Source organism: Nonomuraea sp. NPDC050783 (assembly GCF_040802095.1).
GTDB lineage: Bacteria > Actinomycetota > Actinomycetes > Streptosporangiales > Streptosporangiaceae > Nonomuraea.
Genome location: NZ_JBFAHK010000008.1, coordinates 111,091 through 166,025, shown reverse-complemented (window position 1 = coordinate 166,025; position 54,935 = coordinate 111,091). Strand labels below are relative to the sequence as shown.

Below are 54,935 nucleotides of genomic sequence, written 5' to 3'. Positions count from 1 at the left end.
CGACCGCGACCAGCGCGACGGCGCCCTGCGCGAGCAGCGAGGTGAGGGCGGCGCCGCGCAGTTTCAGCTCCTGCTGCCGCAGCCACTCGACGGCCGTGTCGCCGGTGAGCCGGACGTCGTCCTGGATGATGATCATCTGCTTGTGCCGCCCGGGCGGCGCCGTCACGATCCGGTTCTCGAACGACCGCGCCACCTGCTGGTCGAACAGCAGGTACGTGACGCCGAGCAGGGCCAGCCCCGCCACCAGGAAGAGCGCGCCGTAGACGAGGGTGAGCCGCAGCCGCAGGGTTCGCGGCGCCCGGAAGAGCCTCATGCGATGCGGTACCCCACTCCCGGCACGGTCTCGACGACCGGCGGGTCGGCGAGCTTGCGGCGCAGCTTGAGCACGGTGAGCCGGACCGCCCCGGTGAACGGGTCGGCGTGCTCGTCCCACGCCTTCTCCAGCAGCTGCTCGGCCGAGACCACGGCGCCCTGCGCCCGCATCAGCTCCGCCAGCACCGCGAACTCCTTCTTCGACAGCGGCACGAACCGCCCGTCCCTGAACACCTCCCGGCGCGACGGGTCCAGCGTGATCCCGGCCCGCCGCAGCACGGGCGGCACGGCGGGCCGCGAGCGCCGCCCCAGCGCCAGCACCCGCGCCGCCAGCTCCGGGAACGCGAACGGCTTGGTCAGGTAGTCGTCGGCCCCGAGGGACAGCCCCGTCACCCGGTCGTCGAGCTGCGCCGCGGCGGTCAGCATGAGCACCCGCGCCTCGGACTCGGAGGCCACCAGCTCCTTGCACACGTCGTCACCGTGCACGCGCGGCAGGTCGCGATCCAGCACGACGACGTCGTAGTCGTTCACCGCGATGCGTTCGAGCGCCGCGGCGCCGTCGTGCGCCAGGTCGACCGCGTGGGTCTCCTCCCGCAGCCATTCCGCGATCGCATCGGCGAGCATGCGCTCGTCCTCCACCACCAGCACCCGCATGGCGTATCTCAGACCCCTTTCGTCGGCTCGCGAAGCCGAGTGTGACGCAGACGGCGTTCGGCCAGAGTAAACGGAGGAACGCCTGACCCGTGGAAACGCCGGGGAAACACCGTCGCCTGTTGCATCTCACTCCGAAGACCCGAACGAAGACCCGAACGTTTCAAAGGGGGATCACCCATGCGAGGACGAGTCCTCAGCGCGGCGGCCGCGCTCGCGCTGCTCCTGTCCGGCTGCGGCGCAGGTGACGGCGGCGGCGCCGGCGTGGCGTCGGTCGCCGGCACCGGCAACGGCACCGGTGGCCAGTCCGCGAGCGCCGGCCCGGCGCAGAGCGAGGATCCGCAGGCCATGGCGCTCAAGTACGCCCAGTGCATGCGCGAGAACGGCATCGACATGCCCGACCCCGAGCCGGGCGGCAAGGTCACGCTCAAGATCGGCCCCGGCACGCAGAAGGAGAAGATGGACCAGGCGCAGGCGGCCTGCAAGCAGTGGGCGCCGAGCGGCCAGAAGGGCAGCGGCGGCGACCCCAAGCGCGAGGAGACGATGCGCAAGGCCGCGCAGTGCATGCGGGACAACGGCGTCGAGAAGTTCCCGGACCCCGACGGCAACATGGTGCGCATCAACCGCGACGTCGCCGAGGACCCCGACTTCAAGTCCGCCCAGGAGAAGTGCCAGAAGGAGATGGCCGACGCCGGCATGGGGGGCCTGGGATGAGCACGGCCACCCTCGACGGCAGGGACGGCGCCGGCCACGACGGGGACGGCCACGACGGCGCCGGCAGGGACGGTGCCGGCCACGACGGGGCCGGCAGGGACGGCGCCGGCAGGGACGGCGGCGACGGGCGGGCCGGGCCGCAGCCCGTGCCGCCCCGCCCGCGCCGCCGCCGCGGCCGGCGCAGGGTGGTCACCGGGCTGCTGGCCGTGCTGGCCGCCGCGGGCGGCGGGTTCGTGGCGATCAACAGCGCGGGCCTGCTGGAGGGCGCGGCCGGCCCCACCCGCCCGGCCGCGGTCCTGCCCCCGGCCACCACCACGGTGACCAGGCAGACCCTGAACGACACCGTGGACGCCGACGGCGAGCTCGGCTACGGCCCGGTCACCGGCGCCGTGACCAGGAGGGCCGGCACGATCACCTGGCTGCCGGACAGCGGTCGCCAGATCACCCGCGGCCGCTCGCTCTACCGCGTGGACGACCAGCCGGTGACCCTCATGTACGGCGGCACGCCCGCCTACCGCGACCTGCGGCCCGGCATGGAGGGCGACGACGTGGAGAGCCTGGAGCGCAACCTGCGCGCGCTCGGCTACGACGGCTTCACCGTGGACGACGAGTACACCTACGACACGGCCGAGGCCGTCAGGGAGTGGCAGGAGGACCGTGGCCTGGAGGAGACCGGCGTGGTCGAGCTGGGCCGGGTCGTCTTCGCCCCCGGCAAGGTGCGGGTGGAGAGCCTGGAGACCGAGGAGGGCCGGCCGGCCCGGCCGGGGGAGAAGGTGCTGAGCTACACCGGTACGGCCAAGGTCGTCACCGCCGAGCTGGCGGCCGAGGACCAGCGGATGGCCAAGAAGGGCGCCAAGGTGCGGGTCACGCTGCCGGACGGCACGAGCGTGCGGGGCAAGGTGACCGAGGTCGCCACGGTGATCGAGCCGGGCGAGGGCCAGAACGCCGACCCCGAGACCCGGGTCGAGGCCCTGATCGCGATCGGCTCGGCCAAGTCCGCCAAGGGTCTGGACAAGGCCGCCGTGGACGTGACGTTCACCGCCTCGCGGCGCGAGAACGTGCTCACCGTCCCGGTCGCGGCGCTGGTCGCGCTGAAGGAGGGCGGGTTCGGGCTGCAGGTCGTCGAGGGCGGCGCCTCCCGGTACGTCGCCGTCGAGACCGGGCTGTTCTCCGGGGGCCGGGTCGAGGTCAAGGGCGAGGGGCTGCGCGAGGGCATGACCGTGGGGATGCCGCGATGACGTACCCGATGATCGCCCTGACGGACGTGTCACGTGCCTACCCCGGCGGGGTGGCGGCGCTGAGCTCGGTGTCGCTGCGTATCGGCCACGGCGAGCTGGTCGCCGTCGTCGGCCCGTCGGGGTCGGGGAAGTCCACGATGCTGAACCTCATCGGCACCCTCGACCGGCCGACCTCCGGCACCATCCACATCGACGGTTACGACGTGTCGAAGCTGTCCGACGGGCAGCTCTCGGCGCTGCGCGCCACCACGATCGGCTTCGTCTTCCAGCACTTCCACCTGGCCGCGCGGGTCCCGGCGCTGGACAACGTGGCCGACGGGCTGATCTACACCGGCCTGAGCCGGTCCGGGCGCCGCCGCCGCGCCGCGGCCGCCCTCGAACGCGTCGGGCTGGGCCACCGCCTGGACCACGAGCCGCACGAGCTGTCCGGCGGCGAGCGCCAGCGGGTCGCCATCGCCAGGGCCGTGGCCGGCGAGCCGCCGCTGCTGCTGGCCGACGAGCCGACCGGGGCGCTGGACTCGGTGTCGGGCGCGGGCGTGATGGAGCTGCTGCGCGAGCTCAACGCGGCGGGCACCACCATCGTGATCATCACCCACGACCGCGAGATCGCCGCCGGGCTGCCCCGCCAGGTCACCATGCGCGACGGCCGGATCGTCACCGACTCCGCCGATCCCGCCGCCGGCCCCGCTGCCGGCCCCGCTGCCGATCCCGCTGCCGATCCCGCTGCCGATCCCGCCGCCGCCGTCCCGGGCGGCTCCGCGATGGCCGAGTCCGGGCAGGTGGGACGATGACCGTCATCGAGGTGGAACGTCCCAAGCTGTCCCCGGCCAGGATGCGCCCGGCCGACATCATGCGCGTCGGCGCGGTCGGCCTGCGTACCCGCCCGCTGCGGGCGTTCCTGTCCGCGCTGGGCATCGCCATCGGCATCGCGGCCATGGTCGGCGTGGTCGGGCTCTCGTCGTCCTCGGGGGCGGAGCTCGACCGCACCCTGTCCGCCCTCGGCACGAACCTGCTCACCATCTCCTCCGGCACCACCCTGATGGGCGAGGAGGCGCAGCTCCCGGCGGAGTCCGAGGCGATGATCGAGCGCATCGGCCCGGTGCAGGCGGCCTCGTCCATCGGCAAGATCCCCGAGGCGAAGGTGTACCGCTCGGAGCGGATCCCCGAGGCCCAGACCGGCGGCATCACCGCCTACGCCGCCCGTCTCGACCTGCCCGCCACCATCGGCGCGACCCTGCGCGACGGCGGCTGGCTCAACCAGGCCACCGAGCGCTACCCGGCCGCCGTGCTGGGCTCGTCCGCCGCGCGGCGGCTCGGCATCGGCGCGGCGGGACCGGACACGCAGGTCGTGGTCGGCGGCGTCCGCTTCACCGTGATCGGCGTGCTGAACCCGGTGGCGCTCGCCACCGAGCTGGACAGCGGCGTGCTGGTCGGCTGGCCGGTCGCCGAGGAGCGGCTGGGCTTCGACGGCCATCCCACGACGCTCTACACCCGCTCGGAGGAGTCCCAGCTGGAGAGCGTGCGCGAGGTCCTGGCCGCCACGGCCAACCCGGAGGCGCCGAACGAGGTGGACGTCTCCCGCCCGTCCGACGCGCTGGCCGCCAAGCAGGCGACCAGTCAGGCGTTCGCGAACCTGCTGCTGGGCGTGGGCGCGGTGGCGCTGCTCGTGGGCGGGGTCGGCGTGGCCAACACGATGGTGATCTCGGTGCTGGAGCGCCGGTCCGAGATCGGCCTGCGCCGCTCGCTGGGTGCGACCCGGGGGCAGATCCGCACCCAGTTCCTGGCCGAGTCGCTGCTGCTGTCCGCGATGGGCGGGGCCGGTGGCGTCCTGCTGGGCACGGCGGTGACGATGGGCTACGCGCTCTACAGCGGCTGGCCTTCGGTGGTGCCGGTCTGGGCGACGGGGGGCGGGCTCGCGGCGACGCTCGCCATCGGCGCGGTGGCGGGGCTCTACCCGGCCGTACGGGCCTCGCGCCTGTCCCCGACGGAAGCCCTCTCGGCCCCGTGACCGCCGGTCTCCGGCCCGGCGGCCGCGTAGCAGGTCGTCCTGCCGGTTACCGGCGGCCGTCGCGGCCTACAGGGCAAACGCCGCAAGAGAGTGCGAGTACTGGCGAAGCCGGGCACGTCAGGGAGCCACGGCCTTGAGCCGGTTGACCAGGTCCTGGTCCTCCACGCAGCGGCCCAGCCCGAGCGCCACGGACTCGACGGGCCGCTCCGCCCGCCGCACCGGCATGCGCAGCGCGACACGCAGCCACCGGTCCAGGCCGCGCAGCAGCGCGCCGCCGCCCACCAGCACCGCCCCGCGCTCGCCGAGGTCGGCGACCAGCTCGGGCGGGCAGCGCTCGACGGTGTCCACGGCCGCCTGCGCGATGGTCTCCACCGGCTGCCTGGTCGCCTCGCGGACGAGCCGCACGGGCAGCGAGGCGGCGCGCTCCCGTCCGGTCTCCGCGTCCCGTCCCCGGACGAGCACCTGCCGGTCCGGCGGACCGTGCTCGCGTTTCACGGCCTCCACCTCGTCCTCGTCGAGGAGCAGGCCGTGCTCGCGCTCCACCAGGCGGGCGACGGCGAGGGTGAGGGCCCGGCCGCCGACCGGGACCGTGCCCGCGGCCACCACCGCCCCGTGGGACAGGACGGCGACCCGCGCCGCGTCCCGCCCGATGTCGATGACCATCCACCCGGCGCCGTCGCCGACCGGCACGCCCGCGCCGAGCGCCGCCGCCAGCCCGTGCGGGACCAGCAGGAGGCCGCGGGCCTCGGCCTCGTACGCCACCTCCCGCAGCGCCGCCCGGTCGATCGCCGTGGCGTGCTCGGGCACCGCCATGACCAGGCGCGGCCGGGCGAAGGGCCGGCGGTGCACCCGGCGCAGGAAGTGGCGGACCAGCAGCCGGGTCAGCTCGTCGTCGGCCGGCAGCCCGCCGCTGACGGGCCGGCACGTCTCGTGGCCGTCGTCGCCGGTCTCGGCGCCGTAGCTCACGATCCTGCCCGTCCTGGCGTCGCGGACGACGGCCGAGGGCTCGTCCAGGACGATGCCCCTGCGCCTGGCGTAGATCCGGGTACGTGCCGCCCCCAGGTCCACGCCGAGCAGGCTCATGGCTGTCCAGGGGATATGTCCATCATGTCGGATTCCTTTTCCGGAGGAACCCCAACGCAACACCAGGAACGGAACGGTCTCCCTTTACCCGCCCGCGCCCTTCAGCTCCGCCAGGGTCTCCTCGGCCCACCGGATGCTGGCCCGCACCTGCGCCAGGCCCAGCTTCAGCGCGTGCGAGCCGATCCCGCCGCTGGGCTGGCACTGCAACGTCGCCAGCCGCGCCTCGAAACCGGCCTTCATCCGCTCGACCACCGCGATCGCGTCGTCGCGGTCGAGCAGCGGCAGCAGGAACGCCTGGAGCGCGACCTCGTTGCGCACCACGACCGCGGGCGCGTGCTCGGTCATCCACTCGTGGAGCCGCCGCCTGCCCTCCGGCGTGATCGTGTAGGTCTTGCGGCCCCTGACGCCCTCGGAGCCGGCGTCCACCAGGCCGTCGGCGGCCATCTTCAGCAGCTCCGGATAGATCTGCGTGTGCCCGGCCTGCCAGACGTGGTTGAGCGACAGCTCGAACTTCTTCGCCAGGTCGTAGCCGCTCGCGGGCCCCACGGCCGAGAGCAGCCCCAGGAGCGCGATCCGCAGGGACATGGTTTCAGCATAGCGAAGACTTGACATGTAAGCTCTTACATATCAGTCTTCACATGTGAATAATGACACGAAGACGGAGCCGGGTGTCGCGGTCCTGGTGGCCGCGCTGGGCGGCATGTTCCTGGCGATGCTCGACCAGACGATCGTCGGCACCGCGCTGCCGCGCATCGTCGCCGAGCTGGGCGGCGGCGAGCTGTACACCTGGGTCGTCACCGCCTACCTGCTCACCTCGACGGTGACTGTGCCGCTCTACGGCCGGCTGTCCGACCAGCACGGCAGGAAACCCCTGCTGCTGATCGGGATGGTGGTGTTCGTCGTGGGCTCGGCCCTGTGCGGCGTGGCCCAGGACATGGTGCAGCTCATCGCCTTCCGGGCGTTGCAGGGGCTGGGCGCGGGCGCGTTGCTGCCGCTGTCGCTCGCGCTGGTGATGGAGATGTTCCCGCCGGGCAGCCCGCGGGGTGCCCGCACCCAGGGCGCGCTCGGCGGCGTGATGGGGCTGACGTACCTGGCGGGGCCGTTCCTCGGCGGCCTGTTCACCGACCACGCGAGCTGGCGCTGGGCCTTCTACGTCAACGTGCCGCTCGGCGCGCTGGTGATCGCGGTCGTCGCGCTGCGCCTGCCGCGCCGGGCGGGCACCGGCGGCGGCGGGCGCCCCGACTACGCGGGCATCGCGGTCTTCACGGTGGCCATCACCGCGCTGCTGCTGGGGCTGACGGAGAAGGGGCTGGACGGCCACACGTGGGTGGACCTGCCCGTGGCGGGGCCGATCCTGCTGGCGCTGGCGGCACTGGTGGTGTTCGTGGTGGTGGAGCGGCGGGCGGCCAACCCGATCATGCCGATGCACCTGTTCGGCGTGCGTACGTACACGCTGGTCAACGTGACCTCGTTCTGCACGGCCTTCTGCATGTACGCCGGCGTCGTCTTCCTGCCGCGCTACTTCCAGGAGGCGCTGGGCGCCGACGCGACCGAGTCGGGCCTGCGGATCTACCCGATGATGCTGGCCATGGTCGCGGGCAGCGCCATCATGGGCTCGCTCATGTCCAGGACCAGGGTCTACAAGCCGTGGCTGGTGGCCGCCCCGTTCCTGCTCGTGGCCGGCACGCTGCTGTGCCTCGGCCTCACCGCGCACACCGGCGGCCTGGCGCTGGCGGTGTGGATGGCGCTGATCGGGCTGGGCATGGGGCCGATGTTGTCGGGGCTGACCGTGGCCGTCCAGCAGTCGGTACCGCCCGCCTACATCGGCACGGCCTCGGCCAACCTCACCTTCTTCCGCCAGATCGGCGGCTCGGTGGCGCTGGCCGTCGGCGGCACCCTCTACACCTCGACGCTGGCCGAGCAGGCGCCGCTGCACGGCCTGCCCGCCGCGCACGCCGCCGCCTCGGCCGCGGTCATCCCGTCGCTGGGCGTGGCGGGCGCGCTGGTCGCCCTCGTGGCGCTGATCGCCATGCCCGGCAGGCGGCTGGAGGTGCCGGCCGTTCAGCAGAGCAAGGTTGAGGCCAGTTTCGCGTCGTAAGGAGCATCGTGCGAAGCTGTGAGGGTCCCCAACATCATGGAGGTCCTCAATGGCGGAGTCATCGGAGCCGGAAGTCAGCGAAACACCCGAGGACGAGATGAAGCGCAAGTTCCGCGAGGCGCTGGAGCGCAAGCGCAACCAGCATGCGGGCGGGGGCGCGGGCGGTAAGGGCGGCGACCCGTCGAAGATCCACGGGACGCACGGTCCGGCCGCGAACAAGCGATCCTTCAGGCGCAAGAGCGGCGGCTGAGATCCGGACGACGCAGGGGGCGCGGATATTCCGCGCCCCCTCTTTCTTTGCCTAGGGGATAGGTAGATCTTTTGTCCTATTCATGACGATTCGTTTGCGTTCGTCCGTTATGGGTGGTTAAGTGTGGGCCATTGACCAGCCGAATCCCGCACCAGCCGGGAACCGGGGACCCACCTTGTTGGGGTGAATCCGGCACTGCGCCGGTAGGGCAGCTCCTCGTCCGAACCCGTCAGCTAACCCGGTAGGCGTGATGGAGAGGAACACCCACATGTCTCACCGCGTCACACCTCCAGACGCCGGCTCCCACCGGGCCGCCATCTCCGCCGTCGGCGTCGTGCCGGCCGCTCGCTGAGCAGCCTGTCAACCAGGCTTTTCCCGCGCTTCGCGCAGCCCCCTGTGTCAGGTGTCCTCCCTGGCTGCGCCCTTCTCCCCTGAAGTTCCGCTGAAGCGCGTCCCTGTCCCCTCACGAAGGACCTCACTGCTCCATGTCTGCTCGCTCCGGCCTGCGTTCCTTCGCCTTGCTCACGGCCTGTTCGCTCGGCGCGCTCACCGCCTGCTCCCTCGGCGCCGCCGCCCACGCCGACACCGACGAGAAGATCCTGCTCAAGGGCTCGACCACGGCCTCCTACTTCTGGGACGACGCCTCCGGCCGGGCCGGTGACACGGGACTGCCGGCCAGCGGCAAGCCCATGCAGAAGGGCCTGGCCGCCAGCCCGAGCTGGCCCCTCATGACCGAGGGCTACGTGCTCTACAAGGGCAAGAAGGCGCCGTTCTTCGTCGGCGACCGCGGCCCCGGCGTCCCCTCCAGCCGCGGCGTCATGCTGGATCTGGACGCCAAGACCTTCGCCGAGCTGACCGGCGGCACGTTCAACTCCAGCACGCTCGGCGTGGACGGCGTCGGCGGTCAGGGCCACATCAAGGTCCAGTACGTCATCACCAAGTGGGGCCCCGGCGTCGGCAAGAAGAACTACCCGGTCGCCTTCTCCACCGGCGCCTGGGCGGTACGCGACAACGACCCGGCCGAGCCCCCGAAGGTCCTGGCCGAGGCGAGCGAGCCGGCACAGCGGCCCGCGGCCGCCACGAAGCCCGAGCGGCCCGCCGAGGAGCCCGCCACGGAAGCCGAGAAGCCGGCCACCGGGTCCGCCACGGGGTCCGCCACCGGGTCCGCCGAGCGGCCCGCCGCCGAGGCCGAGCGGACCGCCGAGGCGGCCGCGGGCTCCGGCAGGGCCGTCGCCCCCGCCCCTGCCTCCGCCCCCGCCTCCGCCCCCGCCGGGCAGGAGGAGTCCACCGGGCGCCCGGTCGAGGCCGCCTCCGTGGGTCAGGCCGAGGAGAACGGCGGCGTGGGCCGCACCCTGCTGTCGGGCGTGCTCGCCCTGGCCGGCGGGGGCCTGGTGCTGGGCATCGACCGCCTCAGACGGCTGGCCAAGCGCTGACGCGGCCTGCGGCGGAGCTTTACGTCACCGCACCAGAATGACATTCTAGTGCGGTGACCACGCACGTAACCGCCAACGGCATCGACATCGCCTACGAGAGCTTCGGCTCGCCGGAAGGCCGGCCGCTGCTCCTCATCATGGGCCTCGGCGCCCAGCTCATCCACTGGGACGAGGAGTTCTGCGAGCTCCTGGCCGAGCAGGGGCACCACGTCGTCCGGTTCGACAACCGCGACGCCGGCCTGTCCACCCACCTCGACCAGGCGGGCCTGCCCGCGCACGGGGCGGCGCCGCCGTACCTGCTGGACGACATGGCCGACGACACCGCCGGCCTCATGGACGCCCTCGGCTGGCCGCGGGCCCACGTGGTGGGCGCCTCGATGGGCGGGATGATCGCCCAGGCCCTGGCCATCCGCCATCCGGCGCGCGTGCTGACCCTGACCTCCATCATGTCCACCCCGAGCCCCGAGATCGCCCCGCCGACCGCCGAGGCGGCCGCGATCCTCATGGCCAGGCCGGCCGCGGACCGCGAGGGCGTGCTGGCGCAGGCGGTGCGGACCTGGTCCGTCATCGGCTCGCCCGGCTACGAGCTGGACCGCGAGCGCGTCACCACGCTCGCCGGGCTGGCCTACGACCGCTGCTTCGACCCCGCGGGCACCGGCCGCCAGCTCGCCGCCATCATGGCCTCGGGCAGCCGCGTCGAGGCACTCGGCCGGGTGAGCGTGCCCGCGCTGGTCCTGCACGGCGAGGCCGACCAGCTCGTCCCCGTGGCCGGCGGCCGGGCCACGGCCGCGGCCATTCCCGGCGCCCGGCTGGTGACGTACCCCGGCATGGGACACGACCTGCCGCGCGCGCTCTGGCCCGAGATCGTCGGCGAGATCACCAAGCTCACGAGCGGCGCCTGAGCCCGGGCGCGCGGCGGCCCGCGCCCCGGACCGGGCGCGGGCCACGGCATGCCCGGGCAGGGCGGACAAGGGTGCGAGTCACGAAAAACTCTCGCGGCAGCGGAGGATCTCCGCCACATTCCGTTCAGCCCACTCGGCCACCACCGACAGCGGCCCGTGCAGCGAGTGCCCCAGCTCGGTCAGCGTGTACTCCACGCGCGGCGGCACCTCGGCGAACACCTTCCGCGTCACCAGCCCGTCCTGCTCCATCGCCCGCAGGGTCTGGGTGAGCACCTTCGGCGTGACGCCCCCGATGCGCGTGCGGAGCTGCGTGAAGCGCATCGGCCCGCCCCGGAGGCTGAGCAGCACCAGTGTCGACCACTTGTCACCGATCCTGTCCAGGACCACTCGTGTGGGGCAATCAGGGTCGAAGACATCACCGGTATCCATAAGGTACTTATAGCACGATGAAGTAACCAGTATCCGATGGATACTCTTGGCGGCATGAAGATCCTCGTCTTTGGCGCGACCGGCATGATCGGCCGGCGCGTCGTAGCAGAGCTCACCGACCGCGGGCACGAGGTGACCGGCGTCAGCCGCTCGGGCGGCCCGGTCAAGGGCGACGTCCGCGACACCGCCACCCTGGCCAAGGGGCACGACGCCGTGGTCTCGGCCATCGCCCCGCCCCGCGACGGCACCGAGCCGGAAGGCCCGTTCATGGAGGCCAGCCGCGCTCTCGTCGAGGGCGCGCGCGAGGCCGGCGTGCGCCGCCTGATCGTCGTCGGCGGCGCCGGCAGCCTCAAGGTGGCCCCGGGCGTGGACCTGGTCGACACGCCCGAGTTCCCGGACGTCTACAAGAAGGAGGCCCTGGCCGGCCGCTCGGTCCTCGGCTTCTTCCGGCAGGTGGACGACCTCGACTGGACCTACATCTCGCCGGCCGCCGAGATCGCGCCCGGCGAGCGCACCGGCGTCTACCGCATCGGACAGGAGGACCTGCTCGCCGACTCCCAGGGCCGCAGCTTCATCTCGGCCGAGGACTACGCCGTGGCCGTCGCCGACGAGCTGGAGCGCGGCACCCATCCGCGCACGCGGATCACCGTCGCCTACTGATCCGTCGCCTACTGATCCGTCGCCTACTGATCCGTCGCCTACTGATCCGCCGCCTGCGGATCGGCGTCCGGGGGCTCGTCCGGGAGGAGCGCCTTCTCGTCGGGCTTGTGCACGAGCACGTTGTCCACGTACGACTTCACGGCCGTGGCCAGGCCCACGTCGGCGCCCGCCTGCTCGGACAGGTACCAGCGGTGGTCGAGTATCTCGTGGAAGAGCTGCGCGGGCTCCAGCTTCCCGCGCAGCTCCGCCGGGATCGCGTCCACCGTCGGGGTGAACACCTCGGCCAGCCACCGGTGCGCCACGATGGCCTCGTCCTCGTGCCGCAGGCCCTTGGCCACCCGGAAGCCGTCGAGGTCGTTGAGCAGCCGCCGGGCCTGGTTCTCCTCGACGTCGAGCCCGGTCAGGCGGAGCAGCCGGCGCTGGTGGTGGCCGGCGTCGACGACCTTCGGCCGCACGATGAGCCGGCCGGTGCCGACCTTGCGCCGCACCATCATCTCGGCCACGTCGAAGCCGAGCAGGTTGAGCCGGCGGATGCGCTGCTCCACGCGGTGCCAGTCCACCTCCTCGATGATCTCGCTGTCGTTGAGCTCGGCCCACAGGCGGTGGTAGCGGGCGACGATGTCCTCGGCGGTCTCCATCGGATCGACGGACGGGTGCAGCAGCCCGCCGGCCTCCAGGTCCAGCATCTCGCCGAAGATGTTGGTGTGGGCCACGTCGATGTCGGTCAGCCGCTGGCCCTCGCTGATCATCGGGTGCATCTCGCCGGTCTCGGCGTCCACCAGGTAGGCCGCGAACGCCCCCGCGTCCCGGCGGAACAACGTGTTGGACAGCGAGCAGTCGCCCCAGTAGAAGCCGTTGAGGTGCAGCCGCACCAGCAGCACGGCCAGGGCGTCCAGCAGGCGGGTGAGCGTGTCGGGGCGCAGCGTGCCCGACATGACCGCGCGGTAGGGCAGCGAGAACTGCAGGTGCCGGGTGATCAGCGCGGCGTCCAGGCCCTCCTCGCGGCCGGTGACGTACGCGACCGGCTCCACCGAGGGCGCGTCGAGCCGGGCCAGGTCCCACAGGAGCTGGTATTCGCGGCGGGCGTAACGCTCGCTGATCTCCTTGATCGCGTACACCTTGCCGGAGAGGCGGGCGAAGCGCACTACGTGCCGCGAGATGCCGCGTGGAAGATCGACCAGATGGTGCTGCGGCCAGTCTTGCAGGGGGACGTCCCAGGGGAGGCGGAGCAGGTCGGGGTCACCGAGCGCGCCAGTGATCTGCAGGGGCATTTGCTCAGGATATGGTGCATCGGTGGACGAGTTTCTCCAGTGGTATTTTTCCGACCGTCCCGTGCTCGCCAGCCTCCTGGGAGCCGACGGCTACGACCACACCCTCGGCGACCTGACCGCCGCCGGCTGGGCCGCCCGCGAGCGCGAGGAGGCCCGCTGGCTCGACCGGCTCGCGGCACTCCCGGCCACCTCCCTCGACGACGAGATCGACAGGGACCTCGTCGTGTCGCAGCTCAGAGGGTCGATCGCGCTCGCGGCCTGGCCCGAGTGGCGCCGCGACCCGGCCGCCTACCTGTCGCCGGTCTTCGGCGCGATGTACACCCCGTTCCAGCGCCGGCTCAAGCCGGAGCCCGAGCTGGTGGCCGCCGCGCTCGACAAGCTCGCCGAGGTGCCCGGCGTGCTCGCCGCCTGCCGCGCCAACCTCGACCCCGACCTCGCGGCGCCGCTGCTCGTCCAGCGCGGCCTCGGGCAGGCCCGCACCGGCCGCAACTTCCTCACCAGGACGATCCCCGGCATGGTCGAGGACGAGGGGCTGCGCGCCCGGCTGGCCGAGGCCGCCGAGCCCGCCGCCCGCGCCTTCGACGAGCTGGTGACCTTCCTGGAGGGCTTCCAGTGCGGCGGCACCTGGCGCATGGGGGAGAAGCTGTACTCCACCCTCCTGCGCGAGCGCGAGCTGCTCGGCTACGGAGCCGCCGAGCTGCACGAGAAGGGCAAGGCCGCCTGGGCCGAGCTGGACGCCAGGATGCGCGAGGTCTCCGTCCGGGTCAACGGCGGCCAGGACTGGCGGGCGGCCATGGAGTCCCTGATGGACGACCACCCGCCGACCCTGGCCGACATGCGCGCCGAGTACGAGGCCGAGACGCTGCGCGCCCGCGACTTCGTCAAGGAGCGCGACCTGGTCACCTTCGCCGACGGCGAGGAGTGTCACGTCCTGCCGTCGGCCGAGTACACCCGGCCGGTCCTGTCCGTCGCCCACTACCTGGCGCCGCCGCCGCTCAGCAGCTCGCGCACCGGCGTGTTCTTCGTGCCGTACACGCCGGACGGCTTCACCGAGGAGCAGGTGCGCCAGCGGCTGCGGACGAACTCGCGGGCCCAGATGCCCTCCATCGCCGTCCACGAGGCATACCCGGGCCACCACTGGCACCTGTCGTACATGGCGGGCAACCCGCGCACGGTCCGCAAGGTCTTCAGGACCGCGTACTTCACCGAGGGCTGGGCCCTGTACGTCGAGAAGCTCCTGCACGAGCAGGGCTACTTCGACACCCCGGCCACCGAGCTGGCCCACCTGGACTGCCGGATCTTCCGCGCCGCCCGCATCGTCGTGGACACCGCGCTGCACTGCGAGGACATGTCGATCGAGGAGGCCGAGACGTTCATGGCCACCAAGGCGTCGCTGTCGCCCGGCACCGCGCAGGGTGAGGTCAACCGCTACTGCGCCTGGCCCACCCAGGCACCCTCCTACCTGACGGGGGCCATCGAGATCGACCGTATCCGGCAGTCGTTCCAGGGGCCGCTCAAGGACTTCCACGACCGCGTCGCCGGCTCCGGCGGCCTGCCCCTCGGCCTGGCCGAGAAGGCGGCGCTGGGCTAGCTAGCCCTTCGGGGGCGTGGGGTCGTTGCCGGGGGAGATGGTGCGCTGGTCGCGGACCTTCCCGTCGGTGCCGTGGATGCGCAGCTCGCCGCCGCCGTCGCGGTGCAGCAGCTCGCGCGCCCGCTCCACCGCCTCGGCCTGGGTGCCCGCCGTGTGCAGGGCCCGGTCGGAGCCGGGCTTGGTGACCGCCCAGGTGCCGTCGGGGCGCTGGACGACGTCTCGGGAGTTGGCCTGTCCGGCCATGATCGTTCCTTTCTCGCGACTGGCTTGGGGAGATCGGCATCTACCCGGAGATCGGCCCGGCAGTCGCGGGAAAAGGGCGCCTCAGGCGCGGCGGGGGAACGACGGGGGGTTGAGCGCGCGCTCGACCACGGCCGCGAGCTGCTCCTCCGTCAGGACGGCCGGCCGGCCGACGCTCAGCCCCCTGACGTAGACCTCGCACAGCCACTCCAGCAGCCGGGTGGCCTCGAACGCCTGCTCCAGGCTCGCCCCGATGGTCACCCCGCCGTGGTTGGCCAGCAGGGCGGCCTGCTTGCCCGCCAGCGCGGCCCGCACGTTCGCGGCCAGCTCGGGGGTGCCGTATGTGGCGTACTCGGCGACCTTGACCACCCCGCCCAGCAGCAGCGCGTTGTAGTGCACCGGCGGCAGCTCGGTCATCGTGGTGGCCACCACCGTGCCGAACACCGAGTGCGTGTGGACCACGGCCCGCGCGTCCGTGCTCGCGTAGATGGCCAGGTGCATGGGCGTCTCGCTGGAGGGCTGCAGGTCGCCCTCGACGAGGTGGCCCTCGACGTCCACCACCGGGCACATCTCGGGCGTGAGCCGGTCGAGCGCCACGCCCGACGGGGTGACCGCCACGAGGTCGCCCTCGCGGGCGCTCAGGTTGCCCGACGTGCCGATGACCAGGCCGAGCTCGACGGCGCGGCGGCCGTACGCGCAGAGCTGCTCGCGGGGAGTCAGGGGAGTCATAGGGCGGCAATGTAGTCGGTCGTCCGACAACCGGCAATCACAGGCGGTCGTCCGACAACCGGCAATCACAGGCGGTCGAGCGCCCGCAGCATCAGCCGCTCGACGTCCACCCGGGTCAGGCGGCCGGGGTAGAGCAGCAGGTGCAGGCTGAGGCCGTCCACGAGGGCGAGCAGGTGCTCGGTCAGGTCGTCGAGGCTGTCGTCGTCGTACCCGCTGCCGTTTCCGCTGCCGTCCCTGTCGCCGTTCCCGCCGCCGTTCCCACCGCCGGCGCGCAGCTCGCCCGCCGCCCTCGCCCGGCCCAGCAGCTCGCGGACGGCGGCGCGCAGCTCGTCCGCCTCGGTCCGCTGCACCTCGGCCAGCCGCTCGGAGGCGAGGCTGCGGCTCCAGAAGCTGACCTCCAGCCGGCTCTCCTGGGTGCGCTCGGCGTCCAGCGGCAGGTTGTCCAGCAGCAGCTCGCGCAGGGCGGCCAGGCCCGTCGCGCCCGCCACCTTGCGCGCCAGCCGCTCGCGGATGCGCTGGTGCGACTGGCGCAGCGCGGACAGCAGGATCTCGTCCTTGTCGGCGAAGTAGTGGGCCAGCACGCCGTTGGAGTAGCCGGCCTCCTTGGCGATGGCCCTGGTGGTCGCGGCGTCGATGCCGTCCCTGACGATCACCCGGCGGGCCGCCGACAGCACCTCGCGCCTGCGCTCGTCGTGATCGACGATCTTCGGCATCGAGCCCTCCCTTGACGTTTTATTCGGACGTCTGTCTATTTAGACTATGACCGTCGTCACCGTCGGCGTCCACATCGTCGACATCCTCGCCAGGCCCGTGGACCACATTCCCGAGGGCCAGGACACCGTGCTGGTCGACCAGATCCGCCTCACCGCCGCCGGTGCGGCCGCCGGCACCGCCGTGGACCTGGTCAAGCTGGGCAACGACGTGGTCACGATGGGCGCGGTCGGCGACGACGAGCTCGCCGACTTCCTGCTGATGACCCTCGCCAAGCGCGGCGTCGACACCTCGTGCCTGCGGCGCAGGGCGGGGGAGGCGACCGCCGCCTCGATCCTGCCCATCAGGCCGGACGGCGGGCGCCCCAGCTTCCACGTGCCCGGCGCGAACCTCTCCGTCGCCTACGCCGACCTCGACCCCGCGGTGCTGCGCCGCGCGCGGGGCATCCACCTGGGCGGCATGGACGTCACGTTCGGCCTCGGCGACCCGGCCTTCTTCGCCCTCCTGGACGAGGTCCGCGCCGCCGGCGCGATCGTCACCATGGACCTGCTGTCCGAGCTGCCCGACCTGCTGGGGATGGCCAGGGCCTTCCTGCCGCACGTGGACTACGTGCTGCCCAACGAGTCCCAGGCCCTCCTCATGACGGGGGCCGCGGACGTGGCGGAGGCCGCCCGCGCGCTGCTGGCCGACGGCCCGCGCGGCGTGCTCGTCACCCTCGGCGAGGAGGGCAGCCTCGTCCTCACCGCGGACGGCGCCGAGCGGGTGCCGGCGATCAAGACCGAGGTCGCCGACACCACCGGCTGCGGCGACGCCTACTGCGCCGGCTTCCTCACCGGCCTCCTGCACGGCCAGGACGTGCCGACGGCCGCCCGCTGGGGCACGGCCGCCGCCGCCCGCGTCGCCACCGGCCTCGGCTCGGACGCAGGGCTCACCGACCTCGACTCGACCCTAAGGATGCTCACGTGAAAGACGCCGACCTGCGCGCGAGGGCCGCGAAAGTCGTCCCCGGCGGCATGTACGGGCACCTCAACGCCGCCCTGTTCGCCCCCGGCTTCCCCCAGTTCTTCGAACGCGGCGAGGGCTGCCGCCAGTGGGACGTCGACGGCCGCGAGTACATCGACTTCATGTGCAGCTGGGGCCCGGTCGTGCTGGGTCACCGGCACCCGCGCGTGGAGGAGGCCGCCGCCCGCCAGGCCGCGCTCGGCGACTGCCTCAACGGCCCGGGCGCGGTCATGGTCGAGCTGGCCGAGCTGCTGGTGGACCTGATCCCGAGCGCCGACTGGGCGATGTTCTCCAAGAACGGCACCGACGCCACCACCCAGGCCCTCATGGTCGCCCGCGCCGCGACCGGGCGGACCAAGGTGCTGATGGCGCACGGCGCGTACCACGGGGCCGACCCCTGGTGCACGCCCTCCACCGCGGGCACCACTCCCAACGAGCGCGCCGACCTGGTGGAGTTCGCCTACAACTCGCTGGAGTCGCTGGAGGCCGCGGCGGCCACCGTCGAGGGGGACGTGGCGGCGATCATCGTGACGCCGTTCAAGCACGACTCGTTCGAGGACCAGGAGCTGGTGGAGCCGGCCTTCGCGCGCGGCGCCCGGGCGCTGGCCGACCGGCTCGGCGCGGCGCTGGTGATCGACGACGTGCGGGCCGGGTTCCGCATCGACCTGCGGGGCTCCTGGGAGCCGTACGGGGTGCGGCCGGACCTGACGGCCTGGTCCAAGGCGATGGCCAACGGCTACCCGATCGCCGCCGTCACCGGCACGGACGCGCTGCGCGGCGCCGCCCAGACGCTGTACTCGACCGGCTCGTTCTGGTTCTCGGCGGTCGCCATGGCGGCGGCCAAGGCCACCATCGAGACCCTGCGCGACACCGACGGCATCGCCGCGATGGAGCGGGCCGGCACCCAGCTCCGCGAGGGCCTGTACGCCCAGGCCAAGGCGCACGGGTTCGTGGTCGACCAGACCGGGCCGGTGACGATCCCGTGGCTGAGCTTCGACGGCGACGCCGACCTGTCCGTGGCGATGCACTGGAGCGACGCCTGCCTGCGCCACGGGGTCTACCTGCACCCCTGGCACAACTGGTTCATGTCGGCCGCGCACACCGAGGAGGACGTCGCCAGGGCGCTGGAGGGCACGGACCGGGCCTTCGCCGAGACCCGCGCCCACTTCGGCTGACCGGCCACCACGCCCAGCTCCCGCGCCCCCGGCCTCGCGCCCCTGGATCCGCGTGACCGGCCCGCGTCCCCGGCCCGCGACCGCGGATCGGCGTGACCGGCCCCTCAGCCGGTCACGCGGTAGAAGCCCTCGGCCGGGCCGCCGAGGATCCGGGCCGTCGCCGGGAACAGCGGCGACGGCAGGTCGTCGGCGGCGAACCAGCGCCACGACCGGAACACGTGCGGCTCGGTGACCTCGGGCTCGCCCGCCCCGCTCCCCAGCTCCACGGCCACCGCCGCCGTCACCCGCACAGCACCCTCTCCTGAACCCCCGCCCGGGCGCTCTCCTGAACCCTCCCCTGGACCCTCGCCCGGGCGCTCTCCTGGACCCTCGCCCAGGCCCTTCCCCGGGTGGTCGAGCACGACGGCGGTGACCCGGGGCGTCCCGGTGTCGCGCACGCCGGTCTCCTCGCGCAGCTCGCGCAGGGCGGCCGCCTCGAAGCTCTCCCCGGGCTCGACCGCCCCGCCCGGCAGGCACCACGACGGCGGCTCGCCCGCCCTGACCCGCTCGCCCAGCAGGATGCGCCCGTCGGGCCCGGTCAGCACTACGCCGACGCCCACCATCCGCTCCACGGAGAACCCCTCCCACAGTGATCCCGGCACCGGGAACGGAATGGTAGCCGCCCCGCCCGAGAAGGCCGGACGGGGCTAGGAGGAGCGCTTCCTGGACTCGGCGGCGGCCCAGGCGAAGACGCCCTTCGCCATCAGGGAGCGCTCGCTCGCCGCCCTGGCCCCGAACACCTCCGCCCGCACCCGGTGCACGCCGGGGTCGTCGGGGGCGGCCAGGGCGGCCATCTCGGCCAGGTGGCCGGCCAGGCGCTCGTCGCCGCCGGACAGCGCCTTCAGCGCCGCGTCCGCCAGCGCTCCCGCCCCGCCCGCCAGTCCGGCGACCGCCGTGGCGAGCACGGCGTCGGGGGCGGGCTTGAGGGTGGCCGGGTTGCCGTCGTACCAGCCGCCGTAGAGCCGCCACAGGTTGCGGACGACGAACTCCGGCTCGTCGTAGCGGGCCCGCAGGTAGGGGCGGTCGGCGAGGTGGGCGGGCGGGCGCACCGTGTGGACGATCTCGTCCAGCCGCGCTCCGGCGTTGAGCAGGTCGAGGGTCTGGGTGACCAGCGACTCCAGCCACTCGGCCGTCTCCAGCAGGGCCTGGCGGACGCGGTCGCGCCCGAAGACCGGGGCGCCGTGGCTGGGCAGCATGATCTCGGCGTCCAGGGCCGCCATGCGGTGCAGGGCGTGCACCCACTCGCGCGGGTAGCGCTGCACCTTCTGGGGGTTGCCGCAGTTCGGCGTCACCCAGATGAACAGGTCGCCGGGCAGCAGCAGCTTGTACTCGGGCACGTAGCCGATCGTGGCGTCGTCGGTCTCACCCTTGGCGTGGAGGAGGTCGAAGGTCAGGCCGCCGCGCCGGACGGTCAGCGCGTCGCGGTAGGTCACGTCGGGATGGCGGTACTCGGTCGGCCAGCGCAGGCCATCCGCCTGGAACTGGCGCTGGTTGATCACCGCGTTGTAGCCGTTGGTGAGCACGTAACGCCGGAAGCGGTCGCCGACGGCCTCGTGGGCGTAGACCGTGGCGCGGGGCCCCGACTCCTCGAAGGGGCCCAGCCCGAAGACGTGGTCGATGTGCCCGTGCGAGTAGAACGCGGTCGTCAGCGGCGCCCGGCTCCAGCGCCGCACGTCCTCGTGCAGCCTGGCGGCCGAGAACGGGCTGCCGGTGTCGAAGAGCACCAGCTCGCCCTCGGTGGCGAAGGTGATCACGTTGCCGAAGCCCGGCCACCAGCCGAGGCCGTCCTCGATCGTCCGGACGCCCTCGTCCGCCAGGCCCTGGCCGGCGAGGCCCAGGTCGGCGATGCTGTCCTCGGATTCGCCGCGCCAGACGCGGTCCGCGTACTCGACAATCATGGGACCCACTCTGCTTCCAGAAGGTTGTTCTGAGCAAGGGCGCGCATAGGGTGACGGCATGGACGTCGAGAGCAAGCTCAAGGACCTGCCCGCCTGGCGGCGCGAGGGCGACGAGATCCGGCGCAGCGTCAACGCGCCCGACTTCCCCACGGCCATCCGCATCGTGGACGAGATCGCGGTCAGGGCCGAGGAGCTCGACCACCATCCCGACATCGACATCCGCTGGCGCACCCTGCACCTGGCGCTCACCACGCACGACCAGGGCGGCCTCACCGAGCGCGACTTCACCCTCGCCGCGATCATCGACGACATCGCGGCCCGGCACGGCGCCTGACCGGACTGTCGCCAATACTCCCCGTAATGTCATGGTCACTCGTTAGAGTGGGGGCCTCTCGGAAGCCGCCGGGGCCCGGACCTAGGGGAGTTCACATGCGCGTGCCCGCGTTCCTGTTCGTCCTGCTCGCAGCCGCGGGTTGCGCGGGTCCGCCCGCGCCCGTGGACCACGATCCCGCGCCGGACATGCGCGCGGCCCCGGCCCAGAGCGTGGTCACCATGTCCGGGGGCGGCGAGTTCGCCCCCGTCGAGGGAAACGCCTCCGCCGAAGCCCCCTCCGGCACCCCCGCCGGCGCCTCCCCGGCCGCCTCCCCGGCCGCCTCCACCGCGGTCTCCGCCGCCGTCGTCTACGACCGCAAGCTGGTCCCCGAGGGCGCCCAGGGCAGCGTCACCGTCGAGTCGTCGGGGGGCCGCACCCGCACCTCCCTCGTCGTGGAGGGCCTGCTGCCCGACCACCACTACGGCGCCCACCTGCACACCAGGCCCTGCGGCGCCGCGCCCGCCGACGCCGGCCCGCACTACCAGCACCACCCGGGCCAGGTCGACGCGGTCAGCGAGGTCTGGCTCGACTTCACCACCGACGACGAGGGCGCCGGTCGCGCCAGTGCCGGCAACGACTGGTCGCTCGAACCCACCCGCCTGCCCGGCTCGCTGGTGATCCACGCCGGGCCCACGGTGACCAGCGGCCCGCAGGCCGGCACGGCGGGCGACCGGGTCGCCTGCCTGGCCCTGCGCTGATCGCGAAAACCCGTTCCGCGCGCCCGCCACGTGATGCCAGAATTACATCATTACATGGCGAAGGGCAGCGCAGCAGTGACCAGTGACAGCCGCCAGTGGCAGCCACCCCGATTACGGCTCTTCGAGCAGGCGCACCGCCGCGCGACCTGGCTGGAGCTCCTCTACGACCTCGTCTTCGTCGTGGCGGTCGCCGAGCTGGCCGCCGTGCTCGCCGAGGGCGACCTCCTGGTCTACGTCGGCCTGTTCGTGCCGGTCTGGTGGGCCTGGGCGGGCTACGTCTTCTACGCCAACCGCTTCGACACCGACGACGTCAGCCACCGGTTGCTCGCGCTGCCGCAGATCCTCGCCGTGGCGGCCATGGCGGCCAGCGTGGGCGACATCGAGCGGCGCTCGGGGCTGTTCGCGGTCGCCTACGTGGTGGCCAGGCTGCTGCTCGTCGTGGCCTACGCCAGGGCCGGGCGGCACGTGCCCGAGGCCCGGCCGCTGACCGGCCGCTACGCCGCCGGGTTCACCCTCGCCGCGCTCGTCTGGCTGGCCTCGCTCGCGGTCGAGCCGCCCCAGCGCTACGCGTTGTGGGCCGTGGCCGTGGTCATCGACCTGGCCACCCCGCTGCTGGCCCGCCGCCACCAGGGCAGGCTGCCGCCGCAGACCGAGCACCTGCCCGAGCGCTTCGGCCTGTTCGTGGTGATCGTGCTCGGCGAGGTCGTCACGTCCGTGGTCACCGGGCTGAAGGGGCACGAGGTGACGGCCGGCACGCTGGCGGTCGCGCTGGCCGGGGTGGCGATCGCGATGGGCTTCTGGTGGCTGTACTTCGGCCACATCGACGAGTCGGTCGTGCTGCGCACCCGGCTGGCCGGGCAGGTCTGGGTCTACTCCCACCTGCCGCTGTCGCTCGGGCTGGTGGCGTACGGGATCGGCATCGAGCACGCGATCGCCCATCCGGCCGGGACGAGCTGGGCGGTCGGCGGGCCCGCCGCGCTGGTGCTCGCCGTGCTCGGCGTCCAGCACCTGTGCTCCGGCGACCGCCGCGCCGCCGGGCTGCGCTTGGCCGCCGCCGCCCTCACGCTCGCCACCGCCGCGCTGCCCACCGCGGCCGCGCTGCCGCTGATCCTGGCGTACGCGGCCGCCCAGGTCGCCCACGACCTCCTCCGCCCCCGCCCCGCCACCCCCGAAGGTGCCACCGCATGACCGACCCCACGAGCGACCCCGCGCCCGGTCCCACGTCCGGCCCCACGTCCGGTCCCACGCCCGATTCCGCGCCCACCGCCCAGGCCGTGTTCGACCGGCAGCTCGCCGCCATCGCCGCCGGCGACCTGAAGGCCCTGCTGGCCCAGTACCACCCGGAGGCCACCGTGGTCCGCCTCGACCGCGTCGCGCGCGGCGCGGCCGAGATCGAGGACCTGTTCGCCGCCTACCTGGCGGCCGCCCCGCGGGTGGACGAGCTGGTCTCGGTCCGCACGACCGACGACGTGATCTTCTACCACGCGCGCATGACCGCCGGCGGCCGGAGCGTGACCGCGTACGGCACGCTGGTGCTGCGTGACGGCCTGATCTGGCGGCAGACCGCCGCCGCGCACCCCGCCGGGTAGCGGGCCCGGGGAGGGAGCCCGGGGAGGAGGGCTCAGCCGAAGACGGCGGGCGGGGGCACCGGGGCCAGCACGCGGTCGCCGTCCCTGATGGGCGCCGCCCCGGCGACGAAGTTGGTCAGCGCCTCCCCGTGCACGCAGCGGGCCTGGGTCAGCCCGCCGGCCGCGCGGCGCGTCAGCAGGTCCACCGGCAGCTCGGCGCGGGAGGCGGTGACGATGAGGTTGCCGAAGCGCCGCCCCCGCAGGATGCCCGGCTCGGCCAGCAGCGCCACGTGCCGGAAGGTGCCCGTCACGGTGGCCAGCAGGCGGCGGGCGAAGGCCAGGCCCTTGCCGTCGGCCAGGTTGATCAGCAGGGTGCCGCCGGGGCGCAGGACGCGGGCCAGGTCGCCCATGTACTCGGCGGTGGCCAGCTCGATCGGCATGGTCGCGCCGGCGAAGGCGTCCAGCACCACCAGGTCGGCGGTGCCGTCCCAGATCCGGCCGGTACCGGCGCGGCCGCCCTCGACGATGACCTTCAGGCGCGGCACCGAACGCAGGTCGAGCTGCTCGCGTACCAGGTTGACGAGGAGGCCGTCGGGCTCGACCACGATGTGGCGGGAGCCGGGGCGGGTGGCGGAGACGTAGCGCGGGATCGTGCAGGCGCCGCCGCCGATGTGGACGCAGCTGAGCGGCCCGTCATCGAGGAGGTCGATCACGTCCGCCATGAGACGTACGTACTCGAATTCCAGGAAGGTGGGGTCTTTGAGATCCACGTACGACTGGGGTACGCCATCCTTGGACAACATCCAGCCGTCCTGCCTGTCCAGGTCCCGGAGAAGCTCGACCTCGCCGAACGTCACCGGGTAGACCCCAGGCGCCGGCTCCCGCTGTCCACGTGTCACGCTGATCCCTCCCGGGAGAAACCGTATGCGACGGAGAAAGCTGATTGTGCTCGTGGTCGCGGTCGCGGCGATAGTGGGTGCGGGCGCGTTCGCGGTCGTGGCGGCCGGCCGGGTGAGGGGCAGCGCGGCGCAGACGGCGGCGGCGTACTTCGCGGCCTGGCGCAAGGGGGACGTCCTGGGCATGGAGCGGCTGGTCCACCGGCCGCCCGGCGACTTCGTCACCCGGCACCGGGAGCTGTCGGAGAAGCTGCACGTCGATGCGATCACGCTCACGCCGGGGCCGCTGAGGAGCACGGGCGAGGAGTCGGCCGAGGTGCCGTTCGCGGGCGTGCGGCTGCTCACCGAGCTGGGCTCCTGGCCCTTCGAGAGCACGTTGCGGCTGGCCGTCAGGGACCAGGAGTGGAGGGTCTTATGGACGCCCGAGACGCTGCACCCGCTGCTCAAGGACGGCGCCCGGCTGGAGCTGGGGGAGATCGACACGACCACGGCGGAGTTCCTGACCAGCGAGGGCGCCCGGATCCCGCACGACAGCTACGCCGACGCCTACCTCGACCCGCTCAAGCCGGAGTTCGCCGAGACCCACCAGGGCTGGCAGCTGCTGCTGAAGGCGCCGGGGCAGCCGGACCGGCCGCTGCTGAGCCGGCAGCCCAAGGCGAACGTCGAGCGCACCACCCTCTCGCGCGCGGTCCAGGCGGCCGCCGCCCGCGCCCTGGACGCCGTGGACGACTCCACCATCGTGGTCGTCAGGCCCAGCACCGGCGAGATCCTGGGCCTGGCCGACCGGTTGAAGGAGCACTACAGCGCCGTGCGCGACGTCTTCCCGCCGGGCTCGGTCTTCAAGACGATCACCGCGGCCGCGCTGCTCAGGGCCGGTCTCGACCCGCGGTCCGAGGTGCCGTGCCCCGGCTCGTACACCGTGCCGGGCTTCCGCACGATCACCAACGACGGCGGGGTGGACCGCGGGACGGTCACCTTCGCCGACGCGTTCGCCCATTCCTGCAACACCACCTTCGTCGAGCAGGCCACCACCAGGCTGACCTCGAAGGACCTGGCCGACACCGCGGCCGAGTGGGGGTTCGGCCGGCCGGTGGTGACGGGCATCGGCGGGAGCTGCGGCACGGTGCCGGAGACCACCGACCCGGACACCTTCGCCGAGGACGCGATCGGCCAGGGCGAGGTCGTCACGACCCCGCTGTGCATGGCCGCGCTGGCCGCCGCCGTGCAGAACGGCACCTGGCGCTCGCCCCGCCTGCTGTCGAAGGGGGAGGTACGCCGCATCGACGGCGTCACCAGCGACGACGCCCGCATGGACGAGGACGTCGTGCGGGCGCTCAGGGACCTGATGAGCGCCGTCGTGGACCACGGCACGGCGGCGGACTCGGGGCTGCCCGAGGGCGTGGCGGGCAAGACCGGGACCGCGGAGGTGCCGGACGGGCCGCCGCACGCCTGGTTCATCGGCTACCGCGACGACCTGGCCTTCTGCGTGTTCGTCCGGCACGGCGGGTCGGGGCGCGGGGCCGCGGTGCCCATCGCCGTGCGCTTCCTCAACGGCCTCTAACCTACGGTACCGTAGGTTTTATGACGACCATGACCGTTAAGCCCAGGCTGCGCGGTTGGCTGCACGCGGGGACGCTGCCCGTGGCCCTGGTCGCGGGCTTCGTGCTCGTGGCGCTCGGCCCGACGCTGCAGGCCCGCCTGGCCGCCGCCGTCTACTCGATCACCTCGGGGCTGTTGTTCGGGATCTCGGCGACCTACCACCGCGGCAGCCTCGGGCCGCGGCTGGCCGGCGTCCTGCAGCGCGTCGACCACGCCAACATCTATCTGATCATCGCGGGCACCTACACGCCGTTCGCACTGCTGGCGCTGGAGGGCGCGGCGCGGGTGGCCGTGCTCTGCGTCATCTGGGGCGGGGCGTTCGCGGGCGTGTTGTTCCGGATGTTCTGGCGGGGCGCGCCGCGCTGGCTGTCCACCTCGCTCTACCTGCTGCTCGGCTGGACCGCGATCTTCGTGATGCCGGAGCTGCTGGAGGGGGCGGGAGTGGCCGCCGTCGTGCTCGTGGCGGTGGGCGGCGTGTTCTACTCGGCGGGCGCCGTCGTCTACGGGCTGCGCCGCCCCGACCCCTCGCCCCGCTGGTTCGGCTTCCACGAGGTCTTCCACGCCTTCACCGTGGCGGCGTACCTCGTGCAGTACGTCGCGGTGTCGATCGTGGTCTACACGCACGGGTGACGGCGGAGGCGGGGTTGAAGAACTTCACATATCGGGTAGATGTCCCGTAAATTTTGCGTACGGGCCGGCGCTCCGCCGGAGAAGCGTCGGCCGCTCCGCCCATAGTGGAGGCGACATGGACGTACACACCCGCCTTGCCCGCCACCTGCTCGTCGATGGTTACCGGCTCGTCCTCGACCTGGAGCTGAGCCGCGGCTCCTGGCTCGTGGACGCCCGGGACGGCCGCCGCTACCTCGACTTCTACACGTTCTTCGCCTCCGCCCCGCTGGGCGTGAACCCGCCCTTCGACCCCGACTTCGTCCAGCTCCTCGGCCGGGTCGCCCGGAACAAGCCAGCAAATCCCGACATGTACACCGAGCACCTGGCCGACTTCGTCGAGACCTTCGTCCGCGTGCTCGGCGACCCCGACCTGCCCCACCTGTTCTTCGTCGAGGGCGGCGCCCTGGCCGTCGAGAACGCGCTCAAGACCGCCTTCGACTGGAAGAGCCGCCACAACGAGGCCGCCGGCCGCCCCCGCGACCTCGGCACCAGGGTCATGCACCTGACGCGGGCCTTCCACGGCCGCAGCGGCTACACCCTGAGCCTGACCAACACCGAGCCGGGCAAGACCGACCGCTTCCCGAAGTTCGACTGGCCCCGCATCGACGTGCCCGCCATCCACCTCGGCGACGTCGAGGCGGCCGAGGAGCACGCGCTGGCGCAGGCCCGGGAGGCGTTCGAGCGCCACCCCCACGACATCGCCTGCTTCATCGCCGAGCCCATCCAGGGGGAGGGCGGCGACAACCACATGACGCCCCGCTTCCTCCAGGCCATGCAGGCCCTGTGCCACGAGCACGACGCCCTGTTCGTCCTGGACGAGGTCCAGACCGGCGGCGGCACCACCGGCACCCCGTGGGCCTACCAGCAGCTCGGGCTGGCGCCCGACATCGTGGCGTTCGCCAAGAAGGTCCAGGTCGGCGGCATCATGGCGGGCCGCAGGGTGGACCAGGTGCCCGACAACGTGTTCCGGGTCAGCGGCCGCATCAACTCCACCTGGGGCGGCGGGCTGGTGGACATGGTCCGCAGCCGCGGCATCCTGGAGATCATCGAGCGCGACGGCCTCGTCCGGCGCGCCGCGGCGCTCGGCGAGGTGCTGCTCGAACGCCTCGTCAAGCTGGAGGCCGAGCGTCCCGAGGCGATCTCCGGCGTGCGCGGGCGGGGCCTGATGGCCGCCTTCGACCTGCCCGATCCGGCCGTCAGGGACGCCCTGGTGGCCCGGCTCAGGGAGGAGCACGGCGTGCTCGTGCTGCCCTGCGGCCCCCGCTCGGTGCGGCTGCGCCCGGCGCTCAACATCCCGGAGGCCGACCTCGCCCACGGCCTGCGCGCCCTGGCGGCGGCGCTCGGCGCGCCGCCGCCCGCGCGGGCCGTCACTGGCTGACGCTGGTGGCGGTGCGGCGCGGCCCGAAGTAGCGGTAGAAGAAGTTGATCAGCACGCTCACCCGGTTGCGCCCGCCCAGCAGGTACGCGATGTGGATGAGGATCCACACCAGCCAGGCGGGGAACCCGCGCACCGTGAGCCCGCTGGGCCGCTCCAGCACCGCCTCGGCCTTGCCCACCGTCGCCATGATGCCCGGGTCGGTGTAGTTGAACGGCCGCAGCGGCTCGCCCTTCGCCGCCGCCAGGATCTGCCGGCCCACGTGCTTGCCCATCTGCAGCGCCGGCTGGGCGAGCTGGGGCAGCGGCATGGGCGTCGAGGCCAGGTCGCCGGCCACGAAGATCTCCGGGTGGCCCGGCACGCTCAGCGTCTCGGTGACCGAGACCCGGCCGCCCTTGCCCTGCGGCAGCCCCCAGTCGGCCACCTGCGCGGGCGCGGTGACGCCGAGCGCCCACACGGTGACGTCGCTCGGCACCCGGGTGCCGTCCTGCAGCACCACCGCGTCCGGCTCGACGGAGGCCACCGTGGAGCCCAGCCGCATCCGCACGCCGCGCTTGCGCAGCGCCGTCTCCGCCGCCTGGCGCAGCCTCGGCTTGTACGGGGCCAGCACGTAGTCGAAGCGCTCGACCAGCGTCACGCTCGTCTGCTCCGGCCGGATCTCCGGATGCGTCAGCGGCAGCGTCCCGCGGCGCAGCTCGGCCAGCGTGCCGGCCACCTCCACGCCGGTCGCGCCCGCGCCCACCACCACGACGTTCGTGCTCTCGCGCCGCCCGGCCGCGGTGTCCTCCAGGTAGTGCTGGAGCCGCCGGCGCAGGGTGGTCGCGTCGCCGAGCGAGTAGATGGGCAGCCCGTTCTCCCTGGCGCCCGGCACGTTCAGCCAGTTCGTGGTCACGCCGGTGGCCAGCACCAGGTAGTCGTACTCAAGGGAGGTGCCGTCCTCGAACTCCACCCGCTTCTCGTCCGCCAGCACCTTGCTGAGCGCCGTGCGGCGCGAGCGAACGTTCGGCCACTTGGCGGCGAAAGTCCGGATCGGGTAGGACACGTCCGCCGTGCCCATGCCCGCCGTGGCCACCTGGTAGAGCAGCGGCTGGAACGTGGAGTAGGGGTTGCGGTCGACGACCGTCACCAGCGCTCCGCCCTTGGCCAGCTCCCTGGTGGCCGCCAGCCCGGCGAAGCCCGCTCCTACCACGACGACCCGCGTTCTACGCACCATGACCGGTTTCCTCCCCCTCAATATCGCCATGGACTCCTATGACTCCGTCAGCGTCGGTTAAACCACCGGGCGGGGAAAGGGCCCCCGCCCCTGCCCGCCGTGACGTGCGGTTACGGTGGCCCTGGGGAGGAGATCGCTGATGTCGCAGAAAGTGACCACCATCGAGCGCCTGGGCCGCCGCATCGCCGAACGGCGCGACGCGCTGGGTCTCACGCGCGAGCAACTGGCCGAGCGCGCGGGCGTGGACGCCGGTTACGTCGCCTGTCTGGAGGGGCAGGCCGGCCCGCCGGTGCGCGAGGCGCTGGCCCGGCTCGCCGGGGCGCTGGGGACGACCGTGGCGGAGCTGCTCGGCGCGGACGCCGGCGGCCCCTCCGGCGCCGGGCCCGCCTCCGCCCACCCCGAGCTGCTGGTGCTGGACGAGAAGGAGAGCCTGCGCCTGCTGGAGCCCGGCGGCGTGGGCCGGATCGCCTTCGAGGGCCGCTACGGGCTCACCGTGCTGCCGGTCAACTACCGGCTGCTGGACGGGGCGGTCGTCTTCCGCACCGCCACGGGCGGCACCACGGACGAGGACCTGCGGACCGGCGTGGCGGACGTCGAGTACAAGGTGGCGTTCGAGGTGGACCGGATCGAGGACCTCACGCGGGGCGGGTGGAGCGTTCTGGTGCAGGGCTCCCTGCACCACGTGACGGCCGAGGACGAGCGCGGGCCGGCCGCGGCCACGGGCGTCGAGCCGTGGGTGGGCGGCGACCGCCGGCAGTACCTCAAGATCGTCCCCACCCGCGTCACCGGCCGGCGCATCAAGCCGGGAGCCTGACCGCACCGGGCCGTGCCGTCCGGCACGGCCCGGCACGGCCCGGTGCGGGGCCGGTGGCGCGTTCCGGCGCTACCGGCGGCGGGACTGCCAGAGACCGATGGCGGTGACCCGGCTGTCCACGCCGAGCTTGGCGTAGATCCGGTTCACGTGGTTCTTGACGGTCTTCTCGCTGAGGAACAGGCGCTGCGCGATCTGGCCGTTGGACTGCCCGGTGGCGATGAGGTCCATGACCTCGATCTCGCGCTTGCTCAGGGACGTGAACACGCTGTCGAACGCTGTGTCGTCGACTCTCATCCGGCCTCCGGGGGCGCGAAGACGATCAGATCGCCGAGGCCCCCGTGCTTCCGGCGTTAGCGGTAGACAGTGAGCATAACCCGATTGTGGTGATTTAGGGGCGGTTGTCGGGAGAAAAACGACAACGGCCGGTCCACTGGACCGGCCGTCGCACGTTCAGGGTGAGTGAAGGGACTTGAACCCTCGACACCCAGGACCACAACCTGGTGCTCTGCCAACTGAGCTACACCCACCAAGGCCGCCCCTCGCGAGGCGGCACAGGAAAAGTGTAGCGGGGTTCGGGAGTCTTTACGCCACTCCTTATCCGCCGACCCGCTCCGCGAGTCCTTGCGCGCTACCGCTCCGCGAGCCTCCTCAACCGCTGACCCGCTCCGCGAGCGAGCGCGCGGTCACGGAGTCGGGGCCCGGCTGCTCCACGAAGATCGCCGCGCGGTAGTAGCGCAGCTCCCTGATGCTCTCGGTGATGTCGGCCAGGGCCCGGTGCCCGCCCTGCTTCTCGGGCGCGGCGAAGTAGACCCGCGGATACCACCGCCGCACCAGCTCCTTGATCGACGAGACGTCGATCATCCGGTAGTGCAGATAGCCGTCCACCCCGGGCATGTCGCGGGCCAGGAACGTGCGGTCGGTGCCGATGGAGTTGCCGCACAGCGGCGCCTTCTTCGGCTCGGGCACGTGGCGGCGGATGTAGTCGAGCACGAGCGACTCCGCCTCCGCCAGCGTCACCCCGCTCGCCAGCTCGGGCAGCAGCCCGGAGGCGGTGTGCATCTCGCGCACCACCTGCGACATCTGCTCCAGCGACTCCGGCGGCGGCTTGATGATCACATCGACGCCTTCGTCAAGCTGATTGAGCTCGCTGTCGGTGATGACGCAGGCCACCTCGACCAGCGCGTCGCGCCCAAGGTCGAGCCCGGTCATCTCGCAGTCGATCCAGACCAGCACGTCACTCATACGATCTCCTCGCCCAGCGGCTCGGAGCGACCCGCCCGCTTGTTACCTCACCAGCCTAGTGCCACTGGTCACGCGGGCTTGAGCGAGCCGAGAACCTTGCCCACCACGTCGGTGCCCAGGTTGTCCGGCACGGAGACGTAGAAGATGGCCGGCCGCTCGCCGCCGCCGCGATCCACGAGCACGATCGCGCCGTTCTCCTTCTTCCACTTGTAGCCGTTCTCCTTCGACGCCTTCGTGAAGTCCAGCTCGAACTGCAGCAGCCAGGCGTCGCGGTCGCCGACCTTCATGGCCTTGTCGGCCACGACCTTGCTCTCGTGCGCCACGGAGTAGAACCGGGTCGAGAAGTCCATGAAGACGGCCTGGGCGCTGGTGCGCAGGGCGGTGGCGCCCGTGTACGGGTAGATCTCGTTCAGCACCCCGGTGGAGACGTTGCCGACCCACCTGCCGCCCTTGCCGTCGAAGTCCTCCTGGGAGACGGCCTCCACGCTCGACGTCCAGCGCTGCACGTTCGGCGGCAGGTTGTCCGGGTTGATCTGCTCGGGCACCTTCCAGCCGGCGGGCACCTCGAAGGAGACGCCGCTCTTCGCGTCGGCGATCCGGCCGTCCACGGGCTGGGGCGGCGGCTCGGCGCTCTGGCCCGGCGACGGCTGCCCGGACGGCGGCTCCGCGCTGGGCTCCTCGCTCGGCGGGTCCTGGGGCGCGAAGGTCTCGCGCGGCGGGGGCAGCGCGCCCTGGTCGCCGCCGCGGTTGAGGAGGAAGATCCCGCCCGCCACGATCAGCGCGATCACCACGAGCGCCGCCAGGCCGCCGAACACCCACGGCATCGGGTTGCCCTGCTTGGGCGGCGGCGGTGGCGGGCCGAACCCCGGCCCCGGAGGCTGACCGGCGTTGCCCCAGCTCGGCTGGGTCGGCGCCGGCTGGCCGTAGGCGGACTGCCCGGGGGTCGGCCCGCCGTACTGGAGCGTGGGGTTGGCCGGCGTGGCCGCCCAGCCGGGCTGCGTCTGCTGGGGCCGGCCCTGCTGCTGGAGCGGGGCCTGCGACTGCGGCACGGGGGCCGGTTGCTGCTGGGGCTGCGCCGGCCCCTGCTCCTGGACGTGGGTGGCGTCGGTCCACTGGCTGCCGTCCCACCAGCGGAGCTTGGGCTCGCCATAGGGGTCCGGATACCAGCCCGCGGGGGTCTGGGTGGTCATGTTCGCCAGATTAGTAAGAACCGCTTTGATATGCATTGCTGGACGGAGATCAACACTTGTACGTGAAGCTGACCTTGTCCGTACGCACCGGCCCCGGGCTCAGGACGCGCAGCGTGGCCGTGGCCTTCACGCTGCTCTTGCCGCGCAGCGACCAGCGCAGCGGAAGCTGGTAGGACGTCTGGTCCGAGCGGGTCTGCAGGGTGCCCTTGACGACGTCCTTGTCCAGGTTCTTGCGCCACTCGTAGGCGATCACGCCGGAGGCGCCGTTGGTGACCACCGTGCCGGTGATCAGGGCCGTGCTGTCGCACCCGTACGTCTTCTTCGCCGCCTTGACGTCCACCGAGCCGACCGCGAGGTCCGGCGGGTCGCTCAGCTTGAACCAGGCCAGGACCGCCCCCGCCATGACCACCGCGAAGATCGCGGTCGCGGAGATCGTCCGCCACCGCCGGGACCGGGCCGCCCGGGGGTGCCGGACGCCCGCGCGGTGCACGGTCTCGGCCTCCTCCCGCCCGGACCGCCAGATGCGCTCCGCCGTGGTCTCCGGCCGCTGGGCCCGCGTGTCCACGCCGGGGCCGAACCGCACCGGCCCCGTCCCCGAGCGGCCGGGGACGTGCAGCAGCGTCACGATGTCGCCCTCGTCCCTGGGCGCGGGCGGCGCCGGGGACGCCTGGGCGTAGGGCGGCGGCTGCGCGAAGGCGGAGCGGTCGCGCGCCGCCCGCGCCAGCCCCTCCCTGCTGATCGCCCCGCCGGGCAGCGTGGCCTGCTCAGCCAGCAACGTGCCGCGCGCCGCCGCCAGGCCCAGCGTGCCGGCCATGCCGGCGACCCGCTCGAAGAGCTGGGCCGCCTGCGGGGCGTGCCCCCCGAAGGAGGCGGCCAGCCCGCGCGCCAGCGCCGCCCACCCGGCCGCGTCCCGCTCGGGCGGCGAGACGTGGCCGCGGATGGCGTCGGACAGGCCGCGCTCCGACAGCAGCGCCGCGCCCTCGGACGTGACGACCACCGTGCCGGGGTGCACGGAGCCGTGCGTGACCCCCGCCGCGTGCAGCGCGGACAGCGTCTGCGCGGTCTCCACCAGGGCCGAGGCCGCGCCGGCCGGGTCGATCGGGCCCGCGGTGAGCAGGTCGGCCAGCGTGGGGCTGACCGCCTGGCCGGTGAGCAGCCAGACCTGCTCGCCGGCCGCCACGACGTCCGCGACCGGGATGAGCCCGCCCGTTCCGCCCAGCACCAGCCGCTGGTCGGTCAGGACGGCCTCCACCACCCGCTCGCGCACGCCCGGCAGGCCGATGAGCCGGGCGTCGAACAGCAGGGCGCCGGCCCTGCGGCCGTCGGGCGAGATCGCGTCGATCCAGTTGCCCAGCTCGGTCATCCAGGTGTGCTCGGTGAGCCGGAATCCGGCGATACCGTGCCCAGGGTTGTTCATCGCCGTCGCCCCCCTCGGCGCGCCCTAGCGCTTCCTTCCGCGGCGGCCCGCCGCGCGCTTCCCCTCGCGGCCGCCCGCCGCCCGGCGCCGCGGCGCGAAGGCCACCAGGCCGAGCGGGAGCAACACGGCCGGAGCCACGTCGGCGCGGTTGATCCTCGGCACCTCGCGGGCGATCCTCGGCGACTCCTCCTCGCTCGGCGTGCCGCCGCCGCCGCTGGGCGTGCCGGTCGGCTCGCCGGTCTGGGTGTCCGTGACCGTCGGCTGGGGCCGGGGCCGCGTCGGGCGGGTCGTCGGCGCGCTCGAGGTGCGCGTCGGGGCGGCCGTGCTCGGGCGCCGGGTGCTGGACGGCACGTCCACCTTGCCCGTCGGGTCGGGCTCGTCCGTGTCGGACGCGGCCGGCGTGGGCTTGCGGGTCCTGGACGGCGTCCTGATCGGGCTGCGCGTGGGCCGGGGCCGGGCGCTGCTCCTCGTGGGCGCGGCGGTGGCCGTCGGCTGCGCGGGCGGCTGCGCCGTGGGCGGCGCCTGGCTCTGCGTGGCGGCCGGCGTCTCCTCGGGCGTCTCCTCCGGCGTGGTCTCCTCGGGGGTGGGCGGCTCGGTGTCCTCGGGCGTGGCGGGCTCCCCGGTCTCCGGCGGGGCCGTGCTCGGCGTGACCCTCGTGGTGCCCGCCGACAGGGCGGGCTCGTCCGCACCCGAGGTGATCACGAACACGGCCGCGCCGATCAGCACGGCGACCCCGACCGCCGCCATGGCGATCTTCGCGGGCAGCTTGCGCAGCAGCCCCGCCGGGTCGGGGAAGCGGGTCTCGGCGAGCGCGGTCTCCGTCTCGACCGGCTCCTCCAGCGCGCTCGGGAAGAGCAGGATCAGCAGCCCGGCCAGCGAGGCCAGGCGGCGGCGGCCGCGCTCCTCCCAGTCGGGGCCGTACGCGCCGGCCGCGACGGCCTCCAGCTCGTTCAGGAACGCCTCCGCCGACGGCGGCCGCTCCGCCGGGTCCTTGGCCATGCCGCGCTCGACCAGGCCCTGCAGCGCCGCGGGCACCTCCTCGGCCGGGATCGGCGCGCTCTGGTGCTGGCGGGCCAGCGCGGCCATGTTGGGCGCGCGGAACGGGCGGGCGCCGGTCAGGCACTCGAAGAACACCACGGTGGCCGCGTACACGTCGGTGGCCGGCCCGGCCGGCGAGCCGGACCACTGCTCGGGAGCCATGTACGGCGGCGTGCCCGCGGCCCCGGCGTCCTCGCCGGCCCGGACCGCGATGCCGAAGTCCACCAGCTTGCTGCGGCCGTCCTCCTGCACCATGACGTTCTCGGGCTTGAAGTCGCGGTGCACGACGCCGATCGCGTGCGCCGAGGCCAGGCCCAGGAGCGAGCCCTTGAGCACGGTCAGCGCCGCCTCGGGGCCGGTCGGACCCTGGGAACGCAGGATCTCGCGCAGCGAGACGCCGTTGACCAGCTCCATGACGATCGCCGCGCCGTGGCCGGACTCGACGTAGTCGATCAGCCGGGCGTGGTGGACGCTCTGCAACGTGGCCAGCAGGCGGGCTTCGTGCCGGAAGCGGGCGACGAAGCTCATGTCGGACTTCAGCTCGTTGTTGAGGTACTTGATGGCCACCTCGGCGCCGTCGCGGTCGCGTGTCGCCAGCACGACCCGTCCGGCGGCTCCCGAGCCCAGCTCGCGAACCTCGGTGTAGCCGGGGACCCCCCATTGCCCCTCGCCGTACATGCGGTCTCCTCTGGAGTCGTCTGGGCCCCCACCCGTATCAAACGGTCCGTAGCTTAACCAGACCGCACCGGATTCCTCACCGATATGGAGATAAGTGTGGATGACGATTTCAGTCGATCTCTACCGGTGTGTCGGATGTCTCAGGTTCCGGTTCGGGGCTCGGGGTCTTCGAGGGCTCCTCCCGGGGCGGGCATTCAGCGGTGGATCCGCCGGCCGAGTCGCCGCCGCCGGCCGCCGCCGGATCGGTCGAGGCGGTCACCGACCACCTCGTGCCGCAGGGCAGCTTGACCGGGAAGGTGAAGGTCCGCGTGTACGAGGTCCCGCCCGACAGGGTGGCCGAGTCGGAGCCGCCGCCCTCGCCGCCGGTCGAGTACCGGACGGTGAGGCGTACGGGCTGGGCGTTCGACGTGAGCACCCGCACCGTGGCCGTGATGCCCTCGCTCGCGCTCGCCCGCACGATGCTGACCTGGCGGACCTGCGGCGGGCAGGTCACGGTGGCCCGCGCGGTGGCCGTCCGGTCGCCCGCCGTCACCCGCACCGAGACCGTCGAGCCGCAGGGGCGGGAGTGGAAGGTGTAGGCGAGCGTGCGGCTGTAGGAGGTGCGGCCGGACAGGGTGAGGCTCCGGGTGCCGCCCTGCTCGCCGTCCTTCTCGCCGCCCGCCGCGAACCGGGCCTGGACCGGGATCGCGCCGGTGCCGCTCGCGCTCACCCTGATCGTCGCCCGCGCGGTACGGTCCGGCGCGGCGGCCATGGCGAGGGCGGCCCGCAGCCCGGTCACCCGCGTCGGGCAGGGCGGCACCGACACCGAGGCGGTGCGCGCGCCGCCGGGGGCCGCCGGCGCGGTGGCGAGGGCCAGCGTGACCGTGCTGCCGCAGGGGCGCTCGCCGATGGCCCAGGTCAGCGTGCGGGTGTAGGCCGTCGAGCCGCGCAGGGTCAGGCGCTGGACGCGGCCGCCGGTGCCGGGGGCCGACCAGGTGGCCGTGGCGGTGACGGGGCCGGGGCCGCTCGCTCGCACGGTGACCGTCGTGGTGGCCACGCCGTCGGCGTTCACCGCGAGGTCGCCGAGGCCCACCGCGAGCACGGAGGTGACCGGCGGCCGGACGGTCACGGTGGGGATGGAGGTCACGGTCGGGATGGAGGTCACGGTCGGGATGGAGGTCACGGTCGGGATGGAGGTCACGGTCGGGATGGACGTCACGGTCGGGATGGACGTCACGGTGGGAACGGACGTCACGGTCGGGATGGAGGTCGGGGTCGGCCGCGGTGCCGGGGTTCTCGTCGGCGTTCTCGTCGGCGTCCGCGTCGGGACCCGCGTCGGCGTCCTGGTCGGCCGCGCCGTGGGCCGCGCCGTCGGTCGTGCCGTCGGTCGTGCCGTCGGGCCCGTGTCCGGTACGCGCGTCCGGGTCGGTGCGGGCCCCTGGGAGGGCTCGTCCACCGGCAGGACGGCCTCGGGCACGCTCTCGGGCGTGCCGCCGGCCGGGCTCTCCTCGGGCGCCGGCTCCGGGGTGGACTCCGGCGTCTCCGCGGGCGTCTCCTGGGGCGTCACCTCGGGTGCCGTCGGCGGGGCCGAGGCGGCCTCGGGCCGGACGCTGGTGGGCGGCACGATCGCGGCCGCGCCGAGCGGGCCGGTCGGCGGCCGCTCCCGGTTGGCCAGCATGACCACCGACGCCACCGCCACGGCCGCGGCCAGCCCGCCGCCCATCGCCACCCGCGCGGCGGTGGAGCGTAAGTTGGAGCGCAGGCCCGAGCGCAAGCCCGAGCGCAGCCCGTCGAAGACCGTCCTGGCGAACGACGTCGAGACCTCCGGCGTCGCGGCGGGCGGCGTGGGCAGCAGCAGCGCCAGCAGGCCCACCAGCGCGGCCAGCCGCCGCCGCCCGCGCTCCTCCCAGTCCTCCCCGTACGCCGCCGCGGCCGTGGCCTCCAGCTCGGCCACGAACGCCGCCGCGCCCGCCGGCCGCGCGGCCGGGTCCTTGGCCAGCCCGCGCCTGACCAGCTCGCGTACCGGCGCGGGCGCGTCGTGGAAGGGCACCGGGGCGTGCACGTGCTGGTAGCCGAGCACGCTGGGCTCGGTCGAGCGGTAGGGGCGGTGGCCGGTCAGGCACTCGAAGAAGACCGCGGTGGCCGCGTACACGTCGGTCGAGGGCGAGGCCGGCCGGCCCTCCCACAGCTCCGGCGCCATGTACGGCGGCGTGCCCTCCGGCGCCCCGGCCGCGCCCTGCCGCACCGCGATGCCGAAGTCGACGAGCTTGCTCACCCCGTCGTCCCCGACCAGCACGTTCTCGGGCTTGTAGTCCCGGTGGACGACGCCCATCGCGTGCGCCCCTGCCAGGCCGAGCAGCGAGCCCTTGAGCACGGCCAGCGCCGCCTCCGGCTCGGTGGCGCCGTGCTCGCGCAGCAGCGCGCGCAGCGGGACGCCGTTGACCAGCTCCATGACGATGGCCGCGCCGCCGGTGTCCTGGACGTACTCCCACATCGTGGCGACGTGGGGATGGCGCAGCGTGGTCAGCAGCCGCGCCTCCGACTGGAACCTGGCCACCGCCGCCGCGTCGCGCAGCGAGTGCGGGGACAGGTACTTGATCGCGACCTTGACCCCGGTCTCGTCGTGCACGGCCTGCACCACGCGGCCGCTCGCGCCCGCGCCGAGCTGCTTGACGTGGCTGTAGCCGGGAGCGGTCCACTCCATATGCCATCTCCCATCAGGGTTCGGCCCACCTGATGAGACGTGCGATCAAGAGTGCGGGTTTTCCAGGTGGCACCTGATTTATGGAACTACTCCCGATGGAGGATGTGAACCGGCGGATCGATACCTTCTGGGAGCACCGGATCGGGCTCGGGCGCGCCCCACGACGTGACCAGCGGCAACACCCCGGCCCAAACCGGCAGGGCGTAGTCCTCCTCCTCGTCCACCGGCGGGCCGCCGCGCCTCTTGACCGACGCCTCCTCCAGCGACAGCGCCAGCACGGCCGTGGCCGCCAGCTCCTTGCGGCTCGGCCGCCGGACGTGGTCCCACTGGCCGGGGGCCAACCGCTCCGACAGGGCACGCAGGCCCGCCAGGCGCTCGTCGGGATCGGTGACCAGCCGGGCCCGGCCGTAGACGACGGCCGAGCGGTAGTTGACCGAGTGGTGGAAGATCGAGCGGGCCAGCACGACGCCGTCCAGGTGCGTGACCGTGACGCACACCTCGCCGCCGTCGGCGGCGCGCAGCGACCGGGCGCCCGTGGAGCCGTGCAGGTAGAGGGTGTCGCCGAGGCGGCCGTAGCCGGTGGGCACGACCATCGGGAAGCCGTCCACGACGACGCCGAGGTGGCAGATCAGACCGGTGTCGAGGATCTCGTACAGGTCGTTCCTGTCGGTGCTGCCGCGCTCCTTGGAGCGCCCGAGCGTGGTGCGCGGAGTGGTGGAGAGCATGATTCGACCGTACGCGCGAAGTGGACCTAACCTGGAGGGCCACTATCGACCCCTTCCAAGGGACCACTTCCGTGCGTAGCTCCATCGACCTGCCGGTCTCCCTCTCGCGGGAGTCCGGCGAGCCGCTCACCGCCCAGCTCGCCGGCTGGTTGCGCCGGGCCATGCTGGACGGCGCGCTGGCGCCCGGCGAGCGGCTGCCGTCCACCCGGGCGCTGGCCGCCCAGCTCAAGGTGAGCCGCACCGTGGTCACCGAGGCATACCAGCAGCTCTACGCCGAGGGGTGGCTGGACGGGCGGCACGGCTCCGGCACGTTCGTGGCCGAGATGGAGGTGGTCACGCCGCCGGGGCAGCCGCGCGAGGCGCCGTACGTGCCCGCCGCGCCCGAGCCGGCCGGCACCTTCATCGACCTCACCGCGGGCCGCCCCTGGGTGCGCGACTACGACCGCGCGGCCTGGAAACGCGCCTGGCGCAGGGCCGGCGAGCTGCCGCCCGGCGCCGATCCCGACCCGGCCGGCCTGCCGCGCCTGCGCGAGCTGCTGGCCGACCACCTGCGCCGGGCCAGGGGCATGGCCGTCGGCCCTGAGAACATCCTGGTCACCCGGGGCACCGGCAACGGCCTCGACCTGTGCGCGATGGCCCTGCTGGGCGCCGGCGCCCGCGCCGGGGTCGAGGACCCCGGCTACCACGTGGCGCGCACGGTCTTCGCGGCCCGCGGCGCGGAGATCGTGCCGTGCCCGGTGGACGAGGACGGCGTCATCGTGGACGGCCTCCCCGGCGACCTGTCGGTGCTCTACACGACCCCCGCCCACCAGTACCCGCTGGGCGGGCGGCTGCCGATCCCGCGCCGCGAGCGGCTGCTGGCCTGGGCGCGCGGCACGGGCGCGACGATCGTCGAGGACGACTACGACGCCGAGTTCCGCTACGACGTCGCCCCGCTGCCCGCGCTCTACGGCCTCGACCCGTCGCGGGTGGTGCTGCTGGGCACGCTGTCCAAGACCCTGTCGCCGGACGTCGGCGTCGGCTGGCTGGTCGGCGCGCCCGAGCTGGTCGCCAGGATCGCCGGGCTGCGCCGCGCCGTGGCCGACCGCACCAGCGGCCCGGTGCAGGAGGCGGTGGCGGTCCTGCTGGAGCGCGGCGACCTCGACCGGCACCTGCGCCGCATGCGCCTGGAGTACGCCCGCCGCCGCGCCGCGGTCGTCGAGCTGCTGGGCCCGGTCTGCCGGCTGCGCGGCGACACCGCCGGGCTGCACGTCCTGGCGGAGCTGCCGGCCGCCGTGGTGCCCGTCGTGGTCGAGGAGGCCCGGCGGCGCGGGGTGCTGCTCGACGCGACCGGCCGCCACCACCACGGCCGCGAGCGGCTGCACGGCCTGGTGATCGGCTACGGCTCGGCCTCGCTGGCCGACGTGCGCCGCGGCTGCCGCGTCCTGGCCGAGGTCGTCAGGCGGGCGGTGGCGGCGGCGTAGCGGGCTCCAGGGCGCGCAGGACGGGCAGCGCGCGGTGGGCGTACACCGGGTCCACCGGAAGCACGTGGCGGGCCCACCAGCGCGCCTGTGCGGGGTCGGGGGAGGGCTCGGCGAAGCCGGGGGCGTAGTCGTCGTACGGCGGGTCGTACAGGTAGCCGACCGACACGCCGTGGCGCTTCAGCTCGGCGATGGCCGCGTCCCGCTCCCGCACCAGCAGCGGCACGCGGAACAACGGCTGGTCGAGGTGGTCGCGCACGGCCGGCGCGACGGCGGGCAGCTCGGCCAGGCGGGCCACGCCGGCCAGCCGCCGGGCGCGCTCGCCGGGCAGCCTGGCCAGCCGCCTCGCCTGGTACCAGTGGACCATCCGGCCCCGGCGGGCGCGGTAGGCGTGCAGGTCGGCGCGGACCCACGGGTCGAACGGCGGCAGCTCGGGGGTCTCCTTGAGCGCCAGCTCCAGCGCGTCGGGGTCGAGGGCGATGCGGTAGCCCACGCGCCGCTCCTGCAGGCCGAGGGCGCGGGCGACGGCGAGCGCCGGGCGCACCAGGCCGAGCCGCAGCGCCCCCTGGCGGGCCATCGAGGTGGTCACGGAGAGCAGGTCGGCGCGCAGCGAGCCGGGGGCCAGCAGCTCGTCGCGGGCGCGGGCCAGGGCCCGCAGGTCGGACTCGTGCTCCACGGCCAGCACGCCGCCGGAGCCCGCCCCGGGATGCTTGGAGAGGCTGAAGACCCCCGCCTGGCCGAACGTGCCCAGCGGGCGGTCGCCGAGCCGGGTCTCCATGGCGTGGGCGACGTCCTCGACGAGGATCTTGCCGGTGAAGGCGGCGACGCGGTCGGGCAGGCCGTAGAGGTTGGTGGTCAGGACCGCGTCCACCGTGTCGAGGTCGACCCGGGCGGCGTCGATGTTGCCGTCGCGGGGGTCGAGCGGCGCGATGACCGGCCGCAGGCCGGCGGCGAGCACCAGGAAGAGGATCTCGTCGGCGGAGATCGGTGACATCAGCAGCCGCTGCCCGGGCGTGCACCAGTGCCGAAGCGCCAAGTAGAGACCCAGGCGGTTGGACGGTAGCGGCAGGCAGTGACGACCCGTGCGCTCTGCGATGTGTTTCACCGCTGCATAACGGTACGGAAGCGTCCGTAGGTTTTCAATGCCTTGTCGGCGGTTTTGAGCAGAAGAGGGTTGGCCATGACGGTTGCCCGGGTCTTGCGTACCGGGACGCGCATCATCCAGTGGAAGCCCGCCGCCGCGCTGGCCGTGGCCACCCGGCCCTCGGCCACCTCCAGCTCGCCGGTCTTGAGCTTGTCCTTGTACTCCTTCTGGCCGCGTCCCATGTCGATCATCGCGATCCCGGACGCGGCGGCCCGCTCGGCCATGTGCAGGTGCTGGATGAGGCCGGGGGAGTACTTGGCGAAGCGGGTGTCGTAGGCGGGGAACCAGCCGACCAGCGTGGTGCGGGTGCGGATGCCGAAGTGCCCGGCCACCGGCTCGTCGTCCACGTAGACCATGTCGAGCACGCCGGCGAAGGTGTCGGAGCGCGTGGCCTGCAGCCGCTCGACCAGCTCGACGATCCACTGGTGGGCGAACCTGTCGGTGCGGCCGGTGCGGCGGTACTGGTCGGTCTTCCAGCCGAGCAGCGTGTGCAGCGGCTCCAGGGAGGCGATGGCGTAGTCGTGGCGCAGCGTCCCGGCCTCGCGCTGGAGCTTGCGCTCCTTGGCCAGGGTGCTCTTGTAGGTCTTGCCGGAGTGCTCCTTCAGGAACTCCGTGTAGGGCGCGTAGCCGTCGCGCAGGTCGATGACCGGCGACGGGTAGCGCTCGTGGTGCGGGCCCATCAGCGGCTGGCCGGAGACCAGATGGTCGAACTCGTAGACGGCCAGCCCGCAGTCCTTGATGAGCCGGCGCGCGTCGATCTCCAGGTCCTTGGCGTGGACCAGCCCCTGCGCGTCGGTCAGGCCGGCGGCCACGGGCTTGCCGATGCCCAGCGGGTGGCGCTCGAACGGGAAGAACCCGACGATCTCCGGGCCGTCGTACAGGACGGCCACCCGGACCTGGTCGCGGAGCCCGCCCACGGTGATCGTGAACTCGGGCGACAGGAAGGGGTTGTCGAAGACGGGATCGGCGTCCTGCAGAGCCCGCCATCGGCTCACTTCGGAGGGTCCCAGCTCACGAGGGAGGGCAAGGGTGACGCGCATGAGCTCCTACTGACGACCGTACTCTGCTTCCACGGGGGATCAGATCATACGTACTGCCCAGATTAAAGGGTCTCAGCCGATGCCATCACCGCAGGTCCGGAACGTTACATAACTCCCAGCTGGCCTTCAGGACCGAGTGACGTTCTAAGGTGTGTCCATGACCGTACCTGGCATCGACCGGCCCCGCCTGGTCGAGTGGATGGGCCGCAACGTGCCCGACGCCGGCGAGCCCTTGTCCGTCTCCCTCATCTCGGGTGGCAGGTCCAACCTGACCTACCTCGTCGAGGCCGCCGGGCGCCGGCTGGTGCTGCGCCGCCCGCCGCTCGGCCACGTGCTGCCGACCGCGCACGACATGCGGCGCGAGTGGCGCGTCATCTCCGCCCTCGCGCCGACGCCGGTGCCGGTGCCCGAGCCGGTCGCGTTCTGCGCCGACGAGGACGTGATCGGCGCGCCGTTCTACCTCATGGGCCACGTGGACGGCACCGCCGTGCGCGCCCGCGAGGAGCTGGGCGACCCGGCGCCCGAGCGGGCCCGGCGGCTGTCGGAGCGGCTGGCCGAGGTGCTGGCCGCCATCCACGCCGTGGACTACCGCGAGGTGGGGCTCGGCGACTTCGGGCGGCCCGAGGGCTACATGTCCCGGCAGCTCGACCGGTGGTGCCAGCAGTGGGAGCGGTCGAAGACGGCGGACCTGCCCGAGTACGACCGGCTCGTGCGGCGGCTGCGCGACCGGCTGCCCCCCGAGGCCCCCGGCACGCTCGTGCACGGCGACTACCGGCTGGACAACACCCTCGTCCGCCTCGCCGACATGGAGATCCTGGCCGTGGTGGACTGGGAGATGTCCACGCTCGGCGACCCGCTGGCCGACCTGGGGCTGACGCTGACCTACTGGCACAGCCGCGGCGACGACGAGCGGGCGGGCATCCCGGTGGCCGGCGACGCCACCCTGGCGCCCGGGTTCCTGGACGTGCCCGAGTTCGCCGCCCACTACGCCAAGGTGTCGGGGCGGGAGATCACCGACCTCGGCTTCTACCTCGCCTTCGGCAACTTCAAGCTGGCGGTCATCATCGAGGGTATCCACGCCCGCTTCCGCCAGGGTAAGACCGTGGGGGAGGGGTTCGACCGCATCGGCGCGGCCGTGCCCACGCTGATCTCCCGCGCGCACCGCACGCTCGACCAGGGCTGACCCGCCCGCCGACCGCCACCGCCGACCGCTACCGCTACCGCCACCGCCGACCGCTACCGCCACCGCCGACCGCCACCGCCACCCGCCGACCGCCGGCCGCCATCCGCCGACCGTCGGCCCGCCCAGCCCGCCCGACCCCCAGGGAGCGCCATGAGCACAGTTGCACTGATCACCGGAGCGGCGAGCGGCATCGGCGCCGCCACGGCCCGGCGCCTGTCGGCGTCCGGAGCCCGGTGCGTCCTCGTCGATCTCGACGCCGAGGGGGTGGAGCGGCTGGCGAAGGAGGTCGGCGGCGCGTGGCTGGCCGCCGACGTCGGCGACGACGCGGCCTCGCTGGAGGCCGTGGCCCTGGCCGAGAGCCGCTACGGGCGGCTGGACCTGGTGCACCTCAACGCCGGCATCACCGGCCGGGTGGACCTGGCCGACTTCGACCTGGAGCGCTACCGGCAGGTCGTGGGCGTCAACATGGACGGGGTGGTCTTCGGCGTGCGCGCCGCGGTGCCGCTGCTGCTGCGCTCGGGCGGCGGGGCCGTCGTGGTCACCGCCTCGCTGGCCGGCCTCGTCGGCTTCGCCGGCGACCCGGTCTACACCATGACCAAGCACGCCGTGGTGGGCCTGGTCCGGGCGCTGGCCGAGCCGCTGGCCGCCCAGAACATCCGCATCAGCGCCGTCTGCCCGGGCTTCACCGACACGCCGCTCGTCGCCGCGGCCAAGGAGATGTTCACCAGCGCCGGGTTCCCGCTGCTCACGGCCGAGGACGTGGCCGCCGCCGTCGAGTCCGCGTTCTACACCGACACGCCCGGCACGCTGCTCATCGTCCAGCCGGGGCGGCAGCCGGTGCCCTACCGCTACGCCGGGGTGCCCGGACCGGCCGGCGGCCAGCGCCCCCCGAGCGTCGAGTGACCGGCCGGTGGCAAGTCGCATGCAAGCGGACCGGTTAGGTTAAGGAGGGCCAGGCTGCAGCCCGGCCCTCATCCACGTCCGCGACCTCGTGAGGAGCCTCCCGTGATCCCGACCGACGGCCGGCACGCGCGCCGGCGATCGCCCTGGCCCATCGCCGTGGGCGCGGGCATCCTCGCGGTCGTCCTGGTCGCGGGCATCATGGTCTACACCTCGATGCACTCCAAGACCCGCGAGGACGGCGGGTTCGCCGGCAGCGAGGTCGCCACCGGCCAGCCCGCCGCGCCCGCCCCCACCCTGGAGGCGCCGCCCATGCTCGACTCCTGGCCGCGGTGGGGCGTCACGCACACCCAGTACAGCGCCGACAACGAGCCGGCACCGGTCGCCGAGCAGGCCAGGGGCCTGTTCGGGCGGGTGCCGATGGTGCAGAACCAGCACATCATGGGCTGGGGCGTGGGCAACCCGGAGCCGAGCCCCGGCCAGTACAACTTCCGCGACCTCGACCGGCGGCTGACGTTCATGTCCTCGTCGCGGGCGGTGCCCGTCATCACGCTGTGCTGCGCGCCCGACTGGATGAAGGGCGGGCAGGCCGGGCGTACCGACTGGAGCAAGAACCACACCGTCGCGCCCGAGCCCGAGCACTTCGACGACTTCGCCGCGCTGGCCGCGCGGGTGGCCCGCCAGTACCCGACGGTCAAGCACTACATGGTGTGGAACGAGTTCAAGGGCTTCTGGGACACCACCGCCAACCAGTGGGACGCCCGCGGCTACACCGAGATGTACAACAAGGTCTACGACGCGCTGAAGAAGGTGGACAAGACCATCCAGGTGGGCGGGCCTTACATGCCGATCGGGAGCAGCTCGGGCGCGTCCGGGACGTCGGAGCTGAGCGGGTCCTGGGGCACGGTGGACCAGCGGGCGCTGGACGGGATCAAGTACTGGATCCAGCACAAGAAGGGCGCCGACTTCATCGTCGTGGACGGCGCCACCATGACGACCGACAAAGGGAACGTTCCCGACGACTTCGCCGCCGTGGGCAAGTTCGGCGCGATCACCGCCTGGCTGCGCGAACAGAGCGGCGACCTGCCGGTCTGGTGGGCCGAGTGGTACGTCGAGCCGGAGAACTCCGGCTGGAACGAGGACAAGCGCACGGCGGTGCAGGCGGCGGCCCTCATGGAGTTCGCCAGGAGCGGCGTGACCACCGCCCTCTACTGGAACCCGCAGCAGAAGGGCGCGGGCGAGTGCCCCGGCTGCCTGTGGACGCCCAACGAGGGCGGCGAGCTGCCGATGGCCGGGCTGCTGAGCGGCTTCGCCAAGTGGTTCCCGTCGGGCGTGCCGCTCGCCGGCGTCCAGGTCTCCGACCCGCGGGTCAAGGCGCTGGCCCAGGAGCGCCAGATGGTGCTGGTGAACACGGCGGGCGAGCAGGTGACGGCCACCGTGGACGGCCGCCAGGTCGGCCTGGCCCCCTACGAGATCAAGTGGTCGGGCCGGGGCGGGGAGTGACCTCCGGCCTGCGCCAGTACGTCAGGTAGCGCAGCCACCACTCCACCGGCCCGTACCGGCGCCGCCCGAGCCACCAGTGGCTGTAGACGACCTGGCAGGCGAAGACCGCGCAGGCGATCAGCACCTCCCGCGGCGGGCTGACCCGATCCACCAGCGCGAGGCCGTACCCGGTGAAGACCAGCGAGCAGATCAGCGACTGCGCCAGGTAGTTGGACAGGGCCATCCGGCCGGGCGCGGCCAGGGCGTGGGCGACGCGCGGCAGGTGCGGCAGCAGCCGCAGGAATGTGGCCGCGTACGCCGCCGCCAGCAGCGGGGCGGTCACCAGGTCCACCGCCTCGCCCCAGAACTTGTGGACGGTCCCGTTCCAGGCCGACGCGGTGTAGAAGAGCGAGCCCGCCAGGCCCACCGTGAAGCCCGTCCACTGCAGGCGGCGCAGCACGGCCACGTGGGAGGCGGGGTCGCGCAGGGCGCCGAGCTTGCCCGCCGCCAGGCCGACCAGGCAGGCGGCCAGCACCGCCGGCCCCTGGAAGAGCACGCGCAGGACGAGGATCAGGGACAACTTGCGCAGGTGCTCGGAGACGATCTGCCCGGCCGTCCCGCCCAGCGCGGTGTCCGCCTGGCGGGCCTCCAGCGCCGTCTCCGCGACCCTGTGGGTCACGTCCAGCCCCGCCGAGGTCAGGACGGCGAGCAGCGCGAACGCGAGCGCCAGCAGCACCGTCAGGCCCACGGCGAGCAGGATCGCCGTCCTGGGCGTGATCCGGCGCAGCGCCAGCAGGGCGAGACCGGCCACCGCGTACGTCGTCAGGATGTCGCCGGGGAACAGCAGCACCGCGTGCGCCAGCCCCAGCAGGAACAGCCCGCCCAGCCGGCGCAGGAACATCGGCACGAAGCGGTGGCCCCGCCGGGCGGCCGAGCCGAGCTGGAGCGTGAAGCTGTAGCCGAACAGGAAGGAGAACAGCAGGTAGAACTTGTTCTCCAGGAACAGCGTCACGCCCCAGCGCACGCCCCAGTCCAGCGGCGCGTCGAACGCGGGCTCCGCCAGCCCGGCCATCCGGTAGCCGGAGGCCAGGAAGGCGATGTTCACGACAAGGATGCCCAGCAGGGCGAAGCCCCTCAGGGCGTCGACAGAAGCGATCCGCGCGGCCACGACGGGGGTGGCGGCCGGTGGCGCGTCCAGGATGGCAGGATGTGTCTTGTGTGTCCTCATCGCAGGGCTTATCATCCCGCACAACCTGAGCGTTTCCTGGGAATTCAGTTATTTTGTGAGATGTAGATGAAGCGCTCGATGATCACGGCGAATGCCACCACAAAGGACGGTACCGCCAGATAGAGCAGCCGCCTGCGGGTCTTCCTGGCCCGGTCCGGGCCGTTGAGGCGGATGATCTCGTACCCGAAGAGCGCCACCCACGTCAGGCCCAGCGCGGCGATGCCGACCGGGGTCCAGGGCGAGGTCGGATCGCCGGCTCCCGACTTGTAGGGACGGGGGTCGGGCGTCTCCGTGCCGCGCACGAACTTCTTCCACGTGTAGAGCGCCGCGTCCTCGTTGGCGAAGACCCGCTTGAGGTCCGGCGAGGCGTCCAGCGCCGCCCGGAACCGCTCGCCCCAGTCGGCCGGATAGCCCTCGTTGAGCTGCAGGTAGCTCACCTGGCCGCGGCTGACCATCAGGTACGAATTACGCGGCTGCTCGCGCAGCGCCTTGACCGCGTCCGCGATGAGCGTCGGGTCCTTGTGGACCAGCGCCTGCACGTTGAAGGTGGCGATCTCGACGTCCCGCTCGCCCCACGGCAGGGTCGGCGTGACCTCCGGGCCCAGCTTGGGCACCAGGTAGAGCACGCGGGCGCTCGGCTTGTCGTGCTCGTAGACGTAATGCAGCGCCGCCACCTCGCCGGTGGTGACCCGCTCGAACTTCTCGTTGCCGTAGCGCGCCAGCAGGAACGCGAACGCGAACAGCACCGCGAAGCAGGCCGCGAGCACGACCGAGACCTTCCTGGTGAGCTGCGGGTTGAAGCGCACGTTCCGCCGGCGCAGCGGCACCGTCTCCTCGCGCACGTCGGCGCTGTCGGCCGGCAGGTTGGGGAAGAAGGCGTACGCGGCCAGCAGGCAGGCGCCCGGCAGCGCGAACATGTAGATCCGCAGGCCGATCTCGCCGCCGTAGCTCTGCAGGCCGAGCGCCAGCACCGGCACGCACAGCAGGATCAGCGCCGACCGGTCGAACACCCCGCGCCGCAGCCGCCGCAGCAGCCCGGTCGCCGCCAGGCTGAGGATCACCACGAGGATGCCGAGCCGCGCCTGCAACACCATCGCGTGGGCCGGGTCGGTGCCCTCGATGCGGTCGCCGGTGTTGCTGCGCAGGTTCTGCAGGATGTTGCCCAGGCCGCCGAAGATCGTGTCGATCTGGCTGGACCAGAAGCCGACCGTCATGTAGCTGATCCAGGCCAGCACCGCCAGCCCGAGGAAGAACGGCAGCGCCCAGGTCAGCGAGGTCCGCTTGAAGATCAGGAACGCCGTCACCACGCCGAGCATCATGAACGGCGTGATCTGGTGCGAGGCCACCGACGCCAGGAACAGCGCCACCAGCAGCATGAGCATGAGCAGCTTGTCGGCGCGGTAGGTGCCGGTGTTGGCCAGCTCGCCCGGCGTCATGGCGTCCAGCCTGCCGAGCAGCCTGCGCAGCCCCTTGGCGGGGACCGGCTTGGTGCGCGGCTCCACCCGTCCGAACCAGCGCAGCAGGATCGCCACCCACGCCAGGTACAGCGCGAACGTGAAGCCCTGCGGCGAGAAGTAGTCCTGGCCGATCCACTGCACGAGGACGAACAGCAGGGCCGCGAACCAGCGCGCCCGCGTCGTCGCCACCACCTGGCGGAGGATCAGGACGAACGGCAGCAGATAGAGCAGGTTGGACAGGAGCGGCGTCCACTGGAGGATCGTCGTCATGTCCTGGATGCCGGCCGCCTTCGTGACGAACGCGAACAACGCGAAGAAGCCGGGCCAGCCCATGCGGGCGTCGATGCTGATGGCGCTCTCGCCGGTCCTGCTGATGAACTCCACGAAACCGGCGTGGATGTAGGCCGTGGGGAAGCGCGGCTCCGCCGCCACCAGGGCACCCGCGCCGTGCAGCGCGAAGGTGATGGCGGCGATCTGGAACAGCAGCAGGAACTTGCGGTCCGTGCTCTGGGCGACCGTGACGAAGAACGACACGATCATGATGAGGATGGCCAGGAACGCCGTGGCGGGCAGGGCCGAGATCAGGCCGAGACCGTCGATCTCCTGGGGATCCACGCCGCGGAAGGGCCCCGGGGGGACCTTGAGGGCGAGGACGTACATGGCCAGGCCCTCGAGCACCAGCACGACCGGAAGCCACTTGGGCGCACCCGCCAGCAACGCCCCGAACCACCCGCCCGGCCCCTTGGCCCGCACGGGCGCGGGAGCGGGGGCGGGGGCGGGCTCGGGCGTGGACGCGGGCACAGGAGCGACCGGAGATACCTCCGCCTCCACCGCCTCCACCGCTTCCACCGCCGTCATCAGCGCGGTGGGCAGCGTGTCGTCCTCCGGCGTGGTCTCGTCCCTCGGGGGTGTCCCGTCTCCGGGCGCGGGCGCCGGCTCCTCGGTGCCCGCTGGGGACGGCTTCCCCGCCCGCGTCCCCGACGACCCGGCCTCCGCCGGAGCCTCGCTCTTCGTCGTGTCGTCCCCTGCCTGTGCGGGAGGGGTCGTTCCGGTGGCGGGTGTCTTCCGGGCGGGACGGCCCGGCTCGGTGACGGGCGTGCTGGAATCACCGGCGGTGCTCTTCAAGCCGACGGCGGGCCCCTTCGGGACGGCGCGCGTCGTCTCCGCCGCGGACGGCCCCTCGGCCGTCGGGTCCTCTCCTGCGGGGCCCTCGCCCACCGGAGCCTCGTCCTCGGGCGTGTCGGCCCTCGGGGCCTCGCCTGCGGGGTCGGGGTGCTGGATGGGCATGGAGACCGTGCCCGCGGTCGCCGGGTCGTCCGTCGCCGGGTCGTCCGTCGCCGGGTCGTCCGTCGTCGGCGGGTGGCCGATGCGGAGGGGGCCCGGGATGCGGAAGGTGATGGTCTGGTCGGCGGCGCGCTCGTCGGCGTCGCTCTCCTCAGGGGTGTCCGTGCCGGCCGGCTCATCGGGGGTGCGGTCGGCGGGCCCCTCGTCGAACGTCAGCTTCGGGATGATCCCGGTAGCGTCCGGATCGAAGGGCACGTCCGACTCCTCCTTGTCCCCATGCATATCGGGGTCCCCATGCATGTCGGGGTCCCCATGCGGGTTCGGTTCCTCGTGTACGTCCGCGGACCCGGTGATCCCCTTTGTCCTGCCATCGCCGTCCCGTTGCCTCACGCTGACCATCATGAGGCCCCGGACAACCCCTGGGTGACAGTCTCGCGCCCGGTTTGGTCGAATTTGAGAATTTTACGTAGCTTTCCAAAGATCAAAAGTGCCATGAGCAGCTCGCTGAAGAGCAGCCCGAACCCCACGGCGTTCACGCTCGCGAACGGGAACAGCACCAGCGTGGAGACCAGCACGAGCACGGCGAGCCCGATCTGCACGGCCGCCAGCGCCCGCGCCCTGCTCTGCGCCCGCAGCGCGCTCAGGTACACCTCGATCAGCACCCGCGGCAGCACGGCCAGCGACATCAGCCGCAGCAGCAGCGTGCCCTCCTCGGCGAACTCCGAGCCGAAGATGGTCAGGATCAGCGGCGCCCCCAGGATCGCCACCGCGATGATCGGCGTCACGATCATGAACGCCCGCCGCAGCGCCCGCCGGCAGTTCTCGGCCAGCCGCGCCTGGTCGAAGGAGCCCTCGACGGTCAGCGACACGGCCATGTTCATGGCCAGCAGCTCGATCATGCTGGCCAGCGTGTGGGCCATCGAGAAGCGCCCGAAGGTGGCCTCGCCCACCTGCGTGGCGACCACCACGGGCACCAGGTAGACGATCGCCAGGATGGACAGCGTCCCCGGGAAGTCGCCGGCCAGGAAGCGCCCGATCTCCGGCAGCCGCGGCGGCTCCTGCGCCGGGTCGGCCTGCTTGACGTGCCGGGGCACGACGAAGCCGAAGATCAGCCAGTTGACCGGGATGAGCGCGAGCGCGGTCGGGATCATCCAGGAGACGAAGATCCCGCCCTCGGGCAGCGCGCCCGCCAGCGCGACCAGCAGCCCCATCTTGACCACGCCGAAGACGAGGTTGTTGAGCGGCACGAAGGTGGCCCGGCGCAGCCCGGTCAGCACCACGTCCTGCAGCGTGAACACGGCCCACACCAGCACGGACGCCAGGAAGAACAACCCGGGCCCGAACCCGCCCAGCACCTGGTACGTCTTGCCCCACATCGGCAGGGTCAGCAGGAAGCCGAGCGCCGCCACCCCCCCGGTGGCGGCGGCCAGCCCGTACCCCCTGAGGATCAGCTCGGGGGTGCGGCGGCCCGCCACCGGCAGGTAGCGGGCCAGCGCGCCGACGAAGCCCAGCGCGGTCAGCGACGCGAACAGCCGCATCGCGGTGATGACGGCCTGCCCGCGCCCGAACTCCTCGGGCGTGTAGTAGTGGGCCGCCAGCAGCCAGTAGCCCATGCCGAGCACGCCGGTGACGACGGTGTTCGCCATGAGGGCGTAACCCTGGCGGAAGAGCGGGTTGCGCAGATCGTGGAGGATCCTGCTCCGGATGCTAGACATTGCCGCGCACCCGCCGCAGCCCGTACCTCGTGCGCCGCACGACGGCGTACCCCTTGGTGAGGACGCGCTCGCGCAGGTAGATGAGGGGTACGGCGTTGCCTTCGACGGCGCGCTTGAACATGGTGATGGTCGTGCCCCTGCCGACCGTCAACCGGGGGATGGCGAGCATGTCGTGGCGATCGGCGGCGATCGCGTTGCTCACGGCGCAGGCGGCGAAGTATCCGGCCTTGCGTACTTCGCGGCGTACGCGGGCGCTGCTGTACCCGTACGGGTAGGCCATGGTGGCCACCGGTGCGCCGATCTTGTCCTCCAGCAGGCCCTTGTTCCTGCGCAGCTCCTGCCGCAGCTCCTCGTCGCGGAGCTGGTCGAGCTGCGGATGGCTGTGGCTGTGGCCGCCGATCTCGATGCCGGTCTGGGCGGCCTCGCGCGCCTGGCCCCAGGAGAGCATGGCGTCCAGCGGCCGGCCCGCGGCCTCGGTGCCCGCGTCGGCGACCCAGCCGCTGGTCAGGAAGACCGTGGCGGGGAAGCCGTAACGCTCCAGCAGCGGCAGCGCGTGGCTGTGGAAGTCGGCGTAGCCGTCGTCGAAGGTCAGCACGACCGGTTTGTCCGGCACGCTGTGACCGTCGGTCCTGTTGAGCGCGGCCACCAGGTCGCCCAGGGTGAGCGGGGTGAAGCCGGCGCCCTTCAGGTGATCGAGCTGCTCCTCCAGGTCGGCGGGGCGGACCGCGTGCGGCCTGGTCCCGTCGTTCGGCGCGTCGGTGACGGAGTGGTACATCAGGATCGGTACGCGGATCATGACCGGGCCGCCTTCAGCCGCGCGGTGCCCACCGCGTAGCCCCACGCCGTCCAGACCAGCCCGACGACGATCGCGCCGGCGCGGCCGAGCCCGCCGAGGTCGCCGCGCAGCGCCTCGCCGACCCCGCGCAGCGCGCCCAGCGGCAGCGTCTTGAACGCGTGGGCGCGCTCGCTGGACAGCCCGTCCTGCGTGCCGACCTCCTGCGTCACCAGGGCCTTCGACAGCCCCTCGGCGTAGCAGCGCGACCTGAAGTACGCGAATCGCTCCCGCGCCGCCGGCACCTTGTGGCCGATGACCGCGCGCGGCTCGAACAGCATGACCGAGCCGGGCTTGCGCTGGCTCAGCCGGATGCAGAACTCGGTCTCCTCGCACCCCAGCGGGCGCGACTTGCGCCCCTGCACGCTGCGCCCGATGCCGCTGTGGAACCCGCCCACCTCGGACACGGCGTCGCGCAGGAAGGCGGCGTTGCCGCCCATGACGTTGCGGATCGGCGCCCGCACCTCGGGCATGCCCCGGTAGGTGCAGCCGACCGTCCAGTCGAACTCATGGGGGAACCAGCCGGGCCGCCGCCCCGAGGCCCACAAGGGCTCGGTGCGGCCGCCCACGCCGACCACGCCGGGTTCCTGGAAGCCCTCCTCCAAAGCCTCCAGCCATCCCGGACCGGCCACCGCGTCGTCGTCGAGGAAGGCGACGATCTCGCCGTTGGCGGTCTCGACGCCGGTGTTCTTGCCGCCGGACAGCCCCTTCTCGTGGACGTTCTCCACCACGATGGCCTGCGGGTACTCGCGCTTGAGCTTGAGGTGCAGGTCGGGGTTGTGGTCGACCACCAGGATCAGCTCGTGTGCCGGGCGTGTCTGGTTCTCGACCGACTCGACTGCCTGCCTGATGTCCTCCCACCGTTCCTCGGTGTAGACGCAGATGACAACAGACGTGTTCACAACGTTCCTCTTTATGGGGGTTCGCAGGGAGTTACGCGACACCCCGGTCGGCGGCGGGCCGGGCCGTCGGCTCGGGCTGCGGAGTGCCGGGCTGGCGGCGCCACTCCTTCAGGATGGTCTTGAGGACGCGGAAGCCGTCCCGCACGACGTGCAGGTTGCTCTCGCCGTGGATGCGGTTGCGCTCGTGGCTCGGCACCTCGTGCACCTTCAGCCCGGCCTTGGCCGCCCGCACGTTCATCAGCGTCTCGACCTCGAAACCGTCGCAGTCGAGGTTGAGCACGTCCAGGTGGCGGGCCCAGAAGGCGTTGTAGCCGTAGCACAGGTCGGTGTACTTGGTGTTGTACATCACGTTGACGATGCCGGTGAGGATCTTGTTGCCCAGGCGCCGGTTCAGCGTCAGGTCGTCGCTGCCGCCACCGGAGGCGTACCGCGAGCCCTTGACGAAGTCGGCCCCGGTCACCAGCGCGCCCACGAAGTTGATGATCTCGCGTCCGTCGGTCGAGCCGTCGGCGTCGATCATCACGATGATGTCGCTGGTGCAGGCGGCGAAGCCGGCGGCCAGGGCGTCGCCCTTGCCCTTGCCCGTCTGGGTGACGATCTTGACGTTGGGACGCAGGCGCTTGGCCACCGCCACCGTGTCGTCGGTGGAGTTGCCGTCGACGAGCACGATCTCGTCCACCCACTGCGGGATCGTGGCGAAGACGTGCGGCAGGTTCTCCGCCTCGTTCATCGCCGGGACGACCACGCTCACCGTCGGGGAAATGGCCACGTGCGGTGTGACGGGGGTGAAGCTGGAGGGCGGTGGCATGGAGCGGAGGGGCGAGGCGTGGACCTTGCCGTTGTGCTTGGTGATCTCGGGACTCATGGCGAGGAATATCCTTCCGGGACCCTCCCTTGCGAGCCGGACGGAGCCGCCCCCGGGTGCTGCGGGGACGACGATGCCGGTGAAGGGTGCATCGGAGGGTCCTGTGGAGTGAGGGTGTACGGGGGTGCCGTGCTGCTGGGGGATGCTGCTGTGGGAGCGGTCAGCGCGCTCCCGTCGCTTCGTTCGCTACTGCGTTGGGCGGCTCCTGTTGCTGCTGCATCGAGGTGCGCACCCGACCGAAGCCCTTCAAGACACGGTCGGCCGCCTTATAGAGAGACGGTCGGTCCATGACAATTGTTCGGGCCTTGTTGAAGGGAGTTCGGCCCATCCAGTGCACGGCCGCCGAGGGGGACGGACGTGACACGCGGCCTTCGGCGACGTACAAGGTGCCGCTCTTCAGCCAGTCCTTGTACTCCTTGCCGCCCTTGCCCATGTCCACCATGTGCAGACCCGACTTCGCGGCGGCCTCGGCCATCTGCAGATGGTGGACGATGCCGGGCGAGTACCGGGCGTACTCGGTGTCGTAGGCGGGGAACCACCCTACAAGGGTGGTGGCCGTACGGAGACCGAAATGTCCGGCGACCGGGACGTCACCGGCATACAGCATGGTCAGCACGCCCGCGAAGTCCGATGAGTTCTCGGCATGCATCATGTCGGTCAGCTCGACGATCCACGGCTGGGCGAAACGGTCCACCCGGCCGGTGCGCCGGTACTGGTCCGACTTCCACGCCAGCAGGATCTTCAGGACCTCGGGATCGGGCGAGGACCAGGCGAAGCGCAGCTCGCCCTGCTCGCGGCCGAGCTTGCGCTCCTTGTAGCGGACGGTCTTGA

At 72.8% G+C, this 54,935-nt stretch carries 53 protein-coding genes, 1 tRNA gene and 1 riboswitch (2 of these 55 only partly in view); of the genes, 24 read left to right on the top strand and 30 right to left on the bottom strand.

What is annotated here, in order from left to right:
* Both AB0H75_RS23395 and AB0H75_RS23390 read right to left on the bottom strand, forming a co-directional pair.
* Window positions 1–313 carry the 5' end (the start) of a sensor histidine kinase gene (locus tag AB0H75_RS23395; protein WP_367799328.1) on the bottom strand. Its footprint begins 908 nt before the window's first position, so 313 of the gene's 1,221 nt are visible here — the first part of the coding sequence; its start codon is at window positions 311–313; the stop codon falls past the left edge of the window.
* A complete protein-coding gene (locus tag AB0H75_RS23390) occupies window positions 310–966 on the bottom strand; it encodes a response regulator transcription factor (protein WP_367799326.1) in 657 nt (218 codons plus the stop codon). The genes AB0H75_RS23395 and AB0H75_RS23390 overlap by 4 nt, the downstream gene beginning before the upstream one ends.
* A 177-nt stretch (window positions 967–1,143) precedes the next feature.
* Between AB0H75_RS23390 and AB0H75_RS23385 the strand changes: the two genes are divergently transcribed.
* From AB0H75_RS23385 to AB0H75_RS23370, 4 genes are read left to right on the top strand one after another with little or no spacing between them, the layout of a single operon-like run.
* A complete protein-coding gene (locus tag AB0H75_RS23385; RefSeq protein WP_367799324.1) occupies window positions 1,144–1,677 on the top strand; it encodes a hypothetical protein in 534 nt (177 codons plus the stop codon).
* Entirely contained in the window at window positions 1,674–2,915 is a 1,242-nt protein-coding gene (locus AB0H75_RS23380) for a peptidoglycan-binding protein (protein ID WP_367799322.1), read from the top strand. The genes AB0H75_RS23385 and AB0H75_RS23380 overlap by 4 nt, the downstream gene beginning before the upstream one ends.
* Window positions 2,912–3,706 (top strand): ABC transporter ATP-binding protein, encoded by a 795-nt coding sequence (locus tag AB0H75_RS23375; RefSeq protein WP_367799320.1) that lies wholly within the window; start codon window positions 2,912–2,914, stop codon window positions 3,704–3,706. The genes AB0H75_RS23380 and AB0H75_RS23375 overlap by 4 nt, the downstream gene beginning before the upstream one ends.
* Complete coding sequence (locus tag AB0H75_RS23370) at window positions 3,703–4,923, top strand: ABC transporter permease (protein WP_367799318.1); 1,221 nt, start codon at window positions 3,703–3,705, stop codon at window positions 4,921–4,923. The genes AB0H75_RS23375 and AB0H75_RS23370 overlap by 4 nt, the downstream gene beginning before the upstream one ends.
* A gap of 117 nt (window positions 4,924–5,040) precedes the next feature.
* Here the strand turns inward: AB0H75_RS23370 and AB0H75_RS23365 are convergent, their stop codons facing one another.
* The gene (locus AB0H75_RS23365; RefSeq protein WP_367799316.1) at window positions 5,041–6,006 is read right to left on the bottom strand and encodes a rod shape-determining protein; all 966 of its coding nucleotides are present in this window, start codon (window positions 6,004–6,006) and stop codon (window positions 5,041–5,043) included.
* Window positions 6,007–6,090: 84 nt separating this feature from the next.
* On the bottom strand, window positions 6,091–6,591 hold the full coding sequence (locus AB0H75_RS23360; protein ID WP_367799314.1) for a PadR family transcriptional regulator: 501 nt from the start codon (window positions 6,589–6,591) through the stop codon (window positions 6,091–6,093).
* A gap of 55 nt (window positions 6,592–6,646) precedes the next feature.
* Between AB0H75_RS23360 and AB0H75_RS23355 the strand changes: the two genes are divergently transcribed.
* The 4 genes from AB0H75_RS23355 (at window position 6,647) to AB0H75_RS23340 (ending at window position 10,689) form a co-directional block, all read left to right on the top strand.
* Window positions 6,647–8,104, top strand: a complete 1,458-nt coding sequence (locus AB0H75_RS23355; protein ID WP_367799312.1) for an MDR family MFS transporter — start codon at window positions 6,647–6,649, stop codon at window positions 8,102–8,104.
* A gap of 49 nt (window positions 8,105–8,153) precedes the next feature.
* Complete coding sequence (locus tag AB0H75_RS23350) at window positions 8,154–8,354, top strand: DUF5302 domain-containing protein (protein WP_367799310.1); 201 nt, start codon at window positions 8,154–8,156, stop codon at window positions 8,352–8,354.
* Between the two features lie 127 nt (window positions 8,355–8,481).
* A riboswitch (cyclic di-AMP (ydaO/yuaA leader) is annotated at window positions 8,482–8,617 on the top strand.
* Window positions 8,618–8,839: 222 nt separating this feature from the next.
* Window positions 8,840–9,787, top strand: coding sequence for a hypothetical protein (locus tag AB0H75_RS23345; protein ID WP_367799308.1), 948 nt, complete (start codon window positions 8,840–8,842; stop codon window positions 9,785–9,787).
* A 53-nt stretch (window positions 9,788–9,840) separates the two neighbouring features.
* Window positions 9,841–10,689, top strand: coding sequence for an alpha/beta fold hydrolase (locus AB0H75_RS23340; RefSeq protein WP_367799306.1), 849 nt, complete (start codon window positions 9,841–9,843; stop codon window positions 10,687–10,689).
* A gap of 78 nt (window positions 10,690–10,767) precedes the next feature.
* Here the strand turns inward: AB0H75_RS23340 and AB0H75_RS23335 are convergent, their stop codons facing one another.
* On the bottom strand, window positions 10,768–11,118 hold the full coding sequence (locus tag AB0H75_RS23335) for a winged helix-turn-helix transcriptional regulator (RefSeq protein ID WP_367799304.1): 351 nt from the start codon (window positions 11,116–11,118) through the stop codon (window positions 10,768–10,770).
* 54 nt (window positions 11,119–11,172) lie between these two features.
* Here AB0H75_RS23335 and AB0H75_RS23330 point away from each other — a divergent pair, with 54 nt between their 5' ends.
* Window positions 11,173–11,778, top strand: a complete 606-nt coding sequence (locus AB0H75_RS23330; protein WP_367799302.1) for an NAD(P)-dependent oxidoreductase — start codon at window positions 11,173–11,175, stop codon at window positions 11,776–11,778.
* A gap of 38 nt (window positions 11,779–11,816) precedes the next feature.
* Here the strand turns inward: AB0H75_RS23330 and AB0H75_RS23325 are convergent, their stop codons facing one another.
* On the bottom strand, window positions 11,817–13,049 hold the full coding sequence (locus AB0H75_RS23325; protein ID WP_367799300.1) for a DUF4032 domain-containing protein: 1,233 nt from the start codon (window positions 13,047–13,049) through the stop codon (window positions 11,817–11,819).
* A gap of 22 nt (window positions 13,050–13,071) precedes the next feature.
* Between AB0H75_RS23325 and AB0H75_RS23320 the strand changes: the two genes are divergently transcribed.
* The gene (locus tag AB0H75_RS23320; RefSeq protein ID WP_367799298.1) at window positions 13,072–14,640 is read left to right on the top strand and encodes a DUF885 domain-containing protein; all 1,569 of its coding nucleotides are present in this window, start codon (window positions 13,072–13,074) and stop codon (window positions 14,638–14,640) included.
* On the opposite strand, the gene AB0H75_RS23315 is transcribed toward AB0H75_RS23320, so the two are convergent.
* The 3 genes from AB0H75_RS23315 to AB0H75_RS23305 all read right to left on the bottom strand — a co-directional run bounded on the left by AB0H75_RS23315 (window position 14,641) and on the right by AB0H75_RS23305 (window position 16,322).
* Window positions 14,641–14,883: a DUF2188 domain-containing protein gene (locus tag AB0H75_RS23315; RefSeq protein WP_367799296.1), complete on the bottom strand. Its 243-nt coding sequence runs from the start codon at window positions 14,881–14,883 to the stop codon at window positions 14,641–14,643.
* Between the two features lie 81 nt (window positions 14,884–14,964).
* On the bottom strand, window positions 14,965–15,609 hold the full coding sequence (locus AB0H75_RS23310) for a class II aldolase/adducin family protein (protein WP_367799294.1): 645 nt from the start codon (window positions 15,607–15,609) through the stop codon (window positions 14,965–14,967).
* A gap of 65 nt (window positions 15,610–15,674) precedes the next feature.
* Window positions 15,675–16,322, bottom strand: a complete 648-nt coding sequence (locus AB0H75_RS23305; protein ID WP_367799292.1) for a TetR/AcrR family transcriptional regulator — start codon at window positions 16,320–16,322, stop codon at window positions 15,675–15,677.
* A 46-nt stretch (window positions 16,323–16,368) separates the two neighbouring features.
* Here AB0H75_RS23305 and AB0H75_RS23300 point away from each other — a divergent pair, with 46 nt between their 5' ends.
* Both AB0H75_RS23300 and AB0H75_RS23295 read left to right on the top strand, forming a co-directional pair.
* Window positions 16,369–17,286, top strand: a complete 918-nt coding sequence (locus tag AB0H75_RS23300; RefSeq protein WP_367799290.1) for a carbohydrate kinase family protein — start codon at window positions 16,369–16,371, stop codon at window positions 17,284–17,286.
* Complete coding sequence (locus tag AB0H75_RS23295; protein WP_367799288.1) at window positions 17,283–18,497, top strand: aminotransferase class III-fold pyridoxal phosphate-dependent enzyme; 1,215 nt, start codon at window positions 17,283–17,285, stop codon at window positions 18,495–18,497. Before AB0H75_RS23300 ends, AB0H75_RS23295 begins: the two co-directional genes overlap by 4 nt.
* A gap of 104 nt (window positions 18,498–18,601) precedes the next feature.
* Here the strand turns inward: AB0H75_RS23295 and AB0H75_RS23290 are convergent, their stop codons facing one another.
* Both AB0H75_RS23290 and AB0H75_RS23285 read right to left on the bottom strand, forming a co-directional pair.
* The gene (locus tag AB0H75_RS23290; protein WP_367799286.1) at window positions 18,602–19,138 is read right to left on the bottom strand and encodes an NUDIX domain-containing protein; all 537 of its coding nucleotides are present in this window, start codon (window positions 19,136–19,138) and stop codon (window positions 18,602–18,604) included.
* 45 nt (window positions 19,139–19,183) lie between these two features.
* On the bottom strand, window positions 19,184–20,434 hold the full coding sequence (locus tag AB0H75_RS23285; RefSeq protein ID WP_367799284.1) for an alkyl sulfatase dimerization domain-containing protein: 1,251 nt from the start codon (window positions 20,432–20,434) through the stop codon (window positions 19,184–19,186).
* A gap of 58 nt (window positions 20,435–20,492) precedes the next feature.
* On the opposite strand from AB0H75_RS23285, the gene AB0H75_RS23280 reads away from it, so the two are divergent.
* From AB0H75_RS23280 to AB0H75_RS23265, 4 genes are all read left to right on the top strand, one after another.
* Window positions 20,493–20,768 carry a 4a-hydroxytetrahydrobiopterin dehydratase gene (locus AB0H75_RS23280; RefSeq protein ID WP_367799282.1) on the top strand — a complete coding sequence of 92 codons (276 nt, stop codon included), beginning with the start codon at window positions 20,493–20,495 and terminating at the stop codon, window positions 20,766–20,768.
* Between the two features lie 95 nt (window positions 20,769–20,863).
* Complete coding sequence (locus tag AB0H75_RS23275) at window positions 20,864–21,505, top strand: superoxide dismutase family protein (RefSeq protein WP_367799280.1); 642 nt, start codon at window positions 20,864–20,866, stop codon at window positions 21,503–21,505.
* Between the two features lie 54 nt (window positions 21,506–21,559).
* Window positions 21,560–22,693, top strand: coding sequence for a low temperature requirement protein A (locus tag AB0H75_RS23270; RefSeq protein ID WP_367799278.1), 1,134 nt, complete (start codon window positions 21,560–21,562; stop codon window positions 22,691–22,693).
* A complete protein-coding gene (locus tag AB0H75_RS23265) occupies window positions 22,690–23,094 on the top strand; it encodes a nuclear transport factor 2 family protein (protein WP_367799276.1) in 405 nt (134 codons plus the stop codon). The genes AB0H75_RS23270 and AB0H75_RS23265 overlap by 4 nt, the downstream gene beginning before the upstream one ends.
* Before the next feature lie 32 nt (window positions 23,095–23,126).
* On the opposite strand, the gene AB0H75_RS23260 is transcribed toward AB0H75_RS23265, so the two are convergent.
* Window positions 23,127–23,972, bottom strand: a complete 846-nt coding sequence (locus AB0H75_RS23260; RefSeq protein ID WP_367799274.1) for a spermidine synthase — start codon at window positions 23,970–23,972, stop codon at window positions 23,127–23,129.
* A 25-nt stretch (window positions 23,973–23,997) separates the two neighbouring features.
* Here AB0H75_RS23260 and AB0H75_RS23255 point away from each other — a divergent pair, with 25 nt between their 5' ends.
* From AB0H75_RS23255 to lat, 3 genes are all read left to right on the top strand, one after another.
* On the top strand, window positions 23,998–25,530 hold the full coding sequence (locus AB0H75_RS23255) for a penicillin-binding transpeptidase domain-containing protein (protein WP_367799272.1): 1,533 nt from the start codon (window positions 23,998–24,000) through the stop codon (window positions 25,528–25,530).
* A gap of 29 nt (window positions 25,531–25,559) precedes the next feature.
* Window positions 25,560–26,198, top strand: a complete 639-nt coding sequence (locus AB0H75_RS23250) for a hemolysin III family protein (protein WP_367799728.1) — start codon at window positions 25,560–25,562, stop codon at window positions 26,196–26,198.
* 115 nt (window positions 26,199–26,313) lie between these two features.
* Window positions 26,314–27,615 carry an L-lysine 6-transaminase gene (gene lat, locus AB0H75_RS23245; protein WP_367799270.1) on the top strand — a complete coding sequence of 434 codons (1,302 nt, stop codon included), beginning with the start codon at window positions 26,314–26,316 and terminating at the stop codon, window positions 27,613–27,615.
* Here the strand turns inward: lat and AB0H75_RS23240 are convergent.
* On the bottom strand, window positions 27,605–28,825 hold the full coding sequence (locus AB0H75_RS23240; protein ID WP_367799268.1) for an NAD(P)/FAD-dependent oxidoreductase: 1,221 nt from the start codon (window positions 28,823–28,825) through the stop codon (window positions 27,605–27,607). The genes lat and AB0H75_RS23240 overlap by 11 nt on opposite strands.
* A 139-nt stretch (window positions 28,826–28,964) precedes the next feature.
* On the opposite strand from AB0H75_RS23240, the gene AB0H75_RS23235 reads away from it, so the two are divergent.
* Window positions 28,965–29,639 (top strand): helix-turn-helix domain-containing protein, encoded by a 675-nt coding sequence (locus tag AB0H75_RS23235; protein WP_367799267.1) that lies wholly within the window; start codon window positions 28,965–28,967, stop codon window positions 29,637–29,639.
* Window positions 29,640–29,708: 69 nt separating this feature from the next.
* Here AB0H75_RS23235 and AB0H75_RS23230 read toward each other — a convergent pair whose 3' ends face one another.
* From AB0H75_RS23230 to AB0H75_RS23195, 8 genes are all read right to left on the bottom strand, one after another.
* Window positions 29,709–29,933 (bottom strand): LuxR C-terminal-related transcriptional regulator, encoded by a 225-nt coding sequence (locus AB0H75_RS23230; protein WP_367799266.1) that lies wholly within the window; start codon window positions 29,931–29,933, stop codon window positions 29,709–29,711.
* A gap of 160 nt (window positions 29,934–30,093) precedes the next feature.
* Window positions 30,094–30,166: transfer RNA gene (locus tag AB0H75_RS23225), tRNA-His, on the bottom strand.
* Between the two features lie 121 nt (window positions 30,167–30,287).
* Window positions 30,288–30,881, bottom strand: coding sequence for an oligoribonuclease (gene orn, locus AB0H75_RS23220; RefSeq protein WP_367799265.1), 594 nt, complete (start codon window positions 30,879–30,881; stop codon window positions 30,288–30,290).
* A 68-nt stretch (window positions 30,882–30,949) separates the two neighbouring features.
* Window positions 30,950–32,071 (bottom strand): DUF2510 domain-containing protein, encoded by a 1,122-nt coding sequence (locus tag AB0H75_RS23215; RefSeq protein WP_367799264.1) that lies wholly within the window; start codon window positions 32,069–32,071, stop codon window positions 30,950–30,952.
* A 49-nt stretch (window positions 32,072–32,120) separates the two neighbouring features.
* The gene (locus AB0H75_RS23210) at window positions 32,121–33,488 is read right to left on the bottom strand and encodes a hypothetical protein (RefSeq protein ID WP_367799263.1); all 1,368 of its coding nucleotides are present in this window, start codon (window positions 33,486–33,488) and stop codon (window positions 32,121–32,123) included.
* Window positions 33,489–33,512: 24 nt separating this feature from the next.
* A complete protein-coding gene (locus AB0H75_RS23205; RefSeq protein WP_367799262.1) occupies window positions 33,513–35,204 on the bottom strand; it encodes a protein kinase in 1,692 nt (563 codons plus the stop codon).
* A gap of 109 nt (window positions 35,205–35,313) precedes the next feature.
* On the bottom strand, window positions 35,314–37,887 hold the full coding sequence (locus AB0H75_RS23200; RefSeq protein WP_367799260.1) for a protein kinase: 2,574 nt from the start codon (window positions 37,885–37,887) through the stop codon (window positions 35,314–35,316).
* A gap of 86 nt (window positions 37,888–37,973) precedes the next feature.
* A complete protein-coding gene (locus tag AB0H75_RS23195; RefSeq protein WP_367799258.1) occupies window positions 37,974–38,612 on the bottom strand; it encodes a pyridoxamine 5'-phosphate oxidase family protein in 639 nt (212 codons plus the stop codon).
* Window positions 38,613–38,683: 71 nt separating this feature from the next.
* Here AB0H75_RS23195 and AB0H75_RS23190 point away from each other — a divergent pair, with 71 nt between their 5' ends.
* Window positions 38,684–40,075: a PLP-dependent aminotransferase family protein gene (locus AB0H75_RS23190; RefSeq protein WP_367799256.1), complete on the top strand. Its 1,392-nt coding sequence runs from the start codon at window positions 38,684–38,686 to the stop codon at window positions 40,073–40,075.
* Here AB0H75_RS23190 and AB0H75_RS23185 read toward each other — a convergent pair.
* Both AB0H75_RS23185 and AB0H75_RS23180 read right to left on the bottom strand, forming a co-directional pair.
* Complete coding sequence (locus AB0H75_RS23185) at window positions 40,050–41,177, bottom strand: DegT/DnrJ/EryC1/StrS family aminotransferase (RefSeq protein WP_367799254.1); 1,128 nt, start codon at window positions 41,175–41,177, stop codon at window positions 40,050–40,052. The genes AB0H75_RS23190 and AB0H75_RS23185 overlap by 26 nt on opposite strands.
* The gene (locus tag AB0H75_RS23180) at window positions 41,174–42,211 is read right to left on the bottom strand and encodes a GNAT family N-acetyltransferase (RefSeq protein WP_367799252.1); all 1,038 of its coding nucleotides are present in this window, start codon (window positions 42,209–42,211) and stop codon (window positions 41,174–41,176) included. Before AB0H75_RS23180 ends, AB0H75_RS23185 begins: the two co-directional genes overlap by 4 nt.
* Before the next feature lie 202 nt (window positions 42,212–42,413).
* Between AB0H75_RS23180 and AB0H75_RS23175 the strand changes: the two genes are divergently transcribed.
* The 3 genes from AB0H75_RS23175 (at window position 42,414) to AB0H75_RS23165 (ending at window position 45,842) form a co-directional block, all read left to right on the top strand.
* Window positions 42,414–43,439 carry a phosphotransferase family protein gene (locus AB0H75_RS23175; RefSeq protein WP_367799250.1) on the top strand — a complete coding sequence of 342 codons (1,026 nt, stop codon included), beginning with the start codon at window positions 42,414–42,416 and terminating at the stop codon, window positions 43,437–43,439.
* Window positions 43,440–43,589: 150 nt separating this feature from the next.
* Entirely contained in the window at window positions 43,590–44,342 is a 753-nt protein-coding gene (locus tag AB0H75_RS23170) for an SDR family oxidoreductase (protein ID WP_367799248.1), read from the top strand.
* A gap of 102 nt (window positions 44,343–44,444) precedes the next feature.
* On the top strand, window positions 44,445–45,842 hold the full coding sequence (locus AB0H75_RS23165; protein WP_367799246.1) for a xylan 1,4-beta-xylosidase: 1,398 nt from the start codon (window positions 44,445–44,447) through the stop codon (window positions 45,840–45,842).
* Here AB0H75_RS23165 and AB0H75_RS23160 read toward each other — a convergent pair.
* The 7 genes from AB0H75_RS23160 to AB0H75_RS23130 form a co-directional block, all read right to left on the bottom strand.
* Window positions 45,814–47,049, bottom strand: coding sequence for a DUF418 domain-containing protein (locus AB0H75_RS23160; protein ID WP_367799245.1), 1,236 nt, complete (start codon window positions 47,047–47,049; stop codon window positions 45,814–45,816). The two genes, AB0H75_RS23165 and AB0H75_RS23160, sit on opposite strands and share 29 nt — an antisense overlap.
* Window positions 47,050–47,093: 44 nt before the next feature.
* Complete coding sequence (locus AB0H75_RS23155) at window positions 47,094–50,045, bottom strand: hypothetical protein (RefSeq protein WP_367799244.1); 2,952 nt, start codon at window positions 50,043–50,045, stop codon at window positions 47,094–47,096.
* A 143-nt stretch (window positions 50,046–50,188) separates the two neighbouring features.
* The gene (locus AB0H75_RS23150) at window positions 50,189–51,505 is read right to left on the bottom strand and encodes a lipopolysaccharide biosynthesis protein (protein ID WP_367799242.1); all 1,317 of its coding nucleotides are present in this window, start codon (window positions 51,503–51,505) and stop codon (window positions 50,189–50,191) included.
* Window positions 51,498–52,301 (bottom strand): polysaccharide deacetylase family protein, encoded by an 804-nt coding sequence (locus tag AB0H75_RS23145; RefSeq protein WP_367799240.1) that lies wholly within the window; start codon window positions 52,299–52,301, stop codon window positions 51,498–51,500. The genes AB0H75_RS23150 and AB0H75_RS23145 overlap by 8 nt, the downstream gene beginning before the upstream one ends.
* Complete coding sequence (locus tag AB0H75_RS23140; protein ID WP_367799238.1) at window positions 52,298–53,239, bottom strand: glycosyltransferase family 2 protein; 942 nt, start codon at window positions 53,237–53,239, stop codon at window positions 52,298–52,300. Before AB0H75_RS23140 ends, AB0H75_RS23145 begins: the two co-directional genes overlap by 4 nt.
* Window positions 53,240–53,270: 31 nt before the next feature.
* On the bottom strand, window positions 53,271–54,104 hold the full coding sequence (locus tag AB0H75_RS23135; protein ID WP_367799237.1) for a glycosyltransferase family 2 protein: 834 nt from the start codon (window positions 54,102–54,104) through the stop codon (window positions 53,271–53,273).
* A gap of 160 nt (window positions 54,105–54,264) precedes the next feature.
* A protein-coding gene (locus AB0H75_RS23130) for a GNAT family N-acetyltransferase (RefSeq protein ID WP_367799235.1) crosses the window boundary here: on the bottom strand, window positions 54,265–54,935 show its 3' portion. The gene runs 463 nt beyond the window's last position; 671 of the gene's 1,134 nt are visible here — the last part of the coding sequence; its start codon lies beyond the right edge, outside the window; the stop codon is at window positions 54,265–54,267.

What these genes read in the sequence shown, in the direction of transcription:
- AB0H75_RS23390 (WP_367799326.1), bottom strand. Translation starts at nt 966, where the DNA reads ATGCGGGTGCTGGTGGTGGAGGACGAGCGCATGCTCGCCGATGCGATC.
- AB0H75_RS23385 (WP_367799324.1), top strand. Translation starts at nt 1,144, where the DNA reads ATGCGAGGACGAGTCCTCAGCGCGGCGGCCGCGCTCGCGCTGCTCCTG.
- AB0H75_RS23380 (WP_367799322.1), top strand. Translation starts at nt 1,674, where the DNA reads ATGAGCACGGCCACCCTCGACGGCAGGGACGGCGCCGGCCACGACGGG.
- AB0H75_RS23375 (WP_367799320.1), top strand. Translation starts at nt 2,912, where the DNA reads ATGACGTACCCGATGATCGCCCTGACGGACGTGTCACGTGCCTACCCC.
- AB0H75_RS23370 (WP_367799318.1), top strand. Translation starts at nt 3,703, where the DNA reads ATGACCGTCATCGAGGTGGAACGTCCCAAGCTGTCCCCGGCCAGGATG.
- AB0H75_RS23365 (WP_367799316.1), bottom strand. Translation starts at nt 6,006, where the DNA reads ATGAGCCTGCTCGGCGTGGACCTGGGGGCGGCACGTACCCGGATCTAC.
- AB0H75_RS23360 (WP_367799314.1), bottom strand. Translation starts at nt 6,591, where the DNA reads ATGTCCCTGCGGATCGCGCTCCTGGGGCTGCTCTCGGCCGTGGGGCCC.
- AB0H75_RS23350 (WP_367799310.1), top strand. Translation starts at nt 8,154, where the DNA reads ATGGCGGAGTCATCGGAGCCGGAAGTCAGCGAAACACCCGAGGACGAG.
- AB0H75_RS23345 (WP_367799308.1), top strand. Translation starts at nt 8,840, where the DNA reads ATGTCTGCTCGCTCCGGCCTGCGTTCCTTCGCCTTGCTCACGGCCTGT.
- AB0H75_RS23335 (WP_367799304.1), bottom strand. Translation starts at nt 11,118, where the DNA reads ATGGATACCGGTGATGTCTTCGACCCTGATTGCCCCACACGAGTGGTC.
- AB0H75_RS23330 (WP_367799302.1), top strand. Translation starts at nt 11,173, where the DNA reads ATGAAGATCCTCGTCTTTGGCGCGACCGGCATGATCGGCCGGCGCGTC.
- AB0H75_RS23325 (WP_367799300.1), bottom strand. Translation starts at nt 13,049, where the DNA reads ATGCCCCTGCAGATCACTGGCGCGCTCGGTGACCCCGACCTGCTCCGC.
- AB0H75_RS23315 (WP_367799296.1), bottom strand. Translation starts at nt 14,883, where the DNA reads ATGGCCGGACAGGCCAACTCCCGAGACGTCGTCCAGCGCCCCGACGGC.
- AB0H75_RS23310 (WP_367799294.1), bottom strand. Translation starts at nt 15,609, where the DNA reads ATGACTCCCCTGACTCCCCGCGAGCAGCTCTGCGCGTACGGCCGCCGC.
- AB0H75_RS23305 (WP_367799292.1), bottom strand. Translation starts at nt 16,322, where the DNA reads ATGCCGAAGATCGTCGATCACGACGAGCGCAGGCGCGAGGTGCTGTCG.
- AB0H75_RS23300 (WP_367799290.1), top strand. Translation starts at nt 16,369, where the DNA reads ATGACCGTCGTCACCGTCGGCGTCCACATCGTCGACATCCTCGCCAGG.
- AB0H75_RS23285 (WP_367799284.1), bottom strand. Translation starts at nt 20,434, where the DNA reads ATGATTGTCGAGTACGCGGACCGCGTCTGGCGCGGCGAATCCGAGGAC.
- AB0H75_RS23280 (WP_367799282.1), top strand. Translation starts at nt 20,493, where the DNA reads ATGGACGTCGAGAGCAAGCTCAAGGACCTGCCCGCCTGGCGGCGCGAG.
- AB0H75_RS23275 (WP_367799280.1), top strand. Translation starts at nt 20,864, where the DNA reads ATGCGCGTGCCCGCGTTCCTGTTCGTCCTGCTCGCAGCCGCGGGTTGC.
- AB0H75_RS23270 (WP_367799278.1), top strand. Translation starts at nt 21,560, where the DNA reads ATGGCGAAGGGCAGCGCAGCAGTGACCAGTGACAGCCGCCAGTGGCAG.
- AB0H75_RS23265 (WP_367799276.1), top strand. Translation starts at nt 22,690, where the DNA reads ATGACCGACCCCACGAGCGACCCCGCGCCCGGTCCCACGTCCGGCCCC.
- AB0H75_RS23255 (WP_367799272.1), top strand. Translation starts at nt 23,998, where the DNA reads ATGCGACGGAGAAAGCTGATTGTGCTCGTGGTCGCGGTCGCGGCGATA.
- AB0H75_RS23250 (WP_367799728.1), top strand. Translation starts at nt 25,560, where the DNA reads ATGACCGTTAAGCCCAGGCTGCGCGGTTGGCTGCACGCGGGGACGCTG.
- lat (WP_367799270.1), top strand. Translation starts at nt 26,314, where the DNA reads ATGGACGTACACACCCGCCTTGCCCGCCACCTGCTCGTCGATGGTTAC.
- AB0H75_RS23240 (WP_367799268.1), bottom strand. Translation starts at nt 28,825, where the DNA reads ATGGTGCGTAGAACGCGGGTCGTCGTGGTAGGAGCGGGCTTCGCCGGG.
- AB0H75_RS23235 (WP_367799267.1), top strand. Translation starts at nt 28,965, where the DNA reads ATGTCGCAGAAAGTGACCACCATCGAGCGCCTGGGCCGCCGCATCGCC.
- AB0H75_RS23230 (WP_367799266.1), bottom strand. Translation starts at nt 29,933, where the DNA reads ATGAGAGTCGACGACACAGCGTTCGACAGCGTGTTCACGTCCCTGAGC.
- orn (WP_367799265.1), bottom strand. Translation starts at nt 30,881, where the DNA reads ATGAGTGACGTGCTGGTCTGGATCGACTGCGAGATGACCGGGCTCGAC.
- AB0H75_RS23215 (WP_367799264.1), bottom strand. Translation starts at nt 32,071, where the DNA reads ATGACCACCCAGACCCCCGCGGGCTGGTATCCGGACCCCTATGGCGAG.
- AB0H75_RS23210 (WP_367799263.1), bottom strand. Translation starts at nt 33,488, where the DNA reads ATGAACAACCCTGGGCACGGTATCGCCGGATTCCGGCTCACCGAGCAC.
- AB0H75_RS23205 (WP_367799262.1), bottom strand. Translation starts at nt 35,204, where the DNA reads ATGTACGGCGAGGGGCAATGGGGGGTCCCCGGCTACACCGAGGTTCGC.
- AB0H75_RS23200 (WP_367799260.1), bottom strand. Translation starts at nt 37,887, where the DNA reads ATGGAGTGGACCGCTCCCGGCTACAGCCACGTCAAGCAGCTCGGCGCG.
- AB0H75_RS23195 (WP_367799258.1), bottom strand. Translation starts at nt 38,612, where the DNA reads ATGCTCTCCACCACTCCGCGCACCACGCTCGGGCGCTCCAAGGAGCGC.
- AB0H75_RS23175 (WP_367799250.1), top strand. Translation starts at nt 42,414, where the DNA reads ATGACCGTACCTGGCATCGACCGGCCCCGCCTGGTCGAGTGGATGGGC.
- AB0H75_RS23170 (WP_367799248.1), top strand. Translation starts at nt 43,590, where the DNA reads ATGAGCACAGTTGCACTGATCACCGGAGCGGCGAGCGGCATCGGCGCC.
- AB0H75_RS23160 (WP_367799245.1), bottom strand. Translation starts at nt 47,049, where the DNA reads ATGAGGACACACAAGACACATCCTGCCATCCTGGACGCGCCACCGGCC.
- AB0H75_RS23150 (WP_367799242.1), bottom strand. Translation starts at nt 51,505, where the DNA reads ATGTCTAGCATCCGGAGCAGGATCCTCCACGATCTGCGCAACCCGCTC.
- AB0H75_RS23145 (WP_367799240.1), bottom strand. Translation starts at nt 52,301, where the DNA reads ATGATCCGCGTACCGATCCTGATGTACCACTCCGTCACCGACGCGCCG.
- AB0H75_RS23135 (WP_367799237.1), bottom strand. Translation starts at nt 54,104, where the DNA reads ATGAGTCCCGAGATCACCAAGCACAACGGCAAGGTCCACGCCTCGCCC.